The following is a 57671-nucleotide window of genomic DNA, read 5'->3' on the forward strand; positions in this document are numbered from 1 at the left end:
ATCGGCACGGGCATCGGTGCCGCCATGGGCATGACTGATTTCTCCGGAGTCGGGCAGGGGGCACCCGTTGCGATCCCAGGCCTGCTTCCCTTCGGCGCACCGAGCTTCGACCTCGCGGCGATCGGGTCGATGCTCATCGTCATCCTCGTGATCAAGACCGAGACTGCGGCCGATGTGCTGGCCGTCGGCGAGATCATCGGCACCCCGGTCGACAAGAAACGGGTCGCGGCCGGTCTGCGCGCTGACATGGCCTCATCAGTCATCGCACCCTTCTTCGGCTCCTTCACCCAGTCGGCCTTCGCGCAGAACGTGGGACTCGTGGCGCTGACCGGAGTCCGCTCCCGCTTCGTCGTCTCTGCAGGCGGCGTCATCCTCATTCTCCTGGGGCTCATGCCCGTGCTCGGTCAGGTCGTTGCTGCGGTGCCGATGCCCGTCCTCGGAGGCGCCGGCTTCATCCTCTTCGGAACCGTCTCGGGATCAGGCATCCGCAATCTCAAAGAGGTGAAGTTCGACGGCAACATGAACCTCATCATCGTCTCCGCATCCCTCGCCTTCGCCCTCGTGCCCGTGGTCAAGCCCGACTTCTACGAGCACTTCCCGGCCTGGGTGCAGACGATCCTCCACTCGGGAATCTCCTCGGCCGCGATCATGGCGGTGCTGCTGAATCTCCTGTTCAACGAACTGAGCTTCGGAAATTCGACCAACCCTTCCGTCTACGCAGCGAAACCGGCACGCTTCCTCACACCCTCGAACCTCAAGGATCTGCGCGAGGGCGATCAATTCATCGACGGAGTCTTCGTCGACTGCGACGGCGAGGAGATCCCACTCGTGCCCGATGAGCAGGCCCAGGAGATCCAGGCCGCAATCGACTGCGGGGACATCGTCGACACCGCCGACGTGAAGCAGGTCGCGCACCGCCGTTCCTGACGAAGGCTCGCCCCCGGACGAGGGCTCAGTCCTTGACGAGCTGACCGTCGACCCACACTCGGGCGATGTCGGCCGGAGTCCCCATGGCGAAGATCTTCGCCAAGGCGTCGTCATCGCTGCTGGCGTGCTCCAGCCCCACGGCCAAGGGCTCGCCAGCGCTCGGCTGGATGTAGGCGGCGTCGAAGCGCTTGCCTACGGACAGGTCCCCGACCTGATCTGACAGTTCCAAGGCCTCGGCGCCGGCGGCCGTTGCCAGGTGCAGAAGGTGTGCTGAGCCCAGCGGCAGTCCGCCGGACGGGTCCAGCTGCTGCATGAAGTAGGCCTGGACGCCCTCCTTGAGGAGGGAGAATCCTGTCCCCGCTCCCACATCGGAGCCGAGTGCCACACGAACCCCGGCCTCGATGTGTCGGCGCAGTGGGAAGAAGCCGCTGGCCAGATTCGAGTTCGATGTCGGACAGTGCGCCGAGGCGGCCCCCACTTCTGCCATCCGCGCCAGTTCGCGATCGCTCGGATGGACGTTGTGGGCCAGAACCGTCTGCCTCCCCAGCAGTCCTGCCCGATCGTAGGTGTCGAGGTAGTCGAGTGCCTCAGGGAACATCTCGGCGACACCGGCAATCTCGTCGCGGTTCTCATTGAGGTGAGAAGTCACCCAGATGCCTGGGTTATCCGCCACCAGCTGGCCTCCGGCAGCCAACAGCTCCTGACCCGCTGAGAACGAGAAGCGCGGGGTCACCGCATACCGGAGATGGCCCTTCCCATGCCAGCGATCGATGAGGTCCTGGCTCTCGGACACGGATCTCTCCACGCTCGTCAGCAGCGTTTCTGGGAGCATCTTGTCACTGGTGACCAGTCCCGATGTGATCCGCAGACCGATCTCGGCGGCCTGGGTGAAGAAGGAGTCCATCGCGGTGGCGAAGTGAGAACCGAAGACCATCGCCGAGGTGGTCCCCGCCGAGGTCAGCCCGGTGAGGAACTCGCCGGCCACGACTGCCGCATAGGCCTCGTCACCGAGCTTGGCCTCTTCGGGCAGGGCACAGTGGTCGAGCCACTCGAGCAGCGGCTTGCCGAGGTAGCCGATGGCGCGGACCTGCGGGTAGTGGACGTGGGTGTCGATGAGGCCGGGGATGAGGACACCGGCACGGAGGTCGACCACCTCGGCGTCGGGATGGCCTGAGACCGCACTCGCAAAGTCGGTGCGGGCGATGATCAGTCCGTCATCGACGACGAGAGCGACGTCCGAGTCGGAGCGCAGGGTGCCCCCGGCGAAGGGGCTGGTCGGTGTGTCGAAGACACGGGCGCGGCAGATGAACATGGTGGTGCTCCTTGCAGGTGAAGAATGATGAGGTCAGTGGTTCAGACCATGCGGCTCAGCAGGTCGGCGGCGACGCTGAGAGCGATCGTCGCCGGCTGCTTGCCGGGCAGGTCGGGCAATCCGATGGGGCAGTCGATGGTGTCAACAGTCTCGGGCGTGTGGCCTTCGGCGATGAGGTTCTTCCGAAACCGCTGCCATTTGGCGCTCGAGCCGATGAGCCCGATGGAGCCGAGGTCACCGCGGGTCAGCGCCGCATCGCAGAGGTGAAGATCCTCGGCGTGGTCGTGGGTCATGATGAGTACATGGGTGCCCGGGGGCAGCCCGAGGAGCACCTCTTCGCCGATGACGGCGAACTCGCGATGGACCTGGGCCACAGGCGGCTCCAGCCGGTCGAGCTCCTCGAGGTGCTCGGGACGGGAATCGCTGACGTGGACGTCGATGTCGTGGCGGGCCAGGATACGGGTCAGTTCGAGTCCGATGTTGCCGATCCCGAAGATCGCCACCGAGGCGGGAACGGGCAGCGGTTCGAGCAGAACGCTGACCTCTCCCCCGCAGCATTGGCGTCCGTATCTGGCCGGTGCCTTGTCGTTGAGCCGCAGCGTGAGCATCTCGGGTTCGGACTCCGACTCGGATGCGAGGATCTCGCGGGCGCGGGTGACGGCCGTCATCTCCAGATTGCCGCCGCCGATGGTCCCATGCAGGTCATCGGCGGTGACGATCAGCTTCGCTCCGGCCTCGCGTGGGGCGTGCCCGCGAACCGAGGCGAGAGTGACGAGGACGGCCGGCACCCGAGACTTCCGAAGCTCGGCCGCTGTGTCCATCCACGTCATGATGGGACACTGAGGCCTTCCGCTGCCGTCGCGGCAGCAGCATCCCCCGATGCAGCCGCGTCGCCGATGACAGGTGCGCGCACCGATTCGATGGCCCAGAACACGGCTTCAGGTGTCGCCGGTGACGCCAGCTCAACCGATGGACCGTGGGCGCCGAAGGTCTCCGAACCGAACGCGGCCACGGCACCCCGCAGGGCCTCCCTGACCGAGAAGGCGAGCATGAGCGGGGGTTCGCCCACAGCTTTGGAACCGTAGACGGCGCCCTCTTCGTGCGCCTTGTCCAGCAGCGAGACGTTGAAGACCTCCGGGGCCTCGGAGAAGCTGGGGATCTTGTACGTGCTCGCGGCCTGGGTCGCCAGGCGCCCCCGGCTGGGCTTGTCTGACTCGTCCCACCGCAGGTCTTCCAGGGTCAGCCATCCGGCGCCCTGGACGAATCCGCCCTCGATCTGGCCGAGGTCGATCAGCGGTGAGAGAGAATCGCCGACGTCATGGACGATGTCGACCCGACGCAATCTGTAGGAGCCGTCGAAGCGGTTGACTTCGACCTCGCTCGCTGCCACTCCGTAGGCGAAGTATTTGAAGGGCTCGCCGGTCATGATCGACAAGTCCCAGTGCAGCCCCTCGGTCCGGTAGAACCCTGAGGCCGAGAGCTGGATCCGCTGGAAGTAGGCGGCGTTGATGAGCTCTTCCCAGGCAATGGTCTTCTTCGAAGACAGCGCGCTGACGATGCCGCGGGTGACGCTGACCTCGTGCGCGGGTGCTCCGAGGATCCCGGCGGCCACCTGTGTCAGGCGGCCCAGAATCTGTTCACAGGCGTCTTTGACCGCACCGCCGTTGAGGTCGGTGCCGGAGCTCGCCGCCGTCGCCGAGGTGTTGGGGACCTTATCCGTACGCGTGGGCGCCAGCCGCACCGTGGACAGAGGCACACCCAACGTCGTGGCCGCGACCTGCAGCATCTTCATGTGCAGGCCCTGGCCCATCTCGGTGCCGCCGTGGGTGACGAGGACAGAACCGTCCTTGTACACGAGCACGAGTGCACCGCCCTGGTTGAAGGCCGTGAGGTTGAACGAGATCCCGAACTTCACCGGGGTCAGCGCGAGTCCGCGTTTGACGTTCTCGCTGCCCGCGTTGAACTGGTCGATCTCAGCTTCTCTGGCCTCCACCTCGGCGGTGGACACGACCTGGTCCCAGGTCGCCTCCATCCGCTCGGGGTGACGCACAGGCTGGTAGTACGGGGTGTCCTGTCCGGCGGTGTAGAAGTTGCGGCGGCGAAGCTCACGGGCGGATAGGCCCAGCTTCGGAGCGACACGGCCGAGGATGTCCTCCATCACCAGCATGCCCTGGGGGCCGCCGAACCCGCGGAAGGCGGTCTGCGAGGTCTTGTTGCACTTGGCAATGCGACCGGCCACGCGGATGTTGGGCACCCAGTAGGCGTTGTCGATGTGGCACATGGCTCTGGTGAGCACGGGCTCGGACAGGTCGAGACTCCACCCGCCGTCGGCGGTCAGCGTGGCATCGAGGGCGAGGATCTTGCCCTCGGCGGTGAAGCCGATCTTCCAGGACGAGTGGAAGCCGTGGCGTTTGCCGGTCATTGTGATGTCGAGCGTGCGGTTGAGCCGCAAGCGCACCGGGCGACCGGTGAGCTTCGCGCCGAGGGCTGCGAGAGCCGCGTACCCGTGGGGCTGCATCTCCTTGCCCCCGAAGCCGCCGCCCATGCGCAGGCACTGCACGGTCACCTCGTGGGCGGGAACCCCGAGGACATGGGAGACGATGTCCTGCGTCTCGGTGGGGTGCTGCGTCGAGCACTGGACGAAGATCTGCCCGCTCTCGTCGACCTGGGCCAGTGAGGCCTGGGTCTCGAGGTAGAAGTGCTCCTGGCCGGCGAACTCGAATTCGCCTTCGAACACGTGTGCGGCATCGGCGAAGGCTCCGGTGGCGTCGCCCTTGTCGATGACGGGCTGGATGCCGTGGAAGCTCTCCGCCTCGATCGCATCCCTGACGCTGACCAGGGAGGGCAGCGGATCGTAGTCGACGGTCACGGCTGCTGCCCCGGCCTTCGCCGCTTCGAGATCGTTGCCGAGAACCCAGACGATGGGCTGGCCGAAGAACATGACCTCGTCGACGGGAAGCATCGGCTCGTCGTGCTTGACGCCCTGGTCGTTGACACCGGGAATGTCTGCGGCCGTGATCACGCGGACGACTCCGGGCACCTCGTAGGCGGGCGCGATGTCGACGGATTTCAACGCGGCGTGTGCCTGAGTGGACTGCACCGGGTAGGCGTGGAGGACTCCGGCGAGGCGCCCCACGAGGTCATCGGTGTAGAGGGCGGCTCCGGTGACGTGGCCGAAGGCGCTTTCGTGGTGGTGGGACTCACCGACGATGGGGTCGGTGGGGCGCTGTGAGAGCTGGCTCATCGTCCTGCCTCCTGTTCGGCATAGAAACGTTCCAACGAGGACCGCAGCATCGCGGTCCGGTATTTCGCACTCGCCCGGTGATCATCCATCGGGGTGCCCTCGGCGGCGAGGGTCTCTGCGGCGCCGTGCACGGTCTCAAGCGTCCAGGGGGAACCTTCCAGCAGAGCCTCGGTGGCGTCAGCGCGCAGCGGGGTGGCCGCGACTCCACCCAGTCCGATCCGAGCCTTGGTCACGATCCCGTCCTCGACACTCACGGCGTAGCCGATCGCGACCGAGGAGATGTCGTCGAAGCGACGCTTCGCGATCTTCTGGAACGAGGTCATGGGTGCCAGGGGCAGCGGGATCCGGATCGCGGTGATGAGTTCCCCGGCAGCGCGGACGGTCTGCCGGTATCCGGTGAAGTACTCGGCCAGGTCCACGACCCGTGACCCCTGCACCGAGGTGAGCACGAGCTGTGCATCCAGGGCCAGGAGTGCCGGTGGGGTGTCGCCGATGGGTGAGCCTGTGCCGAGGTTGCCGCCGATGGTGGCGGCGTTGCGGATGAGTCGGGATGCGAACTGCGGGATCAGTTTGCCCAGCAGCGGGATCGAGCCGGCGAGTTCACGTTCGAGTTCACTCAGGGTATGAGCCGCACCGAGTTCGATATGGTCCTCGGTCCGGCGGATGCCGCGCAGTTCTGGCAGGCGATCGATGGCGAGCATCGATTTGGCGCGTGCCCCCTTGATGTTGACCTCGACGCCCCAGTCGGTGGCGCCGGCGACGACGAGGGCCTCGGGTTCGGCGGCCAGGATGTCGAGCGCCTCGGCGAGGGTGGACGGGCGACGGTAGCGTCCTGGTTCACCGGTGGCCGTATCGGCTCGGTGGATATCGGTGCTCGCCGAGGTGGGTGCCGGGTTCTGCCGACGCCGTGCGATCGTATCGCCGGTTTCGGGCTGGCCGAGGGCGTAGGCTGCGTCGCGGATGGGGCGGTAGCCGGTGCAGCGACAGAGGTTGCCGGACAGGGAGTGGATGTCGAAGCCGTTGGGGCCGCAGTGGTGGTCGGCGGCGCTGTTGCCTGTGGCAGCGGCGGCATCGTCGGCACGTTCGGGTCGGTAGTATTCGGCGGCCATCGAGCAGATGAAGCCAGGGGTGCAGTATCCGCATTGGGATCCGCCGCGCACGGCCATCTCCTCCTGGACGGGATGGACGGACTCACCGTCGGCGAGGCCTTCGGCCGTGATGACCTCCTGGCCGTCGAGTGCCGCGGCCGGCAGCAGGCACGAGTTGATCGAGGTCCAACGGGTCGTCCCATCGGCGTCGGGGCGGGCGACCATGATCGCGCAGGCCCCGCATTCGCCTTCGGCGCAGCCTTCCTTGGCTGCGGTGAGGCCGACTCCGCGAAGGAAGTCCAGAGCATTGGTGTGTGGTGGCCCGTCGAATTCGTGAACCGTTGAGTTCACTGAGATCTGGGCGGTGGAACGTTGAGTTGCCGGAGCAGACATCGCACTTACCTCCTGCGCCTCGTCTATGCGGCGCACAGTGCATGGTTAGAGCATTTGCTTCATTCTTCGAAACTTCTGGTTATCCATGCGAACAGCAGCGAAGAACGTGGTGTCGAGTTGACGTGGTGACCCGGTTGGCTGGGTGACCCGTCAGTGCAGCGACTGACGGAGCCTCAATCGCCGTGTGCGATCTGGCCCTTTCCCCAAGCAAGATGTCCAATCATTTCACTCATCCACCTAACATAGCTGAAATCGGGCCGCGAACGAAGTACAGCACGAATCCAGCTGACACGACCCAGAGGAGCCAGTGAACGTCCCGGCCGCGCTTGCTCATCGCGTGGATGAGGGCCCAGGAGATGAATCCGACGCCGATTCCGTTGGCGATCGAGTAGGTCAGCGGCATCGTGACCATGGTCAGGAACACCGGCAGCGAGGTGCGGAAGTCGCTCATGTCGATCTCGCGGATCTGCGTGACCATCATGGCGCCCACGACGACGAGCGCGGCGGCTCCGGCTTCCATCGGGATGACGCCGATGAGCGGTGCGAAGAACATCGACACCAGGAACAGCACACCCGTGATGCAGGCGGCGAGTCCGGTTCGAGCACCTTCGGCGATACCTGCCGCTGCGTCGACGAACACGGTGTTCGACGAGGCGGACGCTCCACCACCGGCAACTGCACCGATGCCCTCGACGATGAATGCACCGCGGATACGGGGGAACATTCCGTCTTTGGTCTGCAGCCCTGCGCTGCGGGCGAGGCCGGTCATGGTGCCCATGGCGTCGAAGAAGTTCGTGAACACCAGGGTGAAGACGAGCATCGTGGCAGCGAGGACGCCGATGCGCTCAAAGGACCCGAACAGGTCGAAGGCTCCGATGAGCGAGAAGTCGGGCAATGCGACGACCTGACTGGGTATCTCGGGGGCGGCGAGGTTCCAGCCCACCGGGTCCGGATTGACCGGGTCGCCCACGGTTCCCAGCTTCGCGAAGGCCTGGATGACCATCGCGACGATTGTGGCCACGATGATGCCGATGAGTATTCCGCCCGGAACCTGGCGTGCGACGAGAATGCCGATGAGGATGAGAGCGAAGACGAACACCAGCGTCGGCAGAGATGCAATCGACCCGTCCTGTCCCAGCTGGACGGGAGGCCCGGCCGGGGTGCGGGTGACGAAGCCGGAGTTGACGAAGCCGATGAACGCGATGAACAGACCGATTCCGACGGTGATCGCGACCTTCAGGGCGTGGGGCACGGCGTTGAAGATCGCGGTTCGGATGCCGGTGGCTCCGAGGACGACGATGATGACACCATTGATGACCACGAGCCCCATGGCTTCGGCCCAGGTGACTTCCTGGACCACGGAGACGGCCAGGAAGCTGTTCATGCCCAGCCCCGCGGCGAGTGCGAAGGGGAGCTTCGCGACGACGCCGAAGAGGATCGTGATGACGCCGGCGACGAGGCCGGTGACAGCGGTCAGTTGGGCGAAGTCGAGCGCCCCGCCCGCGACATCCTGGGAACCGCCAAGGATGAGCGGGTTGAGGACGACGATGTAGGCCATCGCGAAGAAGGCGACGATGCCTCCGCGGATCTCCTGTTTGACCGAGGATCCGCGTGATGTGATTTCGAAGAATCTGTCGAGCAGACCGGGACTCCCGCTGCTGTTGTCAGCGGTCTTCGTGTCCCGCTGTTGGTCGTTGTCAGCCATTTTCATGGACCACCTCAAGTTGTTCGATTTGATCAGTCGGCAACATCATCGTTGGCGACCATGCGCCTTGAACATGCGCAGAGAAACGGACACAGCTTCCACAACAGTAATTTCTTTTCGCATCATGGAAAGACACTTCCGTTCCGACTGACCAGTTAAGTCCGTTTTGCATAATGTGTCAACGATCACAATCTGATCACGCTGCCCGATCAAGGACAGTTCGCCCGTGTCGACCACACGCAATCATCGCAAACGACATGGTCGATTCCGTCATCGGGGTGGTGGTCCGCGGCCCTCGGAGGCGGGGTTCGGCTGCAGGAGGATCATCGCCCGTCTCCGCGCACAAAAATGCCTGAGGCGCGATATCGTTTGCACACGATATCGCGCCTCAGGCTCAACGCGGTGGCGGTGGGATTTGAACCCACGGTAGGGGGTTACCCTACACAACATTTCGAGTGTTGCACCTTCGGCCGCTCGGACACGCCACCGCGGACAACATTACAGTCAGCCCCAGGCGGCGTCCAAATCGAGCGGGCGTGACCTGAGCCACTGTGCTGACTCACTCCGTCGACGTGCTTCGACCAGCGGGTTCCCCTCGTTTCGCGGCGAAGAAATCACTGAGCAGGTTCCGGCACTTCGTGGCCGCAACCCCGGAGTAGACCTCCGGGTGATGCAGCGCGGCGCGGTCGCGCAGCAGATCCCAGACAGACCCGGCCGCACCGGCCTTCTCATCGAATGCTCCATAGACGATTCGCGCAACCCGGGACCCGACGACTGCACCTGCACACATCGCACAGGGCTCGAGGGTGACGACGAGGGTAGCGTCATCGAGACGCCACCGTCCGGTCGCCTCGGCGGCATTGCGCAGTGCCATGAGCTCGGCATGCCCGAGCGGATCCTGATCGACTTCGCGTCTGTTGTGACCACGCCCGATCACCGCACCATCAGCGCTGAGCACCACAGCCCCGACGGGAACGTCGTCATGCGCACTCGCCAGAGCCGCCTCGGCGAGGGCGAGTGCCATCCAATCCTGGAAGTGCGCGTGGGCACCGAAGCCGAGATCCGCACTCCCCTCCGCCGAAGCCTCCTCCGGTGAGCTCAGCGGGCGGCCTGGAGCTGATCGGCGAACCCGACGGTCTCACCGACGTGGGCTACGACGCGGGCAGGGTCCGAGCGGTACTTCTCCACCTGCTCGATGAGGTCGGCGGGCAGGACTCCGCGGTCGGCGTAGATCTCCGAATCGCCTCCCCATTCGGCGTCGACGTCGAACTCGAGCATCGCAATCTCTTCATCCTCGGCGTCGTCATCGGTCTCGGCGACAGCATCTTCTTCGAGACCGAATTCCTCCTCCGGCTCGGCCTCATAGGCATCTGGCTGCGAATCGAGGAAGTCGGCGAATATATCTGCGAAGGGGCTGAGCTCGACTGCACGCAGGTCAGACAGGAAGACTTTGATCTCGTTGTTCTCGCAGACTCGCACGAGGCCGAACCATTCGTCCTCGTGCTCGATGACCGCGACCGACTCGCCGTCTTCCGAGCCGGCCGCCTGCATCATCTCAACAAGGCTGTCGAGATCCGAGGCATCCCGGACATCGACATCGAGCGCACGAAAACCATCGCTAGTTTCGGCAAGGATCTCAGTGAAGTAGGACATGCTCCTATTGTGACTCCTCGGCCGAGCAATCACCACAGCTCCACGCGCGAAGATGAAAAGTTCCGTACCATTTCCCCTATGCGCCTTCATGTAGCCGATCACCCGCTCATCGCCCACAAACTCAGCGTCCTACGTGACCAGAGCACGGATTCTGCTCGCTTCCGTCAGCTCACCGAGGAGCTCGTCATGCTCCTCGCCTATGAGGCCACCCGCTCGGTTGCGGTCGAGGACAAGGAGATCACGACCCCCGTCACCACGTTCACCGGCACCCGTCTGGCCGAACCGCGCCCGGTCGTCGTGCCGATCCTTCGCGCAGGCCTGGGCATGCTCGACGGCATGCTGCGCATCCTCCCGACCGCCGAGGTCGGCTTCCTGGGGATGGTCCGCGACGAGGAGACATTCGAGCCCAGCGCCTACGCAGATCGTCTGCCCGATGACCTCAGCGGTCGGCAGATCTTCGTCGTCGATCCGATGCTGGCTACGGGTGGGACCTTGGCCATGGCCATCGATTTCCTCCTCGCCCGAGGCGCAAGGGACGTCACGGCGGTCTGCCTCGTCAGCGCCCCAGAGGGCGTCGCGCGCATTGAGAAGGACTACGCGCAGTCGGCGGATGTCGAGATCTACACGGCGGCACTCGACGAGAAGCTCAACGAGAAGGGCTACATCGTCCCCGGGCTTGGCGATGCCGGTGACCGAATGTACGGAATCGTCGACTGACCGAGGCCGGATGACGCCGGATGACGAACTATTCGGCGTCATATTTCGTCACACTCGTCTCATTTTCGAGCTTTCCTTTGCAACCGGCGAGTTTTGTGACAAATAATGAAGACATGACTTCTTCGACGCACCCGACGCGAATGTGCTCCGCAGGCATGTGTATGCCCTGCGTTCGTTGTCGGTGACCGTCCCTCCGCTGTCCGGCTTCGAACGAGTACACGCAGACTCCGCAGCGGACTCATTCAGTCACAACGGCCTGACAGGTCGAAGCAAAGGACAGCCATGTCGAATCCAGAACCAGCGTACGCACATCCACGCAGCGCAGCTGCCATCCGTCGCGCAGGAGCCCGGTTGAGTGCAGTAGATCCGCAGAACCCGCCCCACACCTTCGGCCCCGCCGGCGTCGTGCCCTCTCCGAAGGCAGCCCGCGGAATCATCGTCTACGTCGGCCTTGATGAGTCTAAGGCGGCGGCCGATGGGACCAACCTCTCTGCAATCGCCGGTGAGCTGCAGGCCTACGCGAGGGAGCTGGCCTCCCAGGCCGAGACCCAAGCGGTCATCGCTCTGGCACCTGAGGGCCGCGGCAACGACATCGATGCCGTTCGTGCCGTGGCCAACGGCTCCCCCGCCGCCACGGGCACCCCGGCTGGATCACACGGCCCGGTCCGCTCGCGCATTCCCAACCGGATCCATCCGCCGACCCTGCGCCGCGAGTCCGAGCAGGGCGTCGGCGAAGCCGCCCCCACCGGCGGCTTCGGATCCCGATTCGATGGGAACTTCCAGAACAGAACCGCCGAGCGCCTGCGCATCGACATCCCCCGCCGCGAGGTCCGCATCGACGGCGATCTCATCGATGTCACCACCAAGGAATTCGACCTCCTGGCGACTCTCGTATCTCATGCCGACTCCACGCTGCCCCGTGAAGATCTCATCACTGCCGTCTGGTCGGGGGGCGAAGTCCCTGATGAGAGGACTGTCGACGTGCACATCCGACGCCTGCGCCGGCGTCTGGGAGAGTACTCTTCGGTGATTCGGACGATGAGGGGCTCCGGCTACCGCTATGACACTCACCCCGATGTCACAGTGTGGTCCGCGACCGCCCACCGGTGACTGATGCCTATTCTTGGGCGAGAAAGTGAGCCACGTCGCATGGCTCGCCCAGCATGAGGACAGACTCAACGGTTAAGATTCTTAATCGATGAACGAGGAATATTCTCAACCCAGGAAAACGCATAGCCCGGCCAAGGGGATCACCGCACTGATCTTCGGCATCGCCTATGCCGCATTTCTCCTGCTCCACCACCTGTTGCCGACCAGAATGGGCATTGCGCTGCTCATCGAGAGCATTCTGCCGTGGACGGGAATCTTCCTGGCCCTGGTCCTGCTCATGTTCCTCATCCGCTTCTCGCTGCTCTCAGCAATCGGCTTCCTGGTGCCGACGGTGGTCTGGGCGTCGATGTTCGGCTCCGCGGTGATTCCGGCGAGCGACAAAGGCGACCCGGATATCACCGTCGCCACGCACAATGTGGGTGCCAGGTTGTCCGAGCCCACCGCAGCGGCGAAGAATCTCGTTTCCGCTGACCCCGACATCGTCACGATTCAGGAGCTCGAGTCCCTGTCGGGCAAGATCATCCACAAGGAGCTCGATTCCTCGTTCCAGCATTCGCAGGTCGTCGACACGATCGGCGTGTGGTCGAAATGGCCGATGTCCGCACCCGAAGAGGTGGACCTGGGACTGCAGTGGCCTCGTGCCTTCGCCACAACCGTCTCCACAGACCACGGCGACATCAGGTTCTACTCCGTACACATGCCTTCGGTGCGACCTGGTCACGAAGCCATGCGCAATGCCGCAATCCGCAGGTTGGCCACAGAGGTCGAAACCGATGAAGCCGAGCATGTCATCGTGGCCGGTGACTTCAACACCGCAACGACGGATACCAACTTCTCGACTCTGTCTCCCCCGCTTGAGGATACGCGGGTCGAAACCGGCGGCGGATTCGGATTCACTTGGCCTGCCCGCCTGCCCGTCACCCGGCTCGACCATGTCCTCTATCGCGGGTTCGAAGCCACCTCCGACGAAGTGCTCGACCGCGGCTCGAGTGACCACCGCGCCGTTCTCGCCGGCCTTGACGTGAAGTAGTTCGTCAGACTTGACGTGAAGCAGTTCTCGTATTCCTGCGCGCTGCCTCAGCCGGTGCAGTGTCCTGTCGGCTCCGGAGTCCGGTTCTGTGCTCCTGCTTGCAGCTCGTCGCTGATCTCCGCTCGCGTGAGGGCATACCCTGTCTCCTCATCGGTGGCGGACCTGGCGAAGACCATCCCCACCACGTCACCGTTCGCGTCGAGCAGCGGACCTCCCGAGTTTCCTTCACGGACGATTCCACGCACCGAATACACCTCTCGCACCACTGAGCCTGAATCGTAGATGTCGAGGCCGCGCGCGTCGATCTTCTCCCGCACTCGCGAAGGAGAGATCGTATAAGGCCCGTTCTGAGGGAACCCGGCGACTACGGAGTCATCTCCCGGTCCGAGCCCGCTGCCGAATTTGAGGGCGGGAGCATCGAGCTCGGGAACCCGCAGGACGGCCACGTCGGCCTCGGAATCGAATTCCACCACCTCGGCGGAATACGGCCTGCCCTTACCGCCGACCTGGACGGCCAGGTCCGTTGAGCCTGCAACGACGTGGGCGTTGGTGGCGATGAGTCCGTCACTGTAGACGAACCCCGAGCCCTCGGATCCTGTCGTGCAGGTGGTGGCAGTCGTCGTGACCTTGACGACGGATTCCTCCACACCACGACCGACGTCGACCATCGCGGAGTCGGGCTCCCCGACGCCGCGGATCTGCTCTGTCTGCCCCGAGAATACTTGCGGGAAACCTGTTGCCTCGAGACCCTGGGAGATGTCACCCAGAGCGATCTGTGAGGAGTACGGGATCGTCTTGTCAACGGCCGCTATCACGGTGGAGTCTGCGACCCATCGGTTCGGCTCGACCCACGGTGTGGTCCGAATGAAGCCCGCCGCCAGCCAGATGACGAGGACGTAGACGACGCCCGCGGTGACTGTGCCGCCGATCGAGTCGATGCCCTGCCCGAGTTCAGAGTCCATGGATCGTTTGATCCACACGCCGACCCCGTTGCCGGCGAAGGCGAACAGAACGCTGAGGACGAGCGGCATCGATGCGAGGAGGATGACGACACCGGGATTCTCCATGACCTGCGTGCCTTCGCTCAGGCGTTCGATCAGGGGTGAGAGCAGTCTGCCCACGATCCAGCCGACCACGAAGCCGGCGACGGTGCCGAGGCCGATGATGAAACCCTGGCGGAACCCGGAGAAGAGCGCAGCGATCCCCAGGACGATGATGACGACGTCGACGAGCATCACGAGACTCAGCGCACCACGCTTCCCGATGCGGCAAGAAGGCGATCGCGGGCGGAGGCGAACTTCTTCAGCTGGAAGCTCTCGATGTCACGTTCCTTCTGCCCGCCGACTCCGGCGAGGAGGCGCATGCGCGTGGTCGAGAGATCTCCGGAGGTGCGGATCATGGTGCGCATCTCCTCTTTGCCGCCGGGGAAGGAATCGGCCCAGCGCTTGCCGAATTTGCGTCCCTTCCAGGTTGCGAGCATGTCGACTTCGGAGTGAGTCATCCATCCCGTGTTCGCGTAGTCGCCGAGCATGTTCTGTGTGTGGAGTCGCTCGCTGCGCCGCAGAAGTATCCCGAGCACAATCCAGCAAGTGGTGAATATGAAGCTGAGGACGATGAGACCGATGATCGACGCGATGCCGTTGATCTGGCCCAACCCGGTCATCGTTCCGTTCCAGACGGCGTGCAGAAGCATGCCGACGAGAAGGCCGGGCAGCCACATCAGGACAATCGCCCACCATTTCCACTTGCGGGCAGCGAAGCCGATGGTCACGCCAGCACAGGTGCAGAACACAGTGTGCAGCAGCGGTGAGCACAGGCAGCGGAGGATGAATGTTCCCAGGAGGTCCCCGCCGCTCTGTTCCCAGGCTCCGCCGAGGTAGAGGACGTTTTCGGTGAAGGCGAAGCCTGCGCCGATGAGGGCTCCGTAGACGAGTCCGTCGAGGGGACCTTCGAAGTGTCGCCGAGCGGCGAGGACGATGACGACGAGCAGCACGGTCTTCGTCGTCTCTTCGACGACCGGGGCCTCGACGACTGCTCCGTAGGCATCGGGCAGACTTCCGACGCCGGCTAAATAGAGTGCGACCTTGCCGACGATGGAGAATACGAGCGTGAGGGTGACGGCAGCGACGGCACCCCAGAGGAGGCAGAGGCCGAGGATGATCTTCGGCTGCGGCTTCCATCGGTCGAGCCAGAGCACATAGGCGATGATTCCGATCAGCGGTATCGCCGACAGCGCGACCAGGGCGAAGAGCCTGAGACCGAAGCTCAGTCCCCCGAGAAGAGCGAGAACCAACAGCCCGATGAATAGCCCGACCACAGCAAGGATGGCGATGACCAGACGGATGATGTTGGCGGTCGACCCGGGCTCTTCCTCAGGCTGAGATTGGCGCACGGCGCCGGTCCATGGAGTCTCCGAAACCACCTGCTGAGGCGCCTGCAGGCGCGCGCGGACCCGCATCTCCTGGGTCACGGTCGGGGCGAACCGCGCCTGTTCGTAGACGCGTCCCGGCATCGGCGGCTGGCCATACATCGGCGGCTGGCCCATCGGGGCGCCGAGGTGGGGGTTGCCCTGGCCTTGTGGCGCGGGGTTCATCCCCGGTTGGGGAATCTGCCGCGGCGGCACATGAGAGCCTGGCACCTGCGAACCGGGACCGGGCTGCTGCGGTCGCGGCCGAAACCGGTCGTTGTTCGGGCGCTGTGGCGGTGGGACTTGTTGTGGCGGCCCCTGTGGCGGCCCCTGCATCGGTACTTGCCCCTGCTGCGGCATCCCTTGTTGAGGCGCCCCGTTGAGGTTCCGGGGGTCAGCGACCCGAGGCGGTTGCGCGCGCGGGGGCACGGAATTGCCCAGGTGCGCGTTCTGCTGCGAGTCGGGGCTGTTTCCGGGGCCCGCCTGATGCGACATATATCGTCCTTCTTGGTATGGAATTCACCGCCTCGCCAAGTTTACGGTCCAATGCTGACGTCAGGCCCAAAACGGTGTTGCCGTACCGCAACAGTTGCTGACATTCGGTGGCCACTCAAGTTCGCTGCTATGTGGACGGATCACCATTCCCGGCACCACCTTGGCGAGGGACAGCAGCCATGAAATCGTGCGCTGCCCGTCCAATCTCAACGGCACCCATCGTGATCTGGAACGATGCGCATCCGGGGTCGTGTTTGCCTGTCCACACCCCCGCTGCGATCGCCGTCGACTCATGGTCGTTTTCCTGTGGACGGCGCCGAGTGAATTCACAGGCAGATTTACTGCTCTGGTCAGGCACGACTCGTCCATCGTGGAATCGGGGTATGACTACTCGCAGACGCTTCACTCTCCGCTCCGCTCTCTTCTTCTTGGTCCTGGCTCTGACAGCTCTCATCGGGCTCGGTCCGGCCATGGCCCAAGGGCCGCCCTCCTCGCTCGGGGAAGTGCCTATGCTCAAGGCCAGCGACACCTATGGTCCTGGCATCTGGCATCACGCACCGCAGGGCAAGACCTGGTACGGCTCCTACAGAACCTTCGATGACACGCAGGCGTACTGCATCGATGCCGGCAAGCAGTCGCCTCTGCCCAAGTACTTCACGACCTCGAAAGCGCAGAAGATCACCACCGCTCAGACCGCGTGGGCGCTGCACGAGTACTCCGGATCTGAATCGGCGGACGTGCAGGCGGCCTTGAGCGCATTGGCGCGTCTGGATGAGGCGATCCCGCATGATCACAAGGTTCCACCGCAGGAGCCGGGCGATCTGGGAAAGAAGTTCAAGGGTGCTGCCAAGCAGTTCTCAAAGATCAGCGCCGAGGCGAAGAAGCTCGCGGGCCCCTATACCCTCGATGTCAGCCTGACTCCCGTCGCGGCCATGCCGGTGCTCGAGCCGTACGGCAAACAGGGACCCGAGGGCGGTGACTTCGAACGAGTCGATGACGATCAGGACGACGATGCGGGACCCCAGTTCCCCACGACGGATACAGTCACGCTCTCGGTGTCCTTGACCAGCTCCTCCGGCACTGCCGTGCCAGGTATTCCCATCACTCTCGACATCGACGGAACCGAGGACGCACCGAAGTCCCTGACCAGCGAGGTGAAACCCGTTGTCACCACCCTCAGACTCAACGCTCCGGGCGCAGTCACGGCCAAGGCCTCAGCGAGTCTCGCTCCCGAGTCTGTCCTGCTCTACGAACCGCAGAAGACCAAACGTGTCCAACGCGTCATCACCCCTGACGAGCCTGTCGAGATCTCTGCTCAGGCGAAGGTCGACATGACCTCGCAGCCTCGTGTGTCCACCGACATCTCCGACCAGAGTCCACAGCCCGGCGATTCGATCACCGACAAGTTCACTGTCTCCGGCCTGGTCGGCGACCATACGGTGACCGTCGAACATGAACTGTGGAAGACGCAATCGGCACCCGAACCCGGGAAGAAGAACGACGACGCCGAAGTGATTGCTGAGGTGACGTCGAAGGGCATCGGCAACGGCACGCACCGTTCCGACGCAATCACAGTCCCGAAGGACTTCCACGGATGGATGTACTTCACCGAGACCATCACCGGCGACGAGTCCACCAGGGAATGGAAGGGCACCCACGGTCAGCCGCGGGAGACAGGCTTCGTTCCTTGGACCCCGAGTGCCGAGACGGAAGCGGTTCTTGAGGTCAACGCCGTCCACGACGAAGTCACGGTCAGCGGATTGCGGCCGGGCGGTGAAGCTGTGATCACGATGACGGCATATCACTCAGAGTCAGAGCCGCAGCAGTCGAAGGATGCTAGCGGTACGAAGCTCCATTCCCAGGACATCACAGTCGTCGGAGACCACGAGGGAAAGGCAACCGTGAGCTCAGAGGCTGTTGACATGCCCGTCGGGTGGGTGACCTATGTGACCACGATCCAGGGCAATGACGAGCACCAGAAGTGGACGAGCGACTGGGGCATCCCCGCTGAAACAGTGCACAGGCCGCCCGAAGAGACTCCGACGATGCCACCCGAGGAGCCCTCGACGCCACCTGCTCCTCCAGAATCGCCTGCGCCGCCAGCTGACCCACCGGCCGAACCTGTCGCTGACAAACCTGCGGCGCCAACCCCAACGGCACAACTCCCGCGGACGGGAACGACTGGCAACGGAATGCTCATCGGCGCCGGAATCTTCCTCATCGGTCTCGGAGCCACGGCGCTGCTCATCACCGGCAGCCGACGAAGCAAGGAGTAAGAAGGTAAGGAGAAAAAGCGGCGGCCCGGAGGACACACGTCCTTCGGGCCACCGCCACCCGGCTCAGCTCGACTGCTGCTGTTCAGCCGTTGGGTCGCGCACCCAGGTCTCGGCCCAGGCGCGAGCGCCGTTCATCATCAGTCCGACGTCGGCCCCGACGAGGACGAATGAAGCACCGGCGTCGAGGTATTTCCGTGCCTGTTCGGGATCGAAGGCGTTGACGCCGACGAGTTTGCCGGCCGCCTTGACCGCGTCGAAGGTCCGCAGCACCGCATCGGTGACATCGGGATGCGTCTGCTGCCCGAGCAGACCCATCGAAGCAGCAAGGTCAGAGGGCCCGACGAACACTGCATCGATTCCATCGACTGCAGCGATCTCCGCAGCGTTGTCCACCGCCGTTGCCGATTCGATCTGCACGGTCAGGGACACGAGTTCTTCGGCCCGCGCGAGGTAGTTCGGCACCGCGTTCCAGCGGGAGGCCCGCGCCAGTGCCGATCCCACCCCACGCACACCACGAGGTGGGTAGTACACGGAACGCACGGCCGCCTCGGCGTCGGCAGGGGTATCGATCATCGGCACGAGCAGGTTCTGCGCACCGAGGTCGAGGTACTGCTTGATGAGGACCTGGTCGTTCACGGGCACCCGCACGACGGGTGTCGCGGGGTATCCGTTCATGGCGCGCAGCAGAGCGGTCGTGGTTTCCAGGCCGATCGGCGAATGCTCGGCGTCGATGAGCACCCACTGCATCCCTGAGGCCGCGGCGATCTCTGCAGCTGCGGGCGAGCCGGAGCAGACCCACATTCCGGCCAGATACTCTCCTTCACCCAGCTCGGTCACGCGCTGGGTGAAGGTCTGCGGCAGCTCTACTCGAAACGACATGTGATGACTCCCAGATCTCCGTAGTCGGCGTGGACGGTGTCGCCCGGGCTGACCCACATAGGACGGGTGAAGGACCCAGCCAGGACTGTCTCGCCGGCCTGGAGGACATCGCCGTGTTCGGCTAGTTTGTTCGCCAGCCACACGATGCCGCGGGCCGGGTGGTCGAGGACGGCGGCTGCGAGGCCGGAGTCCTCAACCGACTCATTGCGGTACAGCAGCGCACCGACCCGGCGAAGATCAACCGCGTCGACAGCCACCGGATTGCCACCGAGAACCATAGCCCCCAACGCAGCATTGTCGGAGATCGTGTCGACGATGGTGCGGCCCTCCATCTCGATCCGCGAGGACAGCACCTCAAGCGCCGGAACCACGTATTCGGTGGCGCGCAGCACATCGAGGAGACTGATGTCTGGTCCGCGCAGCTCGTCCTTCAGCACGAAGGCGAGTTCGACCTCGACACGCACGCCCGAATACTGCGAGTGGTCGATGACCGAACCTGTGTCATAGACCTGGTCGGCGAAGATCGCACCGTAGTCGGGTTCGCTGATCCCCGTCGCCTGCTGCATCGGCTTCGAGGTCAGTCCGATCTTGTGACCGATCAGTCTGCGCCCGGATGCTTCACCGCGGCGACGCCATTCGTTCTGCACGGCGTAGGAGTCCTCGACGGTCATGTCGGGGTATTTGGTCGTGAGCAGACCGATCTTCGTCCGGTCCTTCTCCGCTTGCGCCAGATCGTCGGCGATTGCCGCGATCGTTGATTCATCGAGCATGTGCACGTCTCCTCAGAGCTGGTGGCCCAATTTGAACTCGTCTTCTCCGTCGTCAGCACCCGAATGCTCACCGAAGTTCGTCGTCGCGTCCTCACGGCGAGTGTAGGAGAATCCGTCGGCGCCGATCGTGACATCCATTTCGGAGTCGTCGGTGCGCTGAGTCAGCGACACCGGGTTGCCCTCGAGGTCGAGGACCGTGGAGGCGTCGGTGTACCAGGAGGGCACGACCGGGTTGCCCCACCAGTCACGACGCTGGTTGTCGTGGACGTCCCAAGTCACTCGGGGGTTGTCGGGGTCGCCGGTGTAGTAGTCCTGCGTGTAGATCTCGATCCGGTGACCGTCAGGGTCGCGCAGATAGAGGTAGAAGGCGTTCGAGACGCCGTGGCGGCCCGGTCCGCGCTCGATTGCGTCTGACAGCCGCAGCGCACCGAGCTTGTCGCAGATGGCGAGGATGTTGTGCTTCTCGTGCGTGGCGAACGCAACATGGTGCATGCGCGGTCCGTCACCGCCGGTCATCGCGGTGTCGTGCACGGTGGGCTTGCGCCGCATCCACGCAGCGAAGACAGTGCCCTCGGAGTCCTGAATGTCCTCGGTGACGCGGAATCCCAGGTTCTCCATGTAGTCCACAGCCTTCGGCACGTCCGGAGTCACCTGGTTGAAGTGGTCGATACGCACGAGTGCACCCGGAGAGTAGAGGTCGTAGCGCCAGGCCAGACGTTCGACGTGGTCGACCTCGTAGAAGAACTCGTAGGGGAACCCGAGGGGATCCTGGACGCGCACCGAATCACCGATGCCGGCGACGAATCCCTCCTTCTTCCGCACAACCGGGCAGCCGAGTTCGCGGTAGTACGCCTCGGCGGCGTCGACGTCTTCGGGGCTGCGCACGCGGTAGGAGAATGCGGCCACCGCGGCAACCGGGCCCTGGCGGAGGATCAGGTTGTGGTGGATGAACTCTTCCATGGACCGCAGGTAGACGGTGTTCTCGTCTTCCTCGGTGACCTGCAGATCGAGCACATCGACATAGAAGTCGCGCGACTTCTTCAGATCGGTGACGACGAGCTCCATGTAGGCGCACCGCAGAATGTCCGGGGCCGGAACTGTTGGGACTGGGATTGTTTGGGACATGTGGTTTCCTCTCACTGCTTCCCGAAGACTGGATTGTGGACCTCGCCGAGGTTGATGTGCACGGACTGCTGCTCCGTGTAGAAGTCAATCGACCGGTAGCCGCCCTCGTGGCCGAGGCCCGAAGCCTTGACGCCGCCGAAGGGGGTGCGAAGGTCGCGGACGTTGTTCGAGTTCAGCCACACCATTCCGGATTCGACGGCCTGCGAGAAGTTGTGCGCCCGCTTGAGGTCGGAGGTCCAGATGTAGGCGGCCAGACCGTACTTGGTGTTGTTGGCCAGCTGCAGCGCCTCCTCATCGGATTTGAAGGGTGTGATCGCTACTACGGGTCCGAAGATCTCCTCCTGGAAGATCCGAGCGTCCGGGTTGACATCGGCGAACACGGTCGGCTCGACGAAGTTGCCGGTGTCGAACCCTTCGGGGCGGCCGCCGCCGGCGACGAGGCGAGCTTCCTGCTTGCCGATTTCGACGTAGGACATGACCTTGTCGTAGTGCTCGGGGTGGACCAGTGCGGCCACCTCGGTGCTGGGATCCGACGGCAGGCCCACCTTCACACGCTTGGCCTGGGCTGCGTAGCGCTCGACGAACTCGTCATAGACGGACTCTTCGACGAGGATGCGCGAACCGGCGGTGCAGCGTTCGCCGTTGAGAGAGAAGACGCCGAAGACAGTGGCGTTGATCGCCGCGTCGAGGTCGGCATCGGCGAAGACGACGGCTGGTGACTTTCCGCCGAGCTCCATCGACAGGCCCTTGAGCCAGGGAGCGGCGTTGGCGAAGATCGTCTGCCCGGTAGTCGACTCACCGGTGAAGGAGATGAGCGGGACGTCGGGGTGCTTGACGAGGGAGTCTCCGGCGAAGCCCTCTTCGCCGAAGCCGTTGACCATATTGAACACGCCCTTGGGCAATCCGGCTTCTTCGAAGATGCCCGGCCACAGCGAGGCCGACAGCGGGGTGAATTCCGCAGGCTTGAGCACGACGGCGTTGCCGGTCGCGATGGCAGGAGCCAACTTCCAGGATTCGAGCATGAACGGCGTGTTCCACGGGGTGATGAGCCCGGCGACGCCGATGGGTTTGCGGTTGACGTAGTTGGCCTGGCGTCCAGGAACTTTGAAGGCGTCATCGACTTGAGCGACGATGAGATCGGCGAAGAAGCGGAAGTTCTCCGCGGCGCGGTTGGCCTGGCCCTTGGCCTGGGTGATCGGCAGACCGGAGTCGAAGGACTCCATCTCGGCGAGTTCCTGGCTGCGGGTCTCTGCGATATCGGCGATCTTGTTGAGCACGCGGGCACGCTCACGTGGGAGCATCGAGGGCCACGGGCCCTCGTCGAAGGCCTGCTTCGCCGAGGCGACGGCTGCGTCGATGTCGGCCTTCTTGCCTGATGCGGCCTTGATGTAGGGCTCGTTGGTCACCGGATTGATGACGTCGAATTCCTCGCCGTCGATCGAATCGACGAACTCGCCGTTGATGTAGTGACGGATCTTCTCCGGCAGGTTCGCGGGAGTTGCAGTGGACTCGGTCATGACTTGTCCTCTTCTCTGTCGATGATTCCTGTGCTTGCAGGGGTATCGGGGGCTTTGGCTTGGGCTTCCTGGTAGCTGGCGAGGGTCGTTGAGCGGTGATTCCTCACGACTCGCTCGATCTCCTCCGCCGAGGCGCGGGCCCGGATGAGTGCGACGATCCTGGCATGCTCGTCGACCGAACCCCGTGCCCGTTCGGGCACGAAGGAGAAGGTCGAGTTCCGCAGGTGCGCCAGACGGTCCCATTCGACGGCGACCAGGGTGTGCAGCCGTTCGTTCGGGCACCGTCGAAACAGTGCCGCATGGAATTCGTGGTTGAGGCGGGTGAACTCGGTGGGATCGAAGTCGGCGAGCAGGTCACGCATGCGCTCATTGATCGCATCCGCCTCGGCGAGATCGTGCTCGTCCAGGAATTCAAGAGCCTGCGCGGTCGCGGCTCCCTCGAGGATCGCCACGGCCTCCATCGACTGAGCGTACGAGCTCTGGTCGACCATGGCGACCCGGGCTCCGACATTGCGTTCGAACGTCACGAGCCCATCGGCCTCGAGGCGACGGATGGCCTCCCTGACCGGAACGACGGAGGTATCGAGCTCGAGAGCGATCTGAGCCAGCACCAGTTTGTGCCCGGGTTCGAAGGTCTGGTCCGCGATGCACTTTCGGATCCAGCGGTAGGCCGTCTCCGCTTTGCTCAGTGAGCTCGGCTCCGCCGTTGCGTCGACGGCGTCAGCGGTTGTCATCGTGAGGCTTTCCAGGCTTCGAACTTCTCTTTCCATTCGCCCTTGGGTGGGAACAGCGACTCGATCGGGTTGCCGGCGGCCACCTGCTCGGCCACCCATCCGTCTTCGATCTCCTTCGTCAGCGCCGCATCGACGACTTCCTCAACGAGATCGCGTGGGATGACGATGACTCCGTCGTCGTCTCCGACGATCACGTCGCCGGGAAGCACTGTGGCGTTTCCGCAGGCCACGGCCACGTCGGATTCCCACGGGACGTGCTTGCGGCCGAGTACGGCGGGGTTCTTCGACGTTGAGAACACGGGGAGGATCCCGGCTACCTCGGCGGAGTCACGGACTCCCCCGTCGGTGATGACGCCTGTCGCGCCCTGAGCCTTGGCCCGCAGCGCGAGCACGTCGCCGAGGGTTCCCGAGCCGGACTCGCCGCGTGCTTCGATGACGACGACCTCGCCGGACTGCAGAGAGTCGAAGGCCCGCTTCTGGGCGTTGTATCCGCCGCCGTGTGATTTGAACAGGTCCTCGCGGTTGGGTACGAAGCGCAGCGTCTTCGCGGTGCCCACGACCTTGTCGCCAGGCACGAGCGGGGAGACGCCTTCGATGATGACGTTGTTGAGTCCGCGTGCACGCAGTTGCGCGGAGAGACCAGCGGTCGGAGCCTCGATGAGCTTGGCGCGCAGGTCCTCACTCAGCGGACCGGTGGACGTTTCCTCCGGTGACAGACCGGCCTCCTCACGTGATCCCCAGGCGTCGGCCTGCAGTGCTTCGGTCACGGCGGGGGTGCTGCCGAGGTTCGGGTCGAATGCGCCCGGTCCTTCGACGACATTGGTGATGAGGCGACCCGAGCTGAGTTCTGATCCGGTGCTCGCCGAGGTGGTCGTGACTTCGACCTCGACCGTGTCCCCGGGTGCTACAACAGTTGATCCTGCGGGAGTTCCGGTGAGGATGACGTCACCGGGCTCCAGGGTCAAGTGCTGGCTGAGATCGGCGATGATCTGGGTCAGGGGGAAGATCAGCTGTGCGGCACTCGTATCGTCGTCCTGCTTGACCTCGCCGTTGACCCAGGTGCGGATGCGCAGCGACTGGGGGTCAACCTCTACGGCGGGAATGATGTTGGGACCCACTGGCGTGTAGCCGTCGCGGCTCTTCGACCGCAGATTCGAGCCCTTGTCGGGAGATTTGATGTCGTAGAGGCCGAAGTCGTTGGACGCGGTCACTCCCTCGACGAAAGTCCAGGCCTCATCGGGGCTGACGGATCGGGCCGCAGTGCCGATGATGACCGCGATCTCGCCTTCGAAGGCGAGCAGCGATGTTCCGGCGGGACGCTCGATCGCCTCACCCGATGCGGCCAGGGAACTGGTGGCCTTGAGGAAGTAGGACGGTTGGGACGGCCGTTTTCCGCGCTGGGCGGAGCGTGACTCGTACGCCACGTGGACGGCAATGATCTTGCCCGGTCGGACTGGGACACCAGCTGGAGTCGACATCGATCTCGCACCTCATTTCGATTGGCTTTCATCCAGATCGTATATGATACGGTTCCGGAGGACAAGTAGTCCGCGTCACATGATTGAGGTCACGTCAGCCTTCAGATAGCTGCGATCTCCTACTCATGGGACAGCGGCACCAACGCAGGAGTCTCAATGCGACACAGGAGTCATGGTGAGTAAAAAGCACACCCAAGGTCGGGTGGCATTCGCGACCGTCGTCGGTACCAGCATCGAGTGGTACGACTACTTCCTCTATGCGGCTGCCTCTGGGCTGATCTTCAACCAGCTGTTCTTCGGCCCGCTGGGTTCGACGCTGTCGACCATGGTCGCCTTCGCCACCGTCGGCATCAGCTTCCTGTTCCGACCTCTGGGTGCCTTCCTGGCCGGACACTACGGCGACAAGCTGGGGCGACGGGTCGTTCTCATCATCACACTCATCGCCATGGGTGCCGCCACCGCTCTGATCGGCTTCCTGCCGACCTACGATTCGATCGGAATCGCAGCACCCATCCTCCTCATCGTCCTGCGCATCGTCCAGGGCATCTCAGCCGGCGGCGAGTGGGGCGGAGCGGTTCTTCTGGCCGTCGAGCACGCGGAGCCCGAGCATCGCGGGCTGCGCGGATCCTTCCCGCAGATCGGCGTCTCCATCGGACTCATCCTCTCCTCGGGCGTGCTCGCGCTCATGACCACGATCGCACCCGGAGAGGCCTTCCTCGAGTGGGGCTGGCGGGTGCCGTTCTTCCTCTCGATCCTGCTCGTCGCCGTGGGCTACTGGATCCGCCGCGGGGTCGAAGAGTCCCCGGTCTTCCACGAGATCGCCGAGCGCAAGGAGCAGGTGACCAACCCTCTGGGTAAACTGTTCAAGAGCCACTGGCTTCTCGTCATCCTGGCCTCGCTGCTCTTCGTCGGCAATAATGCCGCCGGCTACATGACCACCGGCGGCTACATCCAGAACTACGCCACAGACCCAACCGGACCGGTCGGGCTCGATCGCGGTCCCGTACTCTGGGCGGTCTCCGCCTCGGCGGTGTCATGGCTGATCTTCACGATCATCGCCGGCTCCGTCTCCGACAAGATCGGTCGCAGGAACACCTATCTGCTGGGCTGGATGCTGCTGCTGATCGGCATCTTCTCACTCTTCCCACTGGTCAACACCGGCAGCATCTGGATGCTCTTCCTGGGGCTGATCATCCTCACCGTCGGGCTCGGATTCACCTACGGGCAGCAACCGGCGATGTATGCCGAGATCTTCCCCTCCAGCGTGCGATTCTCCGGTGTCTCGGTCTCCTATGCGATCGGGTCGATCCTGGGCGGAGCCTTTGCTCCCACGATCGCAAAGGCACTGGTGGCGTCCACCGGCACAACCACCTCGGTGGCCATCTACCTGGCCATCATCACGCTCATATCTCTGGCCGCAACCTTGGCCCTGCGTGACCGTTCGCGCATCCCGCTGGGCCCCGACCACGAGGAGGAGCAGTCAGTGAGCCCGATCATAGGCATTGGCTCAAGATGACCTGAGTAACACAAGATCGTATATGAACTGCTAATATTGGAAAGTCACGAAGACGTGTGATGAACCGGAGGTTGACATGCATTTTCACCAGCACGGCTATGTGTCCGCAGACCCGCGGATCGAAGCTGCAGCAGGTTACGGAATCGATCGTCCACAGGACCTGCCCGATGAGGTCGATGTCCTCATCGTCGGCAGCGGCCCGGCGGGCATGGTCGCGGCGGCACAGCTGTCTCAGTATCCCGAGGTCAACACCCGGATGATCGAGAAGCGGGACTCACGACTGGTCATCGGTCAGGCCGATGGCATCCAGGCCCGATCGGTCGAGACGTTCCAGGCGTTCGGATTCGCCGAGGAGATCATCCGCGAGGGCTATCACATCATCGACATGTCCTTCTGGAACCCGGACCCGGAGAACCCCGAGCACATCATCCGCACGGGACGGCCGAAGGACGATGAGACCGGAATCAGCGAGTTCCCCCACCTCATCGTCAACCAGGCTCGCGTCCTCGACTACTTCGCTCAGTTCGCCAAGCAGTCCCCTGGACGCGTCGAGCCCGACTACGGCATCGAGTTCGTCGATCTGGCGGTCGACGGCGACACCGGTTCCGATCACCCGGTGACAGTGACCGTTCGCTATACCGCGGGAGCGCGCGCAGGCGAAGAGCGCACGATCCGCGCTGGTTATGTCGTCGGCTGCGACGGAGCCCGCTCGGGCGTACGCAGGTCGATCGGTCGCACGATGACCGGCGACCAGGCCAATCATGCCTGGGGCGTCATGGACGTGCTGGCCAACTCCGACTTCCCCGATATCCGCAATAAGTGCGCCATCTCCTCCAAACATGGCAACATCCTTCACATCCCCCGCGAGGGCGGGCACCTGTTCCGCATGTACGTCGACCTCGGCGAGGTCCCAGAGGACGATGCACGTAAGGTGCGGCAGACGAGCGTCGACGAGATCATCGATCGTGCGAACGCCATCATCAAGCCCTACAGCATCGACGTGAAGAACGTCGCCTGGCACAGTGTCTATGAGGTCGGGCACCGGCTCACCGATGCCTTCGACGACACCGACGACACGACTCCCGGATCACCGTGTCCACGCGTGTTCATCACCGGCGACGCCTGTCACACACACTCGGCGAAGGCCGGTCAGGGCATGAACGTGTCGATGCAGGACGGGTTCAACATCTCGTGGAAGCTCGGCCAAGTGCTGTCCGGACGATCCTCACAGGAGCTGCTGCGGACCTATTCCGCCGAGCGTCAGGTCACGGCGAAGAACCTCATCGACTTCGACAAGGAATGGTCGACGCTGATGGCCACTCCGCAGGAGGAGCTGCCGGACGAGACCTATCTGCAGGACTTCTATGTCAAGACCGCTGAGTTCCCGGCCGGGTTCATGACCGAATACACCGAGTCGATGATCACCGCGTCCACCGCGCACCAGGAGCTGGCCACCGGCTTCCCCGTGGGCAAGAGGTTCAAGTCTGCTCGGGTCCAGCGCAACTGCGACGCCAACTACGTCCACCTCGGGCACAGGGCACGGGCCGACGGCCGCTGGCGCGTCTATGTCTTCGCCGATGCGCCGGCACCGGGTAACAGCGCTTCGTCCAAGGTCACCCAGTTGGGCGACTGGCTCAGTGCCGACCCTGCCTCGCCGTTGGTCAAGTACCGTCGTGCAGGTGAGGACCTCGACAGCCTCCTCGAGCTCAGCGTCATCTACCAGCAGGGACACACCGAGTTCTCCTTCCCCGATGTGCCGACGGTCTTCCGTCCGCATGTGGGCGAGTTCGACCTTGAGTATGTGGAAAAGATCTACGCGACGCTGGCCGATGAGGACATCTTCGACGTGCGCGGCATCAGCCGTGACGGCGCCGTGGTCGTGGTCCGTCCCGATCAGTACGTCTCGGGCATCTTCCCGTTGGATGCCCACGACGAGATGGCCGGCTTCTTCGACGGAGTGTTCGTCTCCGAACAGTGACGTGTCGGATCCAGTGACGTGTCGGATCCAGTGACGCCGGCGTCTCTGCAGTGTGGGCATACCTCACCTGAAGAGGCGTCGGCGTTGTCGTTGGGCGAAGAGTCCGCTGATTCCAGCTGCGAGACACTGCCCATGTGGTCGCTGGCGTGGACGCCTCATTGCGGTCTTGCGTTCAATCACGGCTGTCGCCTCGGACGAGATCTTCCAGCAGACGATCCGGCGCTGCCCGCTGCACCAAGCGCCAAAGCTCCCACCAAGCATATGAAGAACCCGAAGTCAGGGAGTGCGACTTCCATGCCTCCTGTCGGCATTCCATCAGCAGTCTGACCGTCCCACAGCAGAGACGGCGGGTTGAGAGCGGCGAAGACGAGAACGATGATGAGGAGTGCGGCGATGACCATCGCTGCACCGGACCACCAGCGCGAGACTCCGAAGACCAGAGGCAGAATCGAGAAGACGACCACCAACAGCCAGGCCGCGAAGAATCCGGGAACAGCAGTCTCCTGATCAAACGGTGTCTCCCCCAGCGACGTGATCCTGATCCTCGGCCCGTCATCGTTTCCGCTGTCGAGGACGGGCACGAAGATCGTGGCCACCCACGCAACGACAGTTGCCAGAGGCAGGAGAGTCGCAATCCGGTGGAGGCGCATTGTTCGGTCGGAGGGTCCGTGGGAGCTACCATCGTCAACATTCATACTCAGAATCCTGCGGCGGATCGTGGTGTCAGCCGTGTCGGATTTGTTGCAGTCTCAGCACGTCACCCGATGTCGAGCATCCCCGAACGCAGAGCCTCCTCAATTGTGCTTCCCGTCGTAGCCTCTGGCACACGCCGCCGTCCAGACGACCGAGATCGACCAGGCCCAAGGGACCGGGGACGGTATCTCCGACTCCCTGCCGGCGGAAGACGCAGAGGGTCGACCGCCTCGGCGATCTCGACCACCTCGGCGATTTCGCACTCGATGCTCTCTCCTGCCGGCGCCGCTTCCACGAACTTTCTGGCCTCCGAGGCCGAGATCGGGAGGAACGTCAGCTCCACCTCGCGCCCGCCGACCTCGCCCGACTCCGACTCAGCCTCAGGCGGGTCTCTCTGCGGTTCGAGCAGCCCGGCGAGTTGCAGCCGCCAATCGTCCGCGGCGTTCGCATCCGGTGGTGCTGTACCGGGTCGTGGGTATCTCATTCGTCTGACGAACGGAGGTGTTGCCGCTTCGTAGTCGAGGCCGCTCGGTGTGGTGACCTTCAGACCCAGAGCCGTGGCCTCGTGCTTCCACCCCGGGTGTTCCTTGGCATAGTTGCAGGCTGCGCACAGTCCCGAGCCGTTCTCCCACGAGGTCGCTCCCCCGGATGCATATCTCTCGGCGTGATCGGCATGCTTGATCCTGGCATCGCACCACGGCGTCCGGCACACGTCATCGCGGTAGACGACCATCTGCCTGAGCAATCCGGTGAAGGACCTCGAGCCTGATTCCATGCCCACCAGCTGGCCATCGGTGACCTGAGTGAACATGCGCCGGATGAAGACCTCCGCCTCATTGGCGGCGATGAAGCTTCGGGCCGTCTTGGCAGGCAAGGGGCCGAATCCGGGCAGCCACGCGGGAACCATGCCGTCGGAGAACAGGGATTCCGCCTCGATGACCAGGTGGACTTCGGTGGGAACTGCCTCGGCGCCTGCCTGACCGGTGAGCCGCTCGACGAAGGTGTCGGCCATGAGCTGATTGTGCCTGCGCCCCATTGCCGTCCCGGCCGCCAGGGCTGAATCTGTCGCCTCTCGCAGTCCTTCATAGACCGCGACTGCCTGTTGGACGGGCAGAATCGCAGAGACACGTCCCATCCCGTCGTCGAGCGGGGTCATCGTCACCCGCCGATTGGCTGTTGCCCTCTTCACCCGTTCGGCAGCGGCTTCGTCGTCCATCTCTTCTGCCAGGGCTCGCGCTTCGGTCCGCAGACTCCGCAGACCCGATGGCCCCATACTCGATTTCATTCGAGTGTCGACCTTGCGTCGGTCGGCGGAAGCCAGGCATGCGGTCTCGTCGACCATGATGCGTGCCTTGTCCTCGGAGATCTCACCTGCGGACAGTGCCTTGAATGTGTTTGGCAATTCGCCGACTATTGCCCGCGAAGCGGAGAGGAACTTCCGGCCGCTGCCGGGGGAGACTCTCTTCGCCAAGGCGATCTCCGTCGCGGCGTGCATACCGCAGTCGCGGTCCGGGACCTGGTTGAGCGCATCTCGACGCCGACGCAGCACCTCGAAGGCCACGGCTTCGGACGACTGCACGGAAGCAATCGTCGCTTTGAGGGACTCAAGTGCGCCGATCCGAGCGAGCGCTGCGGACTCGCTCACCGCAGACGAGGCGCCACGCAGCATGGAAGCGAAGCGGTCGATCTCGGCGATGAGATCATGATCCGCCGGTGGAGTCTCCGGAACGATGGTCGCGTCCATGTCATTACACTACGAGTCGCTACTGACACGAGATCTCTCGACCGATCGGGATACTAGCCGACGTCCCTCTGAATTCGATTGAGCACCATGTCCATGGCCACGATGTTGTGCCCGCCATCAGGGATGATGATATCCGCGTTGCGCTTCGAGGGCTCGACGTAGAGTTCATGCATCGGCTTCACGGTTCCCAGATACTGGTCCTCGACCGACTGCAGGGTTCGGCCTCGTTCGACGACATCGCGCTTGATCCGTCGCAGCAGACGAACATCGGCGTCCGTGTCAACGAAGAGCTTGATGTCCAGCAGTTCGCAGATCCGGGGTTCTGCGAAGATGAGGATCCCCTCGACGATGATCACCGGCGATGGTTCGACCAATGTCGTGCGATCGCTGCGATTGTGGATCGAGAAGTCATAGACCGGACTCTCCACCGACTGCGAAGACCGCAGAGCGCGCAGGTGTTCGACGAAGAGGTCGTTGTCGAAGGCGTCGAGGTCGTCGTAGTTGACCTTCTCCCGTTCTTCGTACGTCAGTTCGTCTCGCCGCCGATAGTAGTTGTCGTGAAACAGCACCGAGGGCGGTCCCGCGCACTTGTCCAGCAGCGCCTGGGTCAAGGTCGTCTTTCCGCTGCCGGTGCCGCCGGCCACGCCTACAATCAAGGTCTCCACGGTTCAACTATCCCTTTCGGCTGTGCGGACTCAAGCACTGACTTTCCCCAAATTTATACCAGTCACCCTCGCCGAGGTTGTCCGGCGGGGCCGTTCAACGCCGCCGGGTGAGCTGTGCCCAGAGGTCCTGGTCGAACCTGCGGCGAGCAAAAAGTCCGGCCATGTGCCTGACCGCGTTGTCGACCTTGCCCCGCCAGGCACTCACAGCGGTGTCGGCATCCCCCAGCGACAGCGCCTTGAAGATGGCACGGTCATCGATGAGGATGCGATCGCTGGCCGGTGAGTAGTCGAGCTGCAGGACAGAGATGAACAGACGCAGACGCAGCGTCAGGGCTTCGAAGGCGCGAGTGCTCTGCCGCAGTCCGGAGGCTCGGGCCAGTTCCTGCTGGAAGTGGAGGTCGGCGTCCTCGACGTCGATGCCGCTCTTCGTCGCCGCCGACGCCTCCACCTGCCGCAGCGCCAGCTGCACCGGTACGAAGTAGCGCTTCGGCCGAAGCGCCAGAGACCGCAGCAGAACCTCCCCCACCGCCATACGCCCGGCATAGAGGTCGAGAACGTCGAGGGTGGTGATCAGAGGAATTCTCGAGCCACCACGTGAGCCGTCAAGCAGCTTGTCATCGACCATGCGCCGGAGCGCTGCATCCACCGAGGATCGGGGCACCTGCATACGGCGTGACAGGAGGCGCGGGTTGATTCTGTCTCCGGGTTCATAACCGGAGTCGATGATCTCCTCACGCAGCGCGATCGCCAGATGCTCGGTGATGGATCGCGTCTCCTGCGGCAGCCACGAAGAGATCTCCATTGAGTCAGAAATAATGGAACTTCTCCGAGCGTCTGCTTGACTCGACTGCCGCCACATCACGCCTTCGAAACCATGCCGTACGCGAACGGCGAGCATATCGAGCAGAGACCCGGGAATATCGCGGCAGGCCGCGAGGGCAGATTTCGCATCTTCGAGAAACTCTGCGAACTCACGATAGACCGCGATATTCGCGCTCTCGGCCAGTTCACTCCCGCTTGAGGAGCTCGTCTCGCCGAAGGGATCGAAGACGACGAAGCGCTCGCGGTCGCCCCCTGCCCGAAGCAGCTCGAGCATCGCCGCCGCATCGGTCTGGCGATGCTCACTGTCGAATCGCTGCGGCCAGTGTTGGACACCTGCCGAACGCAGACCGGCCACGATGCCGGCGATGCGGCGCTGAACCCGCCGCGCCGAGACCGCGCTCGCACCTCCACCTCGTTCAGCACCTTCACCAGCAGTGTCATCGCCACCTCGTTGATCGGCAACGCGAATGCCGATGATGAACAGGGGGAATCCTCCGGCGACGACAGTGATCTCATCGCCGCCTCGCACCTGATCCCTCGGCTCTGTCATCCCCCTCATCGCGCGGGACACGATGCTCTGGCTCAGGCCGGTGGCATCGGCCAGCGCCCGGGTCGAATAGTCCTTCCCCGAGATCCTCGCCCCTGCGGTGCTCACCAGAGCTTCCACCACCTGATCGGCCGTGCTCTGGATCTGCGGACGGCCACTTCGGGGACGATCCTCGAGATCGGATCTCACCATCCACCGACGCAGACTCGACGGTGAGACGCCCAGCTCAGCTGCCACCTCGGCGATGGAGGACGAGGCTGTCCTGGCAACGGCGTCACGACGCATTTCTGAGGAATACATCACGCCATTCTATTACTTCTGACTCAACCATGTCTGCGATTGGTCACAAGCTCTTCACCCCGTATTCTCTCCGGCGCATACTGTTCTCAACGATCCCGTCAACGGTCAACGGCGACGCGGGAACTGCTGGTACAGACCCCAGCCAGACTCATCCAGAGTTCGTCCAACAGAAAAGGAACGAGCAGTTGTTGCACACAGACTCCGATCTCGATCAGCTCACCAGTCGCTCCATCGACACCGTCCGCAAATGGCTGCGGGTGGCAACGAGCAAGACCACGGCGAAGAACCCTGCTGCCGAACGCCTCTCCGCAGTGCTCTCCGACCCCAACGGCCTCGACTTCACCGTCGGATTCGTCGATCGGGTCGTGCGCACCGACGATGTGCACGCCGCCGCCGATGCACTGGCCGAGGTCGGCAAGCTCGCGCCCGAGACGATGTCTGCCCTTGACCGCGCCCAGATCAAGACCGGTGCCGCTCTGGCTCGGGTACTGCCGCAGGTCGTCGTTCCGGCAGCCCGCACACGCCTGCGTCAGATGGTCGGGCACATGGTCGTCGATGCTCGCGACAAGCAGTTCGGCAAGGCTGTGGCCGCACTGACCGCGGACGGTCACCGGCTCAACATCAACCTCCTCGGCGAGGCTGTCCTCGGTGATGGCGAAGCCGATCACCACCTCGAGGAGACCCACCGGCTCCTGGCCCGTGAAGACGTCGACTACGTCTCCGTCAAGGTCTCCTCTGTCGCTTCTCAGATCTCCATGTGGGCCTTCGACGAGACCGTCGACTACGTGGTCGAACGCCTGCGACCGCTCTACCAGCAGGCAGCGAAGGCACCGACCGGATCCAAGTTCGTCAACCTGGATATGGAGGAGTACCGGGACCTCGAGCTCACGATCGCGGTCTTCACCCGCCTGCTCGCCGAACCCGAGTTCAAGAACCTCGAGGCCGGAATCGTCATCCAGGGCTACCAGCCCGATGCGCTGGGTGCCGTGCAGCGTCTGAGCGAATTCGCCAATGAACGAGTCGCTGACGGCGGGGTCGGCATCAAGGTTCGCCTCGTCAAGGGCGCGAACTTGGCGATGGAGACCGTCCACGCGGAGATCGCCGGCTGGCCAGCGACGACTTGCGACTCGAAGCAGTCCACCGACGCGAACTACAAGCGCGTCCTCCATTGGCTCTTCACTCCCGAGCGGATGAAGGGGCTGCGCATCGGCGTGGCAGGTCACAACCTCTTCGACATCGCCTTCGCCCACCATCTGTCGCTCGATCGCGAGGTTACCGACCGCGTGGAATTCGAGATGCTGCAGGGCATGGCCTCGGAACAGGCCGCCGCGGTGACCGAGGACGTCGGAGACCTCCTCCTCTATGTCCCTGCTGTGCATCCGAAGGAATTCGACGTCGCAATCTCCTACCTCGTGCGCAGGCTCGAGGAGAACTCTTCTCACGAGAACTTCATGTCAGGCATCTTCGACCTGGCCAACGGAAACGAGGTCTTCGTCCGGGAGGCCGACCGCTTCCAGGAGTCCGTCAAACAGCTCGAGGAGATCCTCGCTGCCGATGGCGAGACTGCGCCCAGTCCGAACCGAATCCAAGATCGCTCGACCGAACGCGACGTTTCCGGGGCTGTCCCGACCGAGTTCTTCAATGAACCGGATACCGATCCCTCGCTGCCGGCGAACCAGAAGTGGGCCAAGGAGATCATCGCCGAGGCGACCACCCCCGGATATCTCGACGACCGCCCGAAGACGCCGAAGATCGACTCGGCCGCGAAGCTCGATGAGATGATCGCCGATGGCCGCGAGGCTGCCAAGGCCTGGCGTGCACTGGGTGCCGCCGGTCGTGGAGAGATCCTCCACCGGGCCGCCGAAGTGGTCGCCGCCCGCCGTGGTGAGTTCATCGCCGTCGAGGCCGCCGAGGTCGGGAAGATGCCGTCCCAGTCCGATCCGGAGATCTCCGAAGCCATCGACTTCATCCGCTACTACGCGCTCAACGCCGCAGAGCTGGACAGCCTCGATGGAGCGAACTTCGTCCCTGACGAGATGGTCGTCGTGACTCCGCCGTGGAACTTCCCCATCGCCATTCCCACCGGCGGCACCGTGGCTGCATTGGCGGCCGGTTCGGCCGTCATCCACAAACCGTCGAAGCCCACACCGCACTGTTCGGCCCTCATCATCGACTGCCTGTGGGAAGCCGGCGTCCCGAAGGACGTGCTGCAGCTGTGCACACCGTCGGACCGAGATCTCAGCCGTCACCTCGTCGCCCACCCGGATGTCGACCGTGTCATCCTCACCGGTGCCTCCGAAACGGCAGCCCTGTTCAAGTCCTTCCGGCCCGACCTGCACGTCAATGCGGAGACCTCGGGCAAGAACGCACTGCTCATCACTCCGGCGGCTGACCGCGATCTGGCCGTGGCGGATCTCGTGTATTCCGCCTTCGGCCATGCCGGTCAGAAGTGCTCCGCCGCCTCGTTGGGCATCATGGTCGGCTCGACCTACGACTCCGAGCGCTACCGCAAGCAGCTCATCGATGCAGCTTCCTCGATGGTCGTCGACTGGCCGGCGAACATGTCGGCGACGATGGGACCGCTGACCGAGGATCCCTCCGACAAGCTCGAACGAGCCCTGACCTCCCTCGAACCGGGTGAGTCATGGCTGCTCGAGCCCAAGCAGCTCGATGACACGGGTCGGCTGTGGAGCCCGGGAATCAAGGACGGCGTCAAGCCGGGATCCTTCTTCCACCTCACCGAGGTGTTCGGTCCGGTGCTCGGTCTCATGCACGCCCGCGACCTCGACGAAGCCATCGAGTTCCAGAATGATGTGGACTTCGGCCTCACCGGCGGCATCCACTCCCTCGACCCCGAGGAGGTGCGCACCTGGCTCGACCGTGTGCAGGTCGGCAACGCCTACGTCAACCGCGGCATCACCGGCGCGATCGTGCGGCGCCAGTCCTTCGGCGGCTGGAAGCAGTCCTCCGTCGGGCTCGGTTCGAAGGCCGGTGGCCCGAACTACCTCATGCTCTTCGGCCACTACTCCGACGATCCCTCCACTCTGCCGGGTGCCACTGACGCAAGCCAGAACCTCGAGCTGGCCAAGGCTGACGATGAGCGTTGGCTGGCACGCGAATTTGGAGCGGCGAAGGATCACACGGGCCTGCAGTCAGAGGCCAACATCTTCCGCTACCGGCCCCGCCCGGTCACACTGCGAGTGACCGCGACGTCGTCGCTGTTCGATCTGGAGAGGTCATTGCACGCAGCGAAGTGCGTCGGGTCGACCGTGCAGCTGTCCGTCGCCGAGGAGGTGGCCTCCGAGGTGAAGATCGCCGCTACGAACGCGGGTGTCGCAGCTCGGACCGAGTCCGCAGCGACGTTCGCGAACATGGTCGGCGAAGGACGCTACGACGACTCCGTCGGTGCCCGCATCCGCGTGCTCGGACCACAGGAACCTGAGCTGCTGGCTGCCACAGCACCACGCCCGGAGGTTGCGGTCATCGACGAGCCTGTGACCTCCTCGGCGCGGGTGGAGATGCGGTACTACGTGCAGGAGCAGGCAGTGTCGATGACCCTGCACCGCTTCGGTAATCCCAGCCGTGACTTCCACGAGCTGGCGGCCGAGCTCAAGGCCTGAGCCACTCGGGTACTGGAGCTGGTCGGGTGCCTGAGCTCAGGTGCCCGGCCAGGCGGGGAGCTCGATCGGATCCCGCAGGCTGCGCCCCATGGCGAGATTCGCAACGGGCGGCAGTCCCATGAGCCTCATCAGAGTGTTTCGCAGCATGAGGCGTAGGCGATTCGGCGGGGCGAACGCCGTGCCGAGGCCCTTGGCCGCGTCCTGTTTGCTGCGCAGCATCGGCATCAGCCGACGTTCATAAGCATCGAAGGCTCGGCGATGGTCCTCAGGTGTGGCAGCCAGTTCGGCCGCCAGAACATAGGCCTCGACCATCGCCAACGCCGATCCCTGACCGGCGAGCAATGACGGGCTCGCCGCCGCATCACCGATCAGTGCGACCCTGCCACTGGTCCACGAGGGCATCCGGATCTGGTTCGCCCGGTCAAGGTAGAGTGTCCGTGCTCGCGGCAACTCGTCGAGGATCGTTGGGATCTCCCACCCTGCATCGGCCAGACTCGTGCGCAGCAGCTCCTGCTGGGCCCCGACGTCATCGGTGGGGACAGGACCATGGTGGCCGAAGGTGAGCATGAACATCGTCAGGTCCTCGCGCAGCGCGACACGGATGGCTTGAAACCCGACTTCGGCATGCATGAGCGCGACGTGTTCATCGCGTGGGCGGTAGCCGACGACATCGAACGCAGCGACGGCGATCCCAAGATCGCGCTCGTACAGGTACTCGTGTCCGAAGGCCAGCTCACGGACGCGAGAGTGCAGCCCGTCGGCACCGACGACGAGGTCGAATTCGCGTGGGGCGCCATGGTCGAACTCGACGCTGATGCTCTGTTCCCCATCGGTGAGTCGGGCGACGGTATCACCGAAGATCGTCTCGACTCCGTCGTCGAGGCTGTCGTATATCGCGGCGGCGAGGTCTGCTCGAAGGATGCTGACATATCGGCCGCCTGCTCCCGCGACGAGGCGTTGGGGATCAAGCGAGGCGATCCGGTGTCCGTCTCCTGCGACGTCGCGGGCCTCCTTGAGCTCATATCCCTCTCGGCGCAGCCTGGGGACGAGGCCCATCCGCTCCGCCACGTCGAATCCGGTGCCCCAGAAGTCGATCAGGTATCCACCGCTGCGCAGACCATGTGAGCGCTCGAGGAGAGTGGGGTCATGCCCCGCTCGCTGCAGCCAATGGGCCAGCGTGGAGCCAGCGATTCCGGCACCGACGATCAGCACACGCATCTTCTGCCTCCCTGCAGATCGATGGTTTGCCATCAGTCTAGATCTTTCAGCGTCAGTGCCAGTGAGACATAGTACAGTCAGTTCACATCGTATTCACAAGGTCGTCACCGATGACGCCTCGTCAACGGATAGTGTGCATGCGTCTGCGCCGTCATCTACTCCGGTGCACAAAACTCCGAAAGGCTCCCATGACAGTCTCCAAGACGGCCTCATCGTGCGCGGCGCTCAGCCTCGTCGCGGCGATCGGCCTAACCTTTCCGGCGACGCCGGCAACCGCCGCCGAAGATCCGCACATCAGCGAGATCGGGTACACGCTCGACACCGACTTCATTGAGATCGCAGCCGAGCCGGGCACCGACGTCTCCGGATGGACTTTCGGGTCCGTAACTCGCGGCGGAAGCGTTCAGGCGGAGGAGAATCTCGCCACCGTTCCCGCTGGCACCACCGTCGGCGACAGCGGAGCACTGGCGGTCGAGGTGTCGATCACGAACTCCGTGAACTCCGGGACCGCCGCCGACGGCAGCTATGGCTCCTCGGCCTTCGCCATCGATGATGACGGCGTGCTCGTGGACTTCGACCAGGTCGGCGGCGTCGTCGACGGCAAGGGAGTCACGGGCAAGGCGAATACGAACACCCCCGATGCTGTTGTCGGCAAGGATGCCGAACCCACGGGTGCCACCGCCTCGGGCGGACAGTCGATCCATCTCATCGACGGCATCTGGAACTCTGCGGCACCAACCCCCGACGCGCTTCCCGGCGACGATGGGGGCGGCGATGATCCGGCCCCTGAGGACGTCACGCCCATCGCCGACATTCAGGGCACCGGAGATGAGAGCCCCCTGGCAGGCACAACCGTCAAGACTCAGGGAGTCGTCACCGCTTCATACCCCACCGGCGGGCTGAACGGCTACTACGTGCAGACGCCGGGAACCGGCGGAGCCGAGGACGAGACCCCCGGAGCCTCGGACGGTGTATTCGTCTACTCCCCCGACTCGGTTGACGATGTCAGCATCGGTGATCACCTCGAACTCACCGGCGCAGTCTCCGAACGCTACGGTCAGACCCAGATCTCCGTCAGCGGCAATGGAGTGACGGCCCTGGACGAGCCTGCCGAGGGGGTCAAGCCCGTCGAAGACGCGTTCCCCACCGACGCTGCCGCACGTGAGGCACTCGAGGGAATGCTCCTGCAGCCCAGCGGTGAGATGACCGTGGCCGACAACTACAACACGAACACCTACGGCGAGGTCGTCTTGGCCACCGGAGAGGGCACGCTCCCTCAGCCCACCGACGTCGCCCGACCGAGCAGCGATGAGGCCAAGGCCCTCGAGGCCGAGAACCTCGAGCGTGAGGTCGTCCTCGACGACGGCGCGACCGTCAACTACCTGCAGAACGACAAAGACATTCCTCTGCCCTATGTCTCAAACGACGCCCCTGTGCGTGTCGGGGCGAGCGCCACGATGACCTCTCCTGTGGTGCTGGGCTTCGACCATGAGAAGTGGCGCTTCCAGCCCACGACGCGTCTGACCGGGGACAACGCCGAAGCAAGTCAGCCGGCGAGCTTCTCGGACACTCGCACAGAGGCTCCGGAAGATGTCGGCGGACAGGTCAGCATGGCCAGCTTCAACGTCCTCAACTACTTCACAACGACTGGCGATCAGCTCTCCGGCTGTGACTATTATTCCGATCGCGAAGGCAACCCGATCACGGTTCGCGGCGGCTGCGATGCTCGCGGTGCTGCCAACGCGCAGAGCCTCAAGCGGCAGGAGACGAAGATCGTCTCGGCCATCAACAAGCTCGACACCTCGGTGGTCTCTCTCATGGAGATCGAGAACTCGGCCGCGTTCGACAAGAACCGCGATGACGCTCTCGAGACGCTGGTCGAACGCCTCAACGAGGCCGCCGGCACCGACAAGTGGGACTTCGTTCCCTCCCCCGAGGCCGTACCCGCAGATGAGGACGTCATCCGCACGGCCCTGATCTATCAGCCCGCCGAGGTGGTCCCGCAGAAGGATTCGACGATCCTTGACGATGAGGCCGCGTTCTCGAACGCGCGCAAACCCCTCGCGCAGGCATTCGCGCCGAAGGACGAGTCAGGCGAGACAGACACGGACAAGACCTTCGTGACGATCTCGAACCATTTCAAGTCCAAGGGTTCGGGCTCGGGTCCGGGCAATGAGGACAGCGGCGACGGCCAGGGTGCCTCGAATGCTGACCGGGTGAAGCAGGCGACGTCGCTCGTGGACTTCGCCGGTCAGCAGCAGGAGGCAGCGGACTCCGACTACGTCTACCTGCTCGGCGACTTCAACGCCTACACGCAGGAAGACCCGATGCAGGTCTTCTACGAAGCCGGGTTCAAGGATGTCGCGTCCGAGATGACGGATAAGTCGACCTACGTGTTCAAGTCCCGTACCGGCAGCCTCGACCATGTGCTGGCACTGGACGCTTCGGGCTCTGACGCCGGCGACCAGGCTACGGCCGACCAAGCGGCTGCTCCCGGCGCACAGGCGGATCTGCCCTCGAGTGCCTTCGATGCGATCACCGGTGCCGATGTCTGGAACATCAACTCCGTCGAGGCCCTTGCACTCGAATACAGCCGCTTCAACTACAACATCAGCGATTTCTACGCCCCGGATCCGTTCCGTGCCTCGGACCACGATCCTGTGGTCGTCGGGCTCTTCGGGCCCGACGATGAGGACGGCGATGAGGACGGCGATGAGGACGGCAGTTCGAACGGCAACCACAACGCCGGGAAGAACGGCGGCAAGAATGCCGGCAAGAACGGCACTGCCAAAGGCAACCACAATGCCGGCAAGAACGGCATAGACAAGGGTTTCTGAGCGCCCAGGCCCTCACGGATTCAGACCGTGACGGCGACCTTCCCGACCATGAGTACCCGTGCGGTGCGGAACAGGGAGGTCGCAGTCACGGTCTTCTGCTTGTCATCCCAGACGGCGGAGGCGGTGACAACACCCGAAGGTGTGCCGAGGCGGACCTCGGGGCCGAGCACCGAACGCTCAGAACGGGCGATGATGGAGCCGACGATGGTGCCGGGGATCTGCGCGGCCGCGGCCAGACACATTGCTCCGGTACCCGGTACAGCCTTGTGGGTCTGACCCATCGAGATCATGCGGACGACGACATCGGAATCTCTCGCATCCAAGGTGGTGCCGTCGAGAAGGGTCGTCGGCTTCTGTGAGGTCACGACCGCGACCTTGGGTACGACCTGCGGAGCTGTCTCCGGAGTCTCGCACAAGCCCATTCGCACAGCCGCTTTGCGTCTCAGTTCCTCGATCATCAACCTCGTGGGAGCATTGGCGTCGATGGACTCCGGAGTCTCATCACCGTTGAGGTCGATCGCGTTCGCCGGCACGATGACGACGGGCAGCGCCGCATCGACCATGGAGACGTCGAACATGCGTCCGTCGACGTCGATCGATTCGATGGGCACACCGGTGGGAAGCAGGCCTGAGGTACGGGAGCCGGCAGGATCCGGGTAGATGAGTTCGATCGGTGCTCCGGTGCCGCTGACGCCGGTGAGTTCGAAGTCTCCTGCGACGGCGGCTTGGCCGTCGACCACGCTGAGGCTGACATCGACGAGCTTGCCGGTGTTGGTGTTGAACAGGCGGAAGACGTGCCACCCATCATCTGCCGAGATGATCTCGGCCAGCAGGGCGAAGGGCACGACACCCGAGGACAGGTTTCCGCAGTTGCCGGAATAGTCCACGACCGCCTCGGCGACATCGACCTGGCCGAAGGTGTAGTCGAGGTCGACACCTGACCGCGTCGACGTGGACACCACCATCACCTTCGACAATGACGATATTCCACCACCCATGCCATCAAGCTGACGGCCGAAGGCGTCCGGGGAGCCGAGCGCGGAACAGAAGATCGCATCCCACGCCGAGGTGTCACCGGCGGCTCCCTGGGCTGGCACCGTGTCCAGCTCGGGCAGGGCATCGGCACGGAAGTAGAGTCCCTTGCTCGTGCCTCCGCGGACGAACGCGGCATCGATCCAGTCGGTCATAGACCTAAGATTACGACACCTGCGAATCACCGTCCGGCTGCATCAACAGCCTTCGGAACGATGACCATCGCGGCGAAACCGAGAACGGCGACGACGGCGAAGAGATAGAAGCCCCACGGATAGGCAATGCCTGCCGTGACGAGGGTGCCGGTGATGAACGGTCCGACGATGGCGCCGATGCGGCCGACGGCCGAGGCCATGCCCAGCGCCGTTCCGCGTGCGGTGGGTGGGTAGATCGCTGAGACGAAGGCATAGACGAGGACCTGGGCGGAGAAGACGAAGACACCGGTGATGAAGACGGCGATGTTGAGCAGGATCTGGCTCGTCATCGGGATGCTCAATGCCGCGAGGAACACGGCTGCCAGGAGGAACCACATGAGCACGATCGGTTTGGTGCCGTGCTTATCCGCCAGCCAGCCGGCGATGACGAGTCCGACGACGGCGCCGAGGTTGAGCACGAAGAGCATGACGAGGGAGTCGGAGACCTCGTAGCCCGCATCGGCCATGATCTTCGGCAGCCAGGTGTTGAGTCCGTAGACGAGCAGCAGACCCATGAAGCTGGCGGCCCAGACGCCGATCGTGACCAGTTTGAACCGGCCGACGAACAATCCGGCCATGCCCGTCTTCGGGGCCATGGCAGTGGATTGCGCAGGTGCCTGCTTCGCAGCCTGAGCCTCGACGAACTCCTGAGATTCCGGCAGCTTCCACCACAGCAGCGGGACGAGGACGAGCCCGGCGACGCCGCCGGCGATGAAGAGCAGGTGCCAGTTGTGCGAGTAGAAGACGGCGAGCAGCGAGATCGCGACGGCACCGGCGTGGTAGCCGGTCATCGTCAGGGTCGTCGCTTTGCCGGTCTTGCCCGATTTGTTGTGCTCGCTGATGTAGGCGAGGCAGCCGGGCATCACGGCACCCAGGGCAAGTCCGGCGATGAACCGGAAGGTTGTGAACAGGGCGACGTTCGGGGAGAACGCGACGAGAATCGTGAAGATGGAGAAGACGAGCACGCAGAAGATGATCGTGTAACGGCGTCCGAAGCGGTCGGCGATCGGTCCCACCGCCGCAGCACCGAGGCCCACACCCACCAAGCTCAAGGTCGCGACGAGGGTCGCAGCCTCGGCGGTGAAGCCGATGGCGTTGGTCGCCAGGAGTTCGGGGATCACGGCTCCCAGCACGACGAGGTCGAAGCCTTCGAGTGCGACGGCCAGCCAGCACAGAATCGCCGGCCAGCGAGTATCGCCGGCGCGGACGGTGTTGGCAGCGCCAGGGACTGCGGCAGGTGTGGACATCAGTGTCTCCGGTCGTTCAGCAGGTCAGTGTGGTTGGACGGTCAGCGAATCAGAAGGGATACGGCGCGATCTGCGAGCGCATCGTGACCCACTGGGTTTCGGTGAAGGCTTCGATATTGGCTTCGGCCCCACCGAAGCGGGATCCGTTGCCGGAATCTTTGGTACCGCCGAAGGGCACATTCGCCTCATCGGAGACGGTCTGCTCATTGATGTGGACCTTGCCGGAGTCGACGAGGTCGGCCAGTTCGATGGCCATGCCCACATCACCGAGGATGCCCACCGACAGACCGTATTCGCTGGCATTGATCAGCTCCGCGGCCTCCTCAAGAGTCGAGAAACGACTCACGGGCGCTACCGGTCCGAAGATCTCCTGCGTCCAGGCTGGGTTCGAGGGGCTGAGGTCTGCCAATACCGTCGGCGGCACGAATGCTCCTTCACCGGTTCCTCCGGCGACGAGTCGTGCACCGTCGGCCTGGGCCTTGTCGATGATGTCGCGGACGTTCGTCCGCTGCTTGTCGTCGATGATCGGCCCCAGCGCGACCTCCTCGGTGGCGGGATTGCCTACGGGCAGGTTCCTGGCACGCTCGGCCAGCTGTTCGACGTATTCGTCGTAGATGCTGTCGTGGACGAGGTGGCGCCCCGTGGTCATGCAGATCTGTCCCTGGTGCATCCACGAGCCGAATGCCCCCGCCGAGGTGGCCGGACCGACGTCTGCCCCAGGGAGGACGACGAGCGCGTTGTTTCCACCCAGTTCCAGATGGCAGCGCTTGAGGAGGCGTCCGGCGGATTCACCGACCTTGCGTCCGGCTGCGGTCGATCCGGTGAAGGAGATGACCGATACCTCGGGTGCCGACACCACTGCTTCGCCAGCTTCCCGGCCTCCGGGCAGCACCTGCAGGAGCCCTTCGGGAAGCCCCGCCTCGGCGAAGATCCGGGCCAGGCTCACGCCGCCGCAGACCGCGGTGCGTGGGTCCGGTTTGAGCAGGACCGCATTGCCCAGGGCCAGCGCCGGTGCGACCGAGCGGATGGAGAGGATGAGTGGGAAGTTGAACGGTGCGATGACCGAGACGACCCCGGCGGGCACCCGGCGGGAGAACGACCAGCGGGGTTCGTTCGACGTCAGGACCTGTCCCTTGGGGTGGCTGGGCAGGGCGGAGGATTCGTAGCAGATCTGCTCGGCGGAGCTGACTTCCAGCCCGGCCTTGGCGGGAATCCCACCTGATTCGCGGATGATCCAGCCGGAGATCTCCTCGGCGTGCTCGGCCCACAGTGCCCCGGCCCGGCGGAGGACAGCGGCACGCTCGGCAGGTGGCGTCTTCGCCCACTCCTTCTGTGCTGCGGCCGCGCGGGTGGCGGCCGCGTTCACGTCATCGGCGTTCGCAGCGCCCAAGCGCCCCAAGGTCTGGCCTGTGGCGGGTTCGATGACGTCATAGGATGCGTCTGCGCCATTCGTCCACGCGCCGGTGAAGATCTTGCCGTGCCACTGGGTACCTAGGAAACTGTTCTCGCTCATGTCGTTCTCCCCTATTCCTGCTCTGGTCGGGTTGTGACTGTGTTGACGTTCGAAGTCGGCCTTTTCGGACACAGGTGATGCACGTGACAGCCACGCTTATCGGCCACAATAGTGATGCGGACCACGGGGAGCCATCGGTGGTCCATTGATTGAGAATACGCGCGCCCTGGGGATACGATTGCGGACATGGCGAACTCTCAATCGGGCGATTCCATGATCGACCGGCTGGTTCGGGTCCTCGGCTCGTTCGACCCCGATCACCAGAGTCTGAGCACCGACGAGCTCTCCGCACGAGCGGCATTGCCGAAGTCCACGGCCTATCGGCTGATCAACGACATGATGCGGCACAATCTGCTGCAGCGCGACCCCAGCGGACGGCTGCGAATCGGCGTGGGAATGTGGGAGCTGTCGAACCGCGCCTCCGACGCTGTCGACCTGGCATCCGTGGCCAGACCGCACATGATGGCCGTCCACGATTTCGTCGGCGAGAACACCCAGCTGGGAATCCTGCGCGAACGCGAGGTCCTCATCATCGAGCGGATGTCGAAGCCGACCGCGGTCATCCACCGATCGAAGACAGCGGGGAGACTCCCTGCGCATGCATCCTCGTGCGGGCTGGTGCTGCTCGCCCACGCCCCCAAGCACGTGCGGGAGGCCTACCTGCGCGGACCGCTGGCCGCAATCACCGAGAAGACGACGACCGATCCGGCCGTGCTGCGGAAGATGCTGGCCACGATCCGGACCTATCATTTCGCAGAGCTTGCCGGACATATCGATGACGGCACCACCGGTATAGCGGTGCCCGTCTTCGACGGTCAAGGGCTGACGATCGCCGCCATCGGCGTTGTCGTCGACTCCGAGCACCATGTGGGTGGGCCGGCGATCATGCAGGCCCTGCGCACCGCCTCGGCGGGGATCACGAAGGATCTCGAGGCTCAGGGCAAATCCGTGGTGGACTGATCAGGATCAGCACCTGAGCACCGACTCAGACTGCGATGCCGATGGCGAGGCTCGCAACCGCCAACAGAGGCAGGAGCCCCTGCTTGATCGCCGAGGCAGCGAGGCTCGGTGACGAGGACACGAGCACCAAGGCCGCCGCCAGCATCGAGCCGACGCCGGTGAACACGAGAGTCAGGCCGATGACCGGTGCGCCCGCGAGGCAGACGATGATGCCGATGAATACTGCAAGGGCGAGGAAGAGATTGTAGAAGCCCTGGTTGAAGGCCATCGACTTCGTGGCCCCGGCTTCCTCCACGCTGGTGCCGAACGTCGCTCTGGCACGCGGACTCATCCAGGCAATCGATTCCAGATAGAAGATGACGACGTGCAGAGCCGCTGCAAGACCGGCGAGAACGAGCCCGAGGATCGTCATGCGCGAGCCTCGTATCTGGCTCGTCGCTTCTCGGCCTCGACCTCACGGTTCTTCGGCGGAGCAGTGGTCACCAATGCGTCGAGGAGATGCTGAGTCGTGTGAGCGATCTCCTCGACAGCTGCATCGAAGGCCTCCGCATTGGCGTGGGAGGGCTTCGTCGTGCCCGCGATCTTGCGCACGTACTGCAGCGCTGCGGCGTGCACTTCGTCCGAGGTCGCATAGGGTTCGAAGTTATGAAGGGTTCTGATATTCCTGCACATGTTCCAAAGGTACGCCCCGGGACGGACACGGGATAGGGGCCTGCCGCCGATAGACTGGTCGGGCGCCCCCTCAACAGCCCAGCTCCCTCAACAGTCCAGCTCCCTCAACAGCACCGCCATGGAGAACGATGACCGATCGAATCCCACCCTCGAGCATGGCGCTGACTCCTGGCCAAGTGTCGAGTGTGCGAGCCCTGCGGCGCGACTTCTCCAGACTGCTCATGGAACACCGCTTCGTCATCGACGAGCTGCTGACCAAGATCTCCATTCTCAGCGAAGAGTCCTCACACACGCACAGCTACAACCCGATCGAGCACATCACCTCGAGGGTGAAATCACCTCGGAGTCTGCTGGAGAAGGTCAATCGCCGAGAGCTTCCACTCGACCTCGATGCGATCCGCACGAAGATCACCGACATCGCGGGCATCCGCATCACCTGCACCTTCATCGCCGACACCTATCAGGTGCTCGACATGCTGACATCGCAGAATGATGTTCGGGTCGTGGAGATCAAGGACTACATCGCCCACCCGAAGCCCAACGGCTACAAGAGCCTGCATGCGATCCTCGAGGTGCCCGTGTTCCTCAGCGGCGGCCCGACCCCCGTGATCTGCGAGGTCCAGATCCGCACCATCGCCATGGACTTCTGGGCCAGCCTGGAACACAAGATCCACTACAAGTTCGCAGGCGAAGTTCCCGATCGGCTCGTGGAGGAACTCACTCGCGCCGCCGAGGTGGCCGGCCAGCTCGATCGCAAAATGGAACAGCTGCACACCGAGGTCCACGACTCTGAACCCGACGGCTCGACCAGCGAGGACTTCGATGACGAGGCGATGCGCACTCTGTGGGAGCTGAGCAGGCGCGAGAGCTGAGGCCTGAGGCTCCGAGGCCTACGGCTGCTTCGGGCGAAATCTGCGAAACCACGCGTCTTTGTTGGCTTCGTCCTCTGCGATGAGCTCCCAATAGACGCGCCTGCCGCCTGGGACGTCGAAGATACGCGTGCCGTCGCCGAGGAAGATGGGCGCGACGAAGACCTGCATCTCGTCGATGAGGTCGACCTCGAGCGCCTGCCGACCGATGTCGGCGCTGATGATCTGGATGTCACGATCACCGGCGAGGGCCCGGGCCCGATCGACCACCTCGGCGATTGAGCAATTCACGGCTGTGATCGTCGTGTCCTGCGCGAGCTCCTCGGGACGATGGGTGAGGATGAACTCGGTGCCTTCCCACGCTCCGCCGTAGGCTTCGGAGGTCATTTCGTCGCGCTCGGCCGCCTGTGCCTTGGCCGCGTCGTAACCGCGGCGTCCGGAGATGATGACGGCAACCTGTGATGCGAGGTCCTCGACGGTGCCGTCTGAGAGCGAACCGAGCCCAGCTATCCAGGACATGTCGTGATTCGGGCCGGTGATGAACCCGTCGAGTGAACTCGTGAAACCCCACGTGACTCGTGCCATCGCTCCTCCTTGAGCAGAAGTGATTGCGTTTGACAATCACTTTCTTCCCATTGAACCACTGCCGTCCGGCAGTGACAAGGGAAGAAGCAGAAGACGTGACCGAGCAGACGGAATTTCGGCGCCCTGAGGTTCGTTGCACCAGGTGAGGGCCACAGAGCATGGCTCATCGAAGAACGGAAGAAGGTCATCGCAATGGCAGATTTCACGAACAAGGTCGCGCTCGTCACCGGCGGAGGATCCGGACTCGGCGAGGCCATCAGCAAAGAACTCGCAGCCAAGGGCGCGAAGGTCGTCGTCACCGACATCAATCTCGAGGCAGCCCAGCGAGTTGTCGATGAGATCACCGGGACCGGTGGATCCGCCTCGGCGATCAAGCAGGACACGGCTGCGAAGGAAGACTCTGAGAAGGTCGTCAAGTTCGCCGTCGACACGTACGGCGGCCTCAACTATGCCGTGAATAATGCCGGCATCGGCGGCGTCCAGGTTCCCGTGGGGGAGACAGACCTCGACAATTGGGACAAGGTCATCGACATCAACCTCAACGGCGTGCTCTACGGAATGCGATACCAGATACCGGCGATGCTCAAGGCCGGCGCCAGGGACAGCGCCATCGTCAACATGGCCTCGGTTCACGGTTCGGTCGCTGCGATCAACAACGGTGCCTACACCGCAGCCAAGCACGGAGTCGTCGGCATCACGAAGAATGCCGCCGCAGAATATGGCGCACAGGGTCTGCGCATCAACTCCGTCGGACCCGGCTACATCACCACGCCGCTGCTCGAAAGCAACCTCGACGCTGAGACCCTGGAGGGCCTGAAGGCCAAGCACCCGCTCGGCCGCTTGGGCACCGCCGAGGAGGTCGCCAAGGTCGTGAACTTCCTGCTCTCCGATGACGCTTCGTTCGTCACCGGCGCCTACTACCTCATCGACGGCGGCTACACAGCAGTGTGAGGTCCCATTCTCGCTGTCAGCCATGTCTGGAAACGGTGGGCGAGGACCACCGGGTCGACAAGGAGCTTGGGAATGTCGGCGGCATTGCCTGCTTCGATGCTCGCATGCAGCAGCGTCGGCCCGGTCGTCGTCAGCAGGCGATCGAATTCATCGCGCAGCTGAGATTCGTCCCCGGCTCGGCCGACCGTCCAGCCCGCGGCTTGGGCGAGTGCGCCGAGGTCGACGTGTGAGGAGTAGGTCGGCAGTCCTGCGGTCGATCCGTACACCTGATTGTCCAGCAGGACGAGAAACAGCTTTTCGGCGCCGAGGAATCCACCGGTGGGCAGCACGTTCGGGTTCATCAGCAAGGATCCGTCGCCTTCGAGACCGATGACTTTGGGCAGGTCGGAGTCCTTGGCTGCCAGGGCGAGGCCTGTGGTGATGGAACCGACGAGGCCCATCGAGTCGAGGACGTAGAAGTGGTTGTCCCGGTTCTCCACGGAGGCCAGCTCACGGCTGGTTGCCGCACATGTCACGACGACGGGCAGTTCGGCGGTGAGTTCGTTGAGGACTTCGAGTGCTTCGATGCGCTTCATCTCAGGTCACCTTCCCATCGGTGTTCCAGAATGATCCGAGGACGACGACCGGACGGTAGGTCATACGGGCGTGAACACCCGCCTCGGCGACTGTCTGCTCCCAGTCTTCAGCCGAGGATCGACGGTCGAGTTCGAGGACTTGGAGTCCTACCGTACGCAGCACCGTCGGCATGGGCTGGCTGATCGAGTGGATCATCGAGTTGTACTCCCCCGGGCCGCCACGGGTATTGGCGAAGATGAGCAGCGGCAGGTGATAGGACATCGAGAATGTCGTCAGTGCCGTGAGGCTGTTGCCGAAGCCGTTGTCCTGCATGACGACGGCCCCGAACTTCCCTGCCAGCGGCAGCGCCCCGAGGACTCCGATTGCCTCCTCTTCACGGGAGAGCGGCTTCACTCGCTCCGAACTTCCGGCGGTCCCACCGTCAGCGGTGACCAGATGCTCGATGATCGGGGCGATGGTGACGGATGGAATGTAGCCGATGAGGTCGACACCGGCGCCCCCGATCCCATCGGCGACGGCCTGCGCATATGACTTCGTTGTCACAGATTTCCTCATTCCCTGTCTTCGGTGACTCGGTGTCGGGTGATGTTGATGACGTTGCCGTCGGGGTCGCGGACCTTCATCGGATCTTCCTCACCATTGGTCGTGGTCGAACACCTGGCAGAATACGCTGGTCATCGATTCGCTGAAGAGAACGAAGACCACCTCGGCGATCTGCTCCCAGCGTCCGCGTTCCCTGCCGTCGACGATGACGGCGTGGGCCGCCTCGGCGACGTCCCGGGCCGACCAACCATAGACTCCCCCGCCGATGGCAGGGAAGGCCACCGAGGCGGCACCGAGTTCCTCGGCTGCGTTGAGACTCGACTCGAAGCACGATTCGAGCACTTCGGGATCGGCTTCGCCCTGGTGCCGGTTGGGACCGACAGTGTGGATGACCCACCTGGCTTCGAGCTCGCCGGCAGGTGTTGCGACTGCCTGACCTGCGGGAAGTCCGCGCGGGTGGCTGGTTCGGCGGACCTCACGGCAGGCCTCGAGCAGTTTGGGCCCGGCTGCCTTGTGGATGGCTCCATCGACACCGCCTCCGCCGAGCAGACCTGAGTTGGCGGCGTTGACGATCGCGTCCACGGACGTCTGCGTGATGTCTCCCTCGAGTACCGTGATCTTCATGATTCGAGTCTAGTCAGCCGGGGAGGGCTGTGACAGGGGGCGAGTGTCTGCTCGCCGCCGCCATCGCGAGCGTTCGGATGGTGCGGTCCGATTCGAGTCCGATCGCCCGAGTCAGGCCCTGCAGCGAAGCACCACGCCGATACCGAGGAGATTCACCCCATATCCGTTGACTGTCATTGACGCTCCCGTCCACCCTCCGACCGGCTTAGCCTGCACGGTCATCTTGTAGCTCGGCAAAGACACCAGCGACAGCTTCGTGTCTCGGTAGGTGTACGTCGTATTCTGGGTGGAGAAGGTCTCCGTGCTCGGCGACCCCACCAAGGGAGTCCTCACCACAGTGACCGTGTAGTCGAGCTGCAGAGCGGTGGATATCTGGGGCCTGTTCCAGTCCAGCTTCAATTGGTCCCCGCCCAATCCCAGCAACACGCTGTTATCCGTGCATCTGAGATTGCTGATCGTCAACGATCCCGCTGCGAACGACCCCCTGGCCTGGTCTGAACTCTTCCACCCGGCCATCGTCGGCTTCACAGCCGACAAGGCCACCACGAGCATGACGAGTGCGAGCCCTGCGATCAGCGCCTGCAAGCGACGTTTATGCAGCGACTGGTGTCTGCGCTCAATCAGGTTCACGACATTCTCCGATGACGTGCCCTGACGACCAGTGCGGAACCAACGGCAATCAGCACAACTGCGGCCAGCAGGAGCCACTGCCATCCGTCGATTCCCGTCCGAGGGAGGTCACCGGGCACATCGGGGTCCGGGCTGTTCGGATCATCGGGGTCTCCGGGGTCGCCTGGGCCCAGCGACACTTCTTCGCCCTGACCGATTGCAGTCAGCCGCACGCCGCTGCGTTGCCCAGCGACAGCCTCGGCGTTGGCGCTCTTGGCCATTGTGACGCTCACCTGCACGCGGCGCTTCTGGTCGCTGGGCATCTCGAGAAGAGGTCGATCGTTATCGGGAGCAGCCCCGAGGTCGTTGAGTGGAATCTGCCGGATCAGGTGAGCAGCACCGCCGGGGCACTGCTGCATCGGCACGATCCGTGCGCACGTCTGCACATCGACCACCAGTTCGGAAGCGAGTTCGTCCGAGAGTTTCCCGGAGCCGATCTCCAACTCCACCGTCCCGGGTTCGGGTGCCTCGGCCCAGACATCGACGGTCCAGGCCGCTGAGGCGCCTGGGCTGAGGTTGAGCATCTTCGATTCGTCACCCACGGCGCGCATCTGCAGGTACTGCCCGCGCACCTCGGCGGTGATGTTTGTGGTGTCGTCAGCTGCGGCGGCCAGTGGAGTCGGAGCCCCACTCGAAGTGATCGAACCACTGTTGACCGCTAACAGCACAACGACGGCAGGCAGTACGAAGGCGTGCCTCGGTGAGCGGCTAGCGCCCGCTTGGTCCGTGACGTGCGCCGAAACCTCGGCGGCTGTGGTCCTGTCCGTCTCCTCCTCGGCGAGTTCATCAACCTCGTGCTTCTCACGTCGTGGCCAGAAGGCCCAGACGACGAGCAGGGAGGCTGCGATCGTGATGCCGCCGAGGACACAGGGGCTGCGGAACTGCTGAATGACGGGGGCGATTCCCGGAACTGAGACCATGACCTTCCGGACGGTGTCCGCGGCATAGGGCTCGGGGTCCTTCGCCTCGTTGGCATCCCCCTTCATTTCGAAGGTGACCTGACCAGACCGGCTCTCGGTGTCGCTGATCGAGGTGACACGGTGGGTGACGGGAAGGACACCCTCGCCGCGATCGACGGTGATGATGTCGCCGACCTTCATCTCCTCTGCCGGAATCTCATGGACGAAGGAGATCGATCCGGCCTCGATGGTCGGGCTCATCGATCCCGTCTTGAACATCATGATCGACACGTTGAAGACGAAGCTGAGGATGACGAGGACGATGCATACGAGGCCTAAGGCGGCGAGGATGTTGAGGAGCGCTCCCCCGAGCCACTTAACCACAGTCAGGACCCTGCCGGAACGGACTCAGCGTCGAACGTCCACGTATGCGCGGCGCTCGTACCCTGTGCAGCACTCGGAGTGGAGATCGGCAGGACGACTTCGAAGCAGTAGGCCTGGACCGAGCCTGCCACAGAATTGACCGTCTGCTTCGATGTACTCGTGGCAGACGTCCTCAACGGCTGTTTGGAAGCACCCCCGCCGAAGACATAGCTCGGCGAACCGGCGAATGCCGAGGCGTCGCAGGCAGAGGCGAAGGCCTCGGCAGCCGAGGGGAACGACTTCGTCACGGCGCGATATTCGAGATTTCCGGCAATAGTGCTCGAGGACCCGGCGACGCCGTTTCCTGCGACCTGGATCTGACCTTTCATCGTGGTATCGGCTGTCGTCCTCACATAGGCGGGAGCGTAGACAGTCGAGCCCGGGTACATTCCGGTGGCTTTGAAGGTCATTTCACGGCTGCTGCTCCACGTCTTGTCGACCGACAGGTCGATTTTGAACCTGCCTGCCTCGAATGACCCCGAGGCGGTCTCGGTATCGGTCCAGGCTGCCAGGGTTGCGGTGGCACCGATGCCGAAGACCAGGCCTCCCGCGAGAACCGCTTTGATTCGCCGGTTGCGCAGCGCTCGGCCATTGGGCGCATGAGCTCGGTTTTGCCGTCGACTGTCTGAACGGGGCCCTGACGAGACCCGCTCAGACGGGTTGGGGTCACGCAGCGGACCCAAGGTGAACCTCACGGAGACCGATCTGACTATTCAGCCGAGGTCGCGGTGAACTGCCACTGGGCAGTCGCGGCCTGACCCTGTGTCAGGCTGTCATCGGCGGTGACCTGGAAGCACAGAGCGACGGGGGCACCTGCAGTGGCGTCTGCGCCGGCAGTGAGGTCAAAGCCCTGGGCGCCTGCGACAGAGCCTATGGCTGTGCCAGCAGGGACGATCGACGTGCCGGTCGCGTCCGCGCTGCAGGCGCCGGCGTTGGCGACAGCGACTATTCCGTAGGTCAGCGCCTCAGCGTTGCCGCCGTTTCCTGCAGCGCTTTCAAGAACCACGCTCGCGTCATATGAAGTGTCGCCGTCGAGCCTGAGAACGAACGGAGCTGCCACAGTGTCGCCGGGGGTGAGGTTGTCGCCGCCGTCGAGGTCGAAGGTGAGATCCGCGGCGCCCGCTGAGCTCTCGTGATCGGTGAAGTCGGTTCCGTTGGTGCTTCCCTGCACATTGAACGAACCGGCGCCGAAGGTCCCTTCGGCCCATTCGTTGTCCGTCCAGGCGGCCAGCGTCACCGCAGCTCCGACACCCAGAACGATGCCACCGGCGAGGATGGCCTTGAACTTGCGAGAACGCGTCGTGGACTGCGTCATTCTGACTCCTTGAAAAAGCACATATGTGCACAAAACACCAACAGTGGTGACTTGTTCCTTATCATACAATTACTTGTGCAATAAAATCGTTAATCACACCTGTGCTTTCCGGCACAGCCCCGAAATATTCGCATTCTGTGCGCGGGCACCGCAGAGGCGGCCCTGCGAATTTCGCAGGGCCGCCTCGGCAGTGGGGTTGGTCGTGTGACCGAGAAGAGATCTGTGGCCGGTCAGGCCTTCTGCACGGTGATGGTCCAGCTCGCTTCACCGGTGCGATCGAAGTGCGTCACGGGGTAGCCGTTCTCCGCCGCCCACTGAGGAATCGCCTCGGTGGCTTGGGTGCAGTCGAAGTTGATGACGAGCTCATCTCCGTTGTCCATTCCACCGATTGCGTCCTTGGCCTCAACCAGGGGGAAGGGGCAGACAAGACCGTTTGTCTCTAATACCTGTTTCATATGCTCCTGCTCTCTACGGGCTGCGCGGCACCTGTCCGCGCTCCTGATCTGATGGTGAATTTCGCGGCGACTCCAGCGCCGACGATCATGAAGAAGGTCGCGACCCACCCCTGATATTCGAACTGCGCGGTCGAGACCATGGCGTTGCCGACGGTGCAGCCGCCGGCGATCGCGGCGCCGACACCCATCCCGATTCCGCCGAGGATGGACTTGACCACGGTCGACTGATCGGGGACACGGATCCGGAACTCTCCCGAGGCCTTCGCCGCGATGAACGATCCGAGGAGGATGCCGATGACGAGCATGACGCCCCAGTCGACGAGCGAGGAGTCGCCCGTGCCGAGGAATGTCGTGAGATTCGCCGAGGGGGTCGTGATCCCCAGACCCGAGTTGCGTCCGGTCGCAGCCGAGAGCGGCCAGGCGATCGTGGCGATGACGCCGATGACGACGGCCGTGACGAACGGGTTCCAGCGCTTCTCCGTGAGGATATGAGCCAGCCCCTTCTTCAGCGGCGGCAGGGTCGCGACGGGCGTGGCGGTCTTCTTGTTGTGGTGCACGGTGACGGCAATGGCCACGGCGGAGATGATCGCAACGAAGACCCACGGGCTCAGCCCCGTCGATGCCTGGAGCGTGCCGCTTTCGATCGTGATCGAGCGCAGCCCCTCCGTCACCGAGGCGGCCGGTCCGTTCTTCATCACCGCGGAGACGAGCGCGTAGAAGATCAGTGCGAACCAGCTGCCGACCAGACCTTCACCGGCCCGGTAGTAGGTGCCGGTGGCACATCCGCCGGCCAGCACCATGGCGAAGCCGAAGATGAGGCCGCCGATGATCGACGCCAACCAGGGGAACGGCGAGGCCTCCAAGGTGATGACGCCCAGTGCGTTGAGCAGGAACAACCCGATCGAGTGCACGGCGATGAGGAGGATGAGTGCCGAGAACCATCGCGTGTTCCCGGTCAGCGTGAGATCGCGGAAGGCCCCGGTCACGCAGAAACGTCCCCGCTGGAGGACGAATCCGAGTGCCAGGCCGACGATCAGTCCGGTGATGATCATTCATGAGCTTTCTGCTTGTAGGCAGCTGGCTGCCGTGACGATACATGCATGTGTTGAGCTATCTATTGCCGAGTCGGGCTGGGAGAAACGTTCAGACCTCACCTCGCGAACACAACGCCCTACATTCTGCTCAACAATCCGACCGTTCGTCAACACCACCGCTCCAATCCCCGCCGATCCTGGGGTCCCCACAGCCGCTCTTCTCATTCATTGATAACTTCCTCGCCTTGTGTCAGTGACTGGGCGCACACTGAGAGGACGAATACGGCAAGGAGGCCCAGGTGCCAGAATTTCAGACCGACGTCGCTATCGTCGGAGCAGGTCCGGCCGGGCTGCTGCTCGCCCACACGCTGCACAATGCAGGGATCGACTCAGTCGTCATCGACAACCGCAGCCGCGACGACATCGCCCACACTCACCGGGCAGGCATCCTCGAGGCCGGGTCCGTGCGAATGCTCGAGGCCGAAGGCATCGAGTCCCGCGTGCACACCTCCGGCCACCGCCACGACGGCATCGACATCCGCGTCGACGGCGTCAGCCACTCCTTCGACTTCCCGAACCTTGTCGGCGAATCCGTGTGGCTCTACCCGCAGAACGAGATCTTCGTCGACCTCTCCGCCGCCCGCGAACGCACCGGACGCCCCACCTTCTACTCGATCACCGACACCGCGATCGGCGACATAGAGACCGAACAGCCGTGGGTGAGTGCGACGACCGAAAACGGTGAGGAACTGACGATCAATGCCCGCTACGTCATCGGCTCCGACGGCTCCCGCGGGCCCTGCCGGGCGATGATCCCAGCAGACACGAAGCAGCGCTTCTTCCACGAATATCCCTTTGCCTGGTTCGGGATCCTCTGCGAGGCACCGGCCAGCCACGAGGTCCTCATCTACTCCCGCTCCGAACGCGGCTTCGCCCTGGTCTCCCAGCGCAGCGAGTCCGTGCAGCGCATGTACTTCCAAACCTCCCCCGACACCGAGGTGGCCGATTGGTCCGATGACCGCATCTGGTCGGAGCTGCAGTCCCGAGTCGAGGGACCCGACGGCTTCCAGCTCAAAACGGGCGCGATCATCGACAAGAACATCCTGCCCTTCCGCTCGGCCGTGACCGAGCCGATGCAGCATGGTTCCCTGTTCCTCGCCGGCGACAGCGCCCACACTGTTCCTCCCACCGGGGCAAAAGGCCTCAACCTCGCCTTCGCCGACGTGTCAGTGCTTGCCCCGGCGCTGATCTCAGCTCTCAAGAACTCCGACGCCGAGGCGCTGGCCGGGTATTCGCGGACCGCGACGAAACGTGTGTGGAAAGCTCAGAACTTCTCCTACCAGATGACCCGGATGCTCCACTCCGACCCCAGCCAGGATGCGTTCGAAACGAAGCGCAGCCTCGGCGAGCTCAATTCGATCCTCGAATCCGAGCACGGGCGGCGCTACCTCGCCGAGTGCTACACAGGCTGGCCCGAGGGCTGAGCAGGCTCAACACAAAGAACCCCCACACCGAGAAGAAAGGTTCGACATGGGAGCACAGAAACTCTCCGGCCCGGACGATGCGGCCAAGTCACAGCAGACGCTGTCTGCCGAGATCGAAGCCATCGAGACCGAGCATAAGAATGCAGTCGCCGCCGGCACACCGGCCGAGACCCAGCCGCGCCTGGACTACCCGCCGTACCGGTCCTCGATTCTGCGGCACCCGACGAAGGACCCTCGGCACACGGACCCGGAGACCATCGAGCTCTTCTCCCCCGCATTCGGCCACCGCGACTTAGCGAACCTCGAATCCGACCTCACGATTCAGGCTGGCGGGGAGCCGATCGGCGAACGCATCAAGGTCACCGGTCGCGTCCTCGACGGCAACGGCCGCCCGGTCCGAAACCAGCTCATTGAGATCTGGCAGGCCAACTCCGCCGGTCGCTACATCCACAAGCGCGACCAGCACCCGGCCCCGATCGACCCGAACTTCACCGGCGTCGGCCGCACCCTGACCGGCGACGACGGCTCCTACTCGTTCACAACGATCAAGCCGGGACCCTACCCGTGGAAGAACCACCACAATGCGTGGCGGCCGGCCCACATCCACTTCTCGCTCTTCGGCTCCGAGTTCACCCAGCGCATGATCACTCAGATGTACTTCCCCAGCGATCCGCTGTTCGCCCTCGACCCGATATACCAGTCGATCACGGATCAATCAGCCCGCGACCGCCTCGTCGCCACCTACGATCACAACATCACCGAGCACGAATTCCTCATGGGCTACAACTGGGACATCGTGCTCACCGGAGGCAACCGCACCTGGATG

At 63.8% G+C, this 57671-nt stretch carries 49 protein-coding genes and 1 tRNA gene (2 of these 50 cut by a window edge); 14 read left to right on the forward strand and 36 right to left on the reverse strand.

The window, feature by feature from the left end:
* Positions 1-927 carry the 3' portion of a nucleobase:cation symporter-2 family protein gene (locus tag FO013_RS08955; protein WP_143922192.1) on the forward strand. Its footprint begins 636 nt before the window's first position, so 927 of the gene's 1563 nt are visible here — the last part of the coding sequence; its start codon lies beyond the left edge, outside the window; its stop codon occupies positions 925-927.
* 25 nt (positions 928-952) lie between these two features.
* Here FO013_RS08955 and guaD read toward each other — a convergent pair whose 3' ends face one another.
* The 8 genes from guaD to FO013_RS08995 form a co-directional block, all read right to left on the reverse strand.
* On the reverse strand, positions 953-2239 hold the full coding sequence (guaD, locus tag FO013_RS08960; protein WP_143922193.1) for a guanine deaminase: 1287 nt from the start codon (positions 2237-2239) through the stop codon (positions 953-955).
* Positions 2240-2280: 41 nt separating this feature from the next.
* The gene (gene xdhC / locus FO013_RS08965; protein WP_186293027.1) at positions 2281-3069 is read right to left on the reverse strand and encodes a xanthine dehydrogenase accessory protein XdhC; all 789 of its coding nucleotides are present in this window, start codon (positions 3067-3069) and stop codon (positions 2281-2283) included.
* Entirely contained in the window at positions 3066-5483 is a 2418-nt protein-coding gene (gene xdhB / locus FO013_RS08970) for a xanthine dehydrogenase molybdopterin binding subunit (protein ID WP_143922194.1), read from the reverse strand. The genes xdhC and xdhB overlap by 4 nt, the downstream gene beginning before the upstream one ends.
* Complete coding sequence (locus FO013_RS08975) at positions 5480-6964, reverse strand: xanthine dehydrogenase small subunit (protein WP_143922195.1); 1485 nt, start codon at positions 6962-6964, stop codon at positions 5480-5482. The genes xdhB and FO013_RS08975 overlap by 4 nt, the downstream gene beginning before the upstream one ends.
* A 229-nt stretch (positions 6965-7193) precedes the next feature.
* Positions 7194-8669: an NCS2 family permease gene (locus FO013_RS08980; protein ID WP_143922196.1), complete on the reverse strand. Its 1476-nt coding sequence runs from the start codon at positions 8667-8669 to the stop codon at positions 7194-7196.
* Positions 8670-9069: 400 nt separating this feature from the next.
* Positions 9070-9157, reverse strand: a tRNA-Ser gene (locus FO013_RS08985).
* Between the two features lie 71 nt (positions 9158-9228).
* Positions 9229-9693, reverse strand: coding sequence for a tRNA adenosine(34) deaminase TadA (tadA, locus tag FO013_RS08990; protein WP_143922197.1), 465 nt, complete (start codon positions 9691-9693; stop codon positions 9229-9231).
* Between the two features lie 74 nt (positions 9694-9767).
* Positions 9768-10322, reverse strand: coding sequence for a tRNA adenosine deaminase-associated protein (locus FO013_RS08995; RefSeq protein ID WP_143922198.1), 555 nt, complete (start codon positions 10320-10322; stop codon positions 9768-9770).
* Positions 10323-10400: 78 nt separating this feature from the next.
* On the opposite strand from FO013_RS08995, the gene upp reads away from it, so the two are divergent.
* From upp to FO013_RS09010, 3 genes are all read left to right on the forward strand, one after another.
* Complete coding sequence (gene upp, locus FO013_RS09000; RefSeq protein WP_143922199.1) at positions 10401-11039, forward strand: uracil phosphoribosyltransferase; 639 nt, start codon at positions 10401-10403, stop codon at positions 11037-11039.
* Positions 11040-11321: 282 nt separating this feature from the next.
* Complete coding sequence (locus FO013_RS09005) at positions 11322-12149, forward strand: winged helix-turn-helix transcriptional regulator (protein ID WP_143922200.1); 828 nt, start codon at positions 11322-11324, stop codon at positions 12147-12149.
* 88 nt (positions 12150-12237) lie between these two features.
* Positions 12238-13179, forward strand: coding sequence for an endonuclease/exonuclease/phosphatase family protein (locus tag FO013_RS09010; protein ID WP_143922201.1), 942 nt, complete (start codon positions 12238-12240; stop codon positions 13177-13179).
* 47 nt (positions 13180-13226) lie between these two features.
* On the opposite strand, the gene FO013_RS09015 is transcribed toward FO013_RS09010, so the two are convergent.
* Positions 13227-14414 (reverse strand): MarP family serine protease, encoded by a 1188-nt coding sequence (locus FO013_RS09015; protein WP_143922202.1) that lies wholly within the window; start codon positions 14412-14414, stop codon positions 13227-13229.
* A gap of 8 nt (positions 14415-14422) precedes the next feature.
* On the reverse strand, positions 14423-16081 hold the full coding sequence (locus FO013_RS09020; protein ID WP_313900579.1) for a PrsW family glutamic-type intramembrane protease: 1659 nt from the start codon (positions 16079-16081) through the stop codon (positions 14423-14425).
* 383 nt (positions 16082-16464) lie between these two features.
* Here FO013_RS09020 and FO013_RS09025 point away from each other — a divergent pair, with 383 nt between their 5' ends.
* Positions 16465-18357, forward strand: coding sequence for a hypothetical protein (locus tag FO013_RS09025; protein ID WP_143922203.1), 1893 nt, complete (start codon positions 16465-16467; stop codon positions 18355-18357).
* A 63-nt stretch (positions 18358-18420) separates the two neighbouring features.
* Here FO013_RS09025 and FO013_RS09030 read toward each other — a convergent pair whose 3' ends face one another.
* The 6 genes from FO013_RS09030 to FO013_RS09055 are packed head-to-tail and all read right to left on the reverse strand — an operon-like array spanning position 18421 to position 24860.
* The gene (locus tag FO013_RS09030) at positions 18421-19236 is read right to left on the reverse strand and encodes an HpcH/HpaI aldolase family protein (RefSeq protein ID WP_143922204.1); all 816 of its coding nucleotides are present in this window, start codon (positions 19234-19236) and stop codon (positions 18421-18423) included.
* Complete coding sequence (locus tag FO013_RS09035; protein ID WP_143922205.1) at positions 19221-20006, reverse strand: fumarylacetoacetate hydrolase family protein; 786 nt, start codon at positions 20004-20006, stop codon at positions 19221-19223. Before FO013_RS09035 ends, FO013_RS09030 begins: the two co-directional genes overlap by 16 nt.
* 12 nt (positions 20007-20018) lie before the next feature.
* Positions 20019-21131, reverse strand: coding sequence for a 3,4-dihydroxyphenylacetate 2,3-dioxygenase (hpaD, locus tag FO013_RS09040; RefSeq protein WP_143922206.1), 1113 nt, complete (start codon positions 21129-21131; stop codon positions 20019-20021).
* Positions 21132-21142: 11 nt separating this feature from the next.
* Entirely contained in the window at positions 21143-22648 is a 1506-nt protein-coding gene (hpaE, locus tag FO013_RS09045; protein ID WP_143922207.1) for a 5-carboxymethyl-2-hydroxymuconate semialdehyde dehydrogenase, read from the reverse strand.
* A complete protein-coding gene (locus tag FO013_RS09050; protein WP_143922208.1) occupies positions 22645-23382 on the reverse strand; it encodes a GntR family transcriptional regulator in 738 nt (245 codons plus the stop codon). Before FO013_RS09050 ends, hpaE begins: the two co-directional genes overlap by 4 nt.
* On the reverse strand, positions 23379-24860 hold the full coding sequence (locus FO013_RS09055) for a fumarylacetoacetate hydrolase family protein (protein WP_143922209.1): 1482 nt from the start codon (positions 24858-24860) through the stop codon (positions 23379-23381). Before FO013_RS09055 ends, FO013_RS09050 begins: the two co-directional genes overlap by 4 nt.
* Positions 24861-25032: 172 nt before the next feature.
* Here FO013_RS09055 and FO013_RS09060 point away from each other — a divergent pair, with 172 nt between their 5' ends.
* Complete coding sequence (locus tag FO013_RS09060; protein WP_186293028.1) at positions 25033-26376, forward strand: MFS transporter; 1344 nt, start codon at positions 25033-25035, stop codon at positions 26374-26376.
* Positions 26377-26452: 76 nt separating this feature from the next.
* Positions 26453-28354, forward strand: coding sequence for an FAD-binding monooxygenase (locus FO013_RS09065; protein ID WP_143922210.1), 1902 nt, complete (start codon positions 26453-26455; stop codon positions 28352-28354).
* 176 nt (positions 28355-28530) lie between these two features.
* On the opposite strand, the gene FO013_RS09070 is transcribed toward FO013_RS09065, so the two are convergent.
* The 4 genes from FO013_RS09070 to FO013_RS09085 form a co-directional block, all read right to left on the reverse strand.
* Positions 28531-29049 (reverse strand): hypothetical protein, encoded by a 519-nt coding sequence (locus tag FO013_RS09070; protein WP_143922211.1) that lies wholly within the window; start codon positions 29047-29049, stop codon positions 28531-28533.
* 62 nt (positions 29050-29111) lie between these two features.
* Entirely contained in the window at positions 29112-30791 is a 1680-nt protein-coding gene (locus FO013_RS09075; RefSeq protein ID WP_143922212.1) for an HNH endonuclease, read from the reverse strand.
* 53 nt (positions 30792-30844) lie between these two features.
* Positions 30845-31456: a uridine kinase gene (gene udk / locus FO013_RS09080; RefSeq protein ID WP_235352503.1), complete on the reverse strand. Its 612-nt coding sequence runs from the start codon at positions 31454-31456 to the stop codon at positions 30845-30847.
* Positions 31457-31550: 94 nt separating this feature from the next.
* Positions 31551-33125 (reverse strand): transposase, encoded by a 1575-nt coding sequence (locus tag FO013_RS09085; RefSeq protein ID WP_143922213.1) that lies wholly within the window; start codon positions 33123-33125, stop codon positions 31551-31553.
* A 185-nt stretch (positions 33126-33310) separates the two neighbouring features.
* On the opposite strand from FO013_RS09085, the gene FO013_RS09090 reads away from it, so the two are divergent.
* A complete protein-coding gene (locus FO013_RS09090) occupies positions 33311-36745 on the forward strand; it encodes a bifunctional proline dehydrogenase/L-glutamate gamma-semialdehyde dehydrogenase (protein ID WP_222103593.1) in 3435 nt (1144 codons plus the stop codon).
* 36 nt (positions 36746-36781) lie between these two features.
* Here the strand turns inward: FO013_RS09090 and FO013_RS09095 are convergent, their stop codons facing one another.
* Positions 36782-37963, reverse strand: a complete 1182-nt coding sequence (locus FO013_RS09095; protein WP_186293029.1) for an FAD-binding domain — start codon at positions 37961-37963, stop codon at positions 36782-36784.
* A 188-nt stretch (positions 37964-38151) separates the two neighbouring features.
* On the opposite strand from FO013_RS09095, the gene FO013_RS09100 reads away from it, so the two are divergent.
* Positions 38152-40800 carry an ExeM/NucH family extracellular endonuclease gene (locus FO013_RS09100; RefSeq protein WP_260848071.1) on the forward strand — a complete coding sequence of 883 codons (2649 nt, stop codon included), beginning with the start codon at positions 38152-38154 and terminating at the stop codon, positions 40798-40800.
* Between the two features lie 20 nt (positions 40801-40820).
* On the opposite strand, the gene FO013_RS09105 is transcribed toward FO013_RS09100, so the two are convergent.
* Genes FO013_RS09105 through FO013_RS09115 form a run of 3 tightly spaced genes read right to left on the reverse strand, consistent with a single transcriptional unit; the run spans position 40821 to position 44786 of the window.
* Positions 40821-41987: a PrpF domain-containing protein gene (locus FO013_RS09105; RefSeq protein WP_143922215.1), complete on the reverse strand. Its 1167-nt coding sequence runs from the start codon at positions 41985-41987 to the stop codon at positions 40821-40823.
* A gap of 26 nt (positions 41988-42013) precedes the next feature.
* Positions 42014-43273 (reverse strand): MFS transporter, encoded by a 1260-nt coding sequence (locus tag FO013_RS09110; RefSeq protein WP_143922216.1) that lies wholly within the window; start codon positions 43271-43273, stop codon positions 42014-42016.
* 49 nt (positions 43274-43322) lie between these two features.
* Positions 43323-44786, reverse strand: a complete 1464-nt coding sequence (locus FO013_RS09115) for a benzaldehyde dehydrogenase (RefSeq protein WP_143922217.1) — start codon at positions 44784-44786, stop codon at positions 43323-43325.
* A 186-nt stretch (positions 44787-44972) separates the two neighbouring features.
* On the opposite strand from FO013_RS09115, the gene FO013_RS09120 reads away from it, so the two are divergent.
* The gene (locus tag FO013_RS09120) at positions 44973-45746 is read left to right on the forward strand and encodes an IclR family transcriptional regulator (RefSeq protein WP_143922218.1); all 774 of its coding nucleotides are present in this window, start codon (positions 44973-44975) and stop codon (positions 45744-45746) included.
* 25 nt (positions 45747-45771) lie between these two features.
* On the opposite strand, the gene FO013_RS09125 is transcribed toward FO013_RS09120, so the two are convergent.
* Both FO013_RS09125 and FO013_RS09130 read right to left on the reverse strand, forming a co-directional pair.
* On the reverse strand, positions 45772-46158 hold the full coding sequence (locus tag FO013_RS09125) for a DUF1304 domain-containing protein (protein ID WP_143922219.1): 387 nt from the start codon (positions 46156-46158) through the stop codon (positions 45772-45774).
* The gene (locus FO013_RS09130; protein WP_143922220.1) at positions 46155-46418 is read right to left on the reverse strand and encodes a DUF2277 domain-containing protein; all 264 of its coding nucleotides are present in this window, start codon (positions 46416-46418) and stop codon (positions 46155-46157) included. The genes FO013_RS09125 and FO013_RS09130 overlap by 4 nt, the downstream gene beginning before the upstream one ends.
* Before the next feature lie 128 nt (positions 46419-46546).
* Here FO013_RS09130 and FO013_RS09135 point away from each other — a divergent pair, with 128 nt between their 5' ends.
* Positions 46547-47290, forward strand: a complete 744-nt coding sequence (locus FO013_RS09135) for a GTP pyrophosphokinase (protein WP_143922221.1) — start codon at positions 46547-46549, stop codon at positions 47288-47290.
* Positions 47291-47308: 18 nt separating this feature from the next.
* Here FO013_RS09135 and FO013_RS09140 read toward each other — a convergent pair whose 3' ends face one another.
* Positions 47309-47872, reverse strand: a complete 564-nt coding sequence (locus FO013_RS09140; protein ID WP_143922222.1) for a dihydrofolate reductase family protein — start codon at positions 47870-47872, stop codon at positions 47309-47311.
* A 192-nt stretch (positions 47873-48064) separates the two neighbouring features.
* On the opposite strand from FO013_RS09140, the gene FO013_RS09145 reads away from it, so the two are divergent.
* Positions 48065-48823, forward strand: coding sequence for an SDR family NAD(P)-dependent oxidoreductase (locus tag FO013_RS09145; protein ID WP_143922223.1), 759 nt, complete (start codon positions 48065-48067; stop codon positions 48821-48823).
* Here the strand turns inward: FO013_RS09145 and FO013_RS09150 are convergent.
* The 9 genes from FO013_RS09150 to FO013_RS09190 form a co-directional block, all read right to left on the reverse strand.
* On the reverse strand, positions 48808-49398 hold the full coding sequence (locus FO013_RS09150; protein WP_143922224.1) for a thiamine pyrophosphate-dependent enzyme: 591 nt from the start codon (positions 49396-49398) through the stop codon (positions 48808-48810). The two genes, FO013_RS09145 and FO013_RS09150, sit on opposite strands and share 16 nt — an antisense overlap.
* A 1-nt stretch (position 49399) precedes the next feature.
* The gene (locus FO013_RS09155; RefSeq protein ID WP_143922225.1) at positions 49400-49942 is read right to left on the reverse strand and encodes a thiamine pyrophosphate-binding protein; all 543 of its coding nucleotides are present in this window, start codon (positions 49940-49942) and stop codon (positions 49400-49402) included.
* A gap of 90 nt (positions 49943-50032) precedes the next feature.
* On the reverse strand, positions 50033-50566 hold the full coding sequence (locus FO013_RS09160; RefSeq protein WP_143922226.1) for an O-acetyl-ADP-ribose deacetylase: 534 nt from the start codon (positions 50564-50566) through the stop codon (positions 50033-50035).
* 111 nt (positions 50567-50677) lie between these two features.
* Positions 50678-51196, reverse strand: coding sequence for a hypothetical protein (locus FO013_RS09165; protein WP_143922227.1), 519 nt, complete (start codon positions 51194-51196; stop codon positions 50678-50680).
* On the reverse strand, positions 51193-52518 hold the full coding sequence (locus FO013_RS09170) for a signal peptidase I (RefSeq protein WP_143922358.1): 1326 nt from the start codon (positions 52516-52518) through the stop codon (positions 51193-51195). Before FO013_RS09170 ends, FO013_RS09165 begins: the two co-directional genes overlap by 4 nt.
* Before the next feature lie 2 nt (positions 52519-52520).
* Positions 52521-53252, reverse strand: coding sequence for a SipW-dependent-type signal peptide-containing protein (locus tag FO013_RS09175; RefSeq protein WP_186293030.1), 732 nt, complete (start codon positions 53250-53252; stop codon positions 52521-52523).
* Positions 53253-53266: 14 nt separating this feature from the next.
* Positions 53267-53872: a SipW-dependent-type signal peptide-containing protein gene (locus tag FO013_RS09180; RefSeq protein ID WP_143922229.1), complete on the reverse strand. Its 606-nt coding sequence runs from the start codon at positions 53870-53872 to the stop codon at positions 53267-53269.
* 230 nt (positions 53873-54102) lie between these two features.
* The gene (locus FO013_RS09185; RefSeq protein ID WP_143922230.1) at positions 54103-54327 is read right to left on the reverse strand and encodes a sulfurtransferase TusA family protein; all 225 of its coding nucleotides are present in this window, start codon (positions 54325-54327) and stop codon (positions 54103-54105) included.
* Positions 54324-55379: a YeeE/YedE family protein gene (locus FO013_RS09190; protein WP_143922231.1), complete on the reverse strand. Its 1056-nt coding sequence runs from the start codon at positions 55377-55379 to the stop codon at positions 54324-54326. Before FO013_RS09190 ends, FO013_RS09185 begins: the two co-directional genes overlap by 4 nt.
* A gap of 281 nt (positions 55380-55660) precedes the next feature.
* On the opposite strand from FO013_RS09190, the gene FO013_RS09195 reads away from it, so the two are divergent.
* Positions 55661-56845: a 4-hydroxybenzoate 3-monooxygenase gene (locus FO013_RS09195; protein ID WP_143922232.1), complete on the forward strand. Its 1185-nt coding sequence runs from the start codon at positions 55661-55663 to the stop codon at positions 56843-56845.
* A gap of 46 nt (positions 56846-56891) precedes the next feature.
* Positions 56892-57671 carry the 5' portion of a protocatechuate 3,4-dioxygenase subunit beta gene (pcaH, locus tag FO013_RS09200; protein ID WP_143922233.1) on the forward strand. Its footprint extends 21 nt past the window's final position, so the window shows 780 of its 801 coding nt (coding positions 1-780); it begins with the start codon at positions 56892-56894; its stop codon lies beyond the right edge, outside the window.

Source organism: Brevibacterium aurantiacum, assembly GCF_007558825.1.
In the GTDB taxonomy this organism is placed as follows: Bacteria; Actinomycetota; Actinomycetes; order Actinomycetales; family Brevibacteriaceae; genus Brevibacterium; species Brevibacterium aurantiacum_A.

Coding starts and splice junctions, on each gene's coding strand:
- guaD (WP_143922193.1), bottom strand. CDS start 2,239: ATGTTCATCTGCCGCGCCCGTGTCTTCGACACACCGACCAGCCCCTTC.
- xdhC (WP_186293027.1), bottom strand. CDS start 3,069: ATGACGTGGATGGACACAGCGGCCGAGCTTCGGAAGTCTCGGGTGCCG.
- xdhB (WP_143922194.1), bottom strand. CDS start 5,483: ATGAGCCAGCTCTCACAGCGCCCCACCGACCCCATCGTCGGTGAGTCC.
- FO013_RS08975 (WP_143922195.1), bottom strand. CDS start 6,964: ATGTCTGCTCCGGCAACTCAACGTTCCACCGCCCAGATCTCAGTGAAC.
- FO013_RS08980 (WP_143922196.1), bottom strand. CDS start 8,669: ATGGCTGACAACGACCAACAGCGGGACACGAAGACCGCTGACAACAGC.
- tadA (WP_143922197.1), bottom strand. CDS start 9,693: ATGGCACTCGCCCTCGCCGAGGCGGCTCTGGCGAGTGCGCATGACGAC.
- FO013_RS08995 (WP_143922198.1), bottom strand. CDS start 10,322: ATGTCCTACTTCACTGAGATCCTTGCCGAAACTAGCGATGGTTTTCGT.
- upp (WP_143922199.1), top strand. CDS start 10,401: ATGCGCCTTCATGTAGCCGATCACCCGCTCATCGCCCACAAACTCAGC.
- FO013_RS09005 (WP_143922200.1), top strand. CDS start 11,322: ATGTCGAATCCAGAACCAGCGTACGCACATCCACGCAGCGCAGCTGCC.
- FO013_RS09010 (WP_143922201.1), top strand. CDS start 12,238: ATGAACGAGGAATATTCTCAACCCAGGAAAACGCATAGCCCGGCCAAG.
- FO013_RS09015 (WP_143922202.1), bottom strand. CDS start 14,414: ATGCTCGTCGACGTCGTCATCATCGTCCTGGGGATCGCTGCGCTCTTC.
- FO013_RS09020 (WP_313900579.1), bottom strand. CDS start 16,081: ATGTCGCATCAGGCGGGCCCCGGAAACAGCCCCGACTCGCAGCAGAAC.
- FO013_RS09025 (WP_143922203.1), top strand. CDS start 16,465: ATGACTACTCGCAGACGCTTCACTCTCCGCTCCGCTCTCTTCTTCTTG.
- FO013_RS09030 (WP_143922204.1), bottom strand. CDS start 19,236: ATGTCGTTTCGAGTAGAGCTGCCGCAGACCTTCACCCAGCGCGTGACC.
- FO013_RS09035 (WP_143922205.1), bottom strand. CDS start 20,006: ATGCTCGATGAATCAACGATCGCGGCAATCGCCGACGATCTGGCGCAA.
- hpaD (WP_143922206.1), bottom strand. CDS start 21,131: ATGTCCCAAACAATCCCAGTCCCAACAGTTCCGGCCCCGGACATTCTG.
- hpaE (WP_143922207.1), bottom strand. CDS start 22,648: ATGACCGAGTCCACTGCAACTCCCGCGAACCTGCCGGAGAAGATCCGT.
- FO013_RS09050 (WP_143922208.1), bottom strand. CDS start 23,382: ATGACAACCGCTGACGCCGTCGACGCAACGGCGGAGCCGAGCTCACTG.
- FO013_RS09055 (WP_143922209.1), bottom strand. CDS start 24,860: ATGTCGACTCCAGCTGGTGTCCCAGTCCGACCGGGCAAGATCATTGCC.
- FO013_RS09060 (WP_186293028.1), top strand. CDS start 25,033: ATGGTGAGTAAAAAGCACACCCAAGGTCGGGTGGCATTCGCGACCGTC.
- FO013_RS09065 (WP_143922210.1), top strand. CDS start 26,453: ATGCATTTTCACCAGCACGGCTATGTGTCCGCAGACCCGCGGATCGAA.
- FO013_RS09070 (WP_143922211.1), bottom strand. CDS start 29,049: ATGAATGTTGACGATGGTAGCTCCCACGGACCCTCCGACCGAACAATG.
- FO013_RS09075 (WP_143922212.1), bottom strand. CDS start 30,791: ATGGACGCGACCATCGTTCCGGAGACTCCACCGGCGGATCATGATCTC.
- FO013_RS09085 (WP_143922213.1), bottom strand. CDS start 33,125: ATGTATTCCTCAGAAATGCGTCGTGACGCCGTTGCCAGGACAGCCTCG.
- FO013_RS09095 (WP_186293029.1), bottom strand. CDS start 37,963: ATGCGTGTGCTGATCGTCGGTGCCGGAATCGCTGGCTCCACGCTGGCC.
- FO013_RS09100 (WP_260848071.1), top strand. CDS start 38,152: ATGACAGTCTCCAAGACGGCCTCATCGTGCGCGGCGCTCAGCCTCGTC.
- FO013_RS09105 (WP_143922215.1), bottom strand. CDS start 41,987: ATGACCGACTGGATCGATGCCGCGTTCGTCCGCGGAGGCACGAGCAAG.
- FO013_RS09110 (WP_143922216.1), bottom strand. CDS start 43,273: ATGTCCACACCTGCCGCAGTCCCTGGCGCTGCCAACACCGTCCGCGCC.
- FO013_RS09115 (WP_143922217.1), bottom strand. CDS start 44,786: ATGAGCGAGAACAGTTTCCTAGGTACCCAGTGGCACGGCAAGATCTTC.
- FO013_RS09120 (WP_143922218.1), top strand. CDS start 44,973: ATGGCGAACTCTCAATCGGGCGATTCCATGATCGACCGGCTGGTTCGG.
- FO013_RS09125 (WP_143922219.1), bottom strand. CDS start 46,158: ATGACGATCCTCGGGCTCGTTCTCGCCGGTCTTGCAGCGGCTCTGCAC.
- FO013_RS09130 (WP_143922220.1), bottom strand. CDS start 46,418: ATGTGCAGGAATATCAGAACCCTTCATAACTTCGAACCCTATGCGACC.
- FO013_RS09135 (WP_143922221.1), top strand. CDS start 46,547: ATGACCGATCGAATCCCACCCTCGAGCATGGCGCTGACTCCTGGCCAA.
- FO013_RS09140 (WP_143922222.1), bottom strand. CDS start 47,872: ATGGCACGAGTCACGTGGGGTTTCACGAGTTCACTCGACGGGTTCATC.
- FO013_RS09145 (WP_143922223.1), top strand. CDS start 48,065: ATGGCAGATTTCACGAACAAGGTCGCGCTCGTCACCGGCGGAGGATCC.
- FO013_RS09150 (WP_143922224.1), bottom strand. CDS start 49,398: ATGAAGCGCATCGAAGCACTCGAAGTCCTCAACGAACTCACCGCCGAA.
- FO013_RS09160 (WP_143922226.1), bottom strand. CDS start 50,566: ATGAAGATCACGGTACTCGAGGGAGACATCACGCAGACGTCCGTGGAC.
- FO013_RS09180 (WP_143922229.1), bottom strand. CDS start 53,872: ATGACGCAGTCCACGACGCGTTCTCGCAAGTTCAAGGCCATCCTCGCC.
- FO013_RS09185 (WP_143922230.1), bottom strand. CDS start 54,327: ATGAAACAGGTATTAGAGACAAACGGTCTTGTCTGCCCCTTCCCCCTG.
- FO013_RS09190 (WP_143922231.1), bottom strand. CDS start 55,379: ATGATCATCACCGGACTGATCGTCGGCCTGGCACTCGGATTCGTCCTC.